This is a genomic window from Streptomyces sp. NPDC047869, from assembly GCF_040704065.1.
Classification (GTDB): Bacteria; Actinomycetota; Actinomycetes; order Streptomycetales; family Streptomycetaceae; genus Streptomyces.
Window position 1 is genome coordinate 1 of the sequence record NZ_JBEYRK010000033.1, and the last position, 56,296, is coordinate 56,296.

At 69.3% G+C, this 56,296-nt stretch carries 48 protein-coding genes and 11 pseudogenes (1 of these 59 cut by a window edge); 29 read left to right on the forward strand and 30 right to left on the reverse strand.

Annotated elements, in window-relative coordinates:
- Together AB0924_RS31275 and AB0924_RS31280 are read left to right on the forward strand one after the other, a co-directional pair.
- A pseudogene (locus AB0924_RS31275) lies at nucleotides 1-204 on the forward strand (ISAzo13 family transposase); the annotation flags it as partial.
- A gap of 86 nt (nucleotides 205-290) precedes the next feature.
- Nucleotides 291-590, forward strand: a pseudogene (locus AB0924_RS31280) (transposase); the annotation flags it as partial.
- Nucleotides 591-629: 39 nt separating this feature from the next.
- On the opposite strand, the gene AB0924_RS31285 reads toward AB0924_RS31280, so the two are convergent.
- The gene (locus AB0924_RS31285) at nucleotides 630-1,223 is read right to left on the reverse strand and encodes a TetR family transcriptional regulator (RefSeq protein WP_366913167.1); all 594 of its coding nucleotides are present in this window, start codon (nucleotides 1,221-1,223) and stop codon (nucleotides 630-632) included.
- Between the two features lie 67 nt (nucleotides 1,224-1,290).
- Here AB0924_RS31285 and AB0924_RS31290 point away from each other — a divergent pair, with 67 nt between their 5' ends.
- Both AB0924_RS31290 and AB0924_RS31295 read left to right on the forward strand, forming a co-directional pair.
- A complete protein-coding gene (locus AB0924_RS31290) occupies nucleotides 1,291-1,878 on the forward strand; it encodes a GNAT family N-acetyltransferase (RefSeq protein WP_358938471.1) in 588 nt (195 codons plus the stop codon).
- A 772-nt stretch (nucleotides 1,879-2,650) separates the two neighbouring features.
- Nucleotides 2,651-3,247 (forward strand): annotated as a pseudogene (locus AB0924_RS31295) (IS3 family transposase); the annotation flags it as partial.
- Between the two features lie 99 nt (nucleotides 3,248-3,346).
- On the opposite strand, the gene AB0924_RS31300 reads toward AB0924_RS31295, so the two are convergent.
- Nucleotides 3,347-4,609, reverse strand: coding sequence for a DUF418 domain-containing protein (locus AB0924_RS31300; RefSeq protein WP_366913168.1), 1,263 nt, complete (start codon nucleotides 4,607-4,609; stop codon nucleotides 3,347-3,349).
- A gap of 588 nt (nucleotides 4,610-5,197) precedes the next feature.
- Between AB0924_RS31300 and AB0924_RS31305 the strand changes: the two genes are divergently transcribed.
- Nucleotides 5,198-5,728, forward strand: coding sequence for a GNAT family protein (locus AB0924_RS31305; protein ID WP_358938467.1), 531 nt, complete (start codon nucleotides 5,198-5,200; stop codon nucleotides 5,726-5,728).
- A gap of 109 nt (nucleotides 5,729-5,837) precedes the next feature.
- Here the strand turns inward: AB0924_RS31305 and AB0924_RS31310 are convergent, their stop codons facing one another.
- The 6 genes and pseudogenes from AB0924_RS31310 to AB0924_RS31335 form a co-directional block, all read right to left on the reverse strand.
- Entirely contained in the window at nucleotides 5,838-7,046 is a 1,209-nt protein-coding gene (locus tag AB0924_RS31310) for a cytochrome P450 (protein ID WP_358938536.1), read from the reverse strand.
- Nucleotides 7,047-7,097: 51 nt separating this feature from the next.
- Nucleotides 7,098-8,465: pseudogene (locus AB0924_RS31315) on the reverse strand (FAD/NAD(P)-binding oxidoreductase); the annotation flags it as partial.
- Nucleotides 8,462-8,689, reverse strand: a complete 228-nt coding sequence (locus AB0924_RS31320; RefSeq protein ID WP_358938465.1) for a ferredoxin — start codon at nucleotides 8,687-8,689, stop codon at nucleotides 8,462-8,464. The gene AB0924_RS31320 and the pseudogene AB0924_RS31315, both read right to left, overlap by 4 nt.
- Before the next feature lie 24 nt (nucleotides 8,690-8,713).
- A complete protein-coding gene (locus AB0924_RS31325; RefSeq protein WP_358938462.1) occupies nucleotides 8,714-9,691 on the reverse strand; it encodes a cytochrome P450 in 978 nt (325 codons plus the stop codon).
- Nucleotides 9,692-10,249: 558 nt separating this feature from the next.
- A pseudogene (locus AB0924_RS31330) lies at nucleotides 10,250-11,018 on the reverse strand (DUF6529 family protein).
- 75 nt (nucleotides 11,019-11,093) lie between these two features.
- Nucleotides 11,094-11,582, reverse strand: a complete 489-nt coding sequence (locus tag AB0924_RS31335; protein WP_358938460.1) for a hypothetical protein — start codon at nucleotides 11,580-11,582, stop codon at nucleotides 11,094-11,096.
- A 402-nt stretch (nucleotides 11,583-11,984) separates the two neighbouring features.
- Between AB0924_RS31335 and AB0924_RS31340 the strand changes: the two genes are divergently transcribed.
- The gene (locus AB0924_RS31340; protein ID WP_358938458.1) at nucleotides 11,985-12,224 is read left to right on the forward strand and encodes a hypothetical protein; all 240 of its coding nucleotides are present in this window, start codon (nucleotides 11,985-11,987) and stop codon (nucleotides 12,222-12,224) included.
- On the opposite strand, the gene AB0924_RS31345 is transcribed toward AB0924_RS31340, so the two are convergent.
- Nucleotides 12,194-12,406, reverse strand: a complete 213-nt coding sequence (locus AB0924_RS31345) for a hypothetical protein (protein WP_366913252.1) — start codon at nucleotides 12,404-12,406, stop codon at nucleotides 12,194-12,196. The two genes, AB0924_RS31340 and AB0924_RS31345, sit on opposite strands and share 31 nt — an antisense overlap.
- Here AB0924_RS31345 and AB0924_RS31350 point away from each other — a divergent pair.
- Nucleotides 12,318-12,590 carry a transposase family protein gene (locus tag AB0924_RS31350; RefSeq protein ID WP_366913169.1) on the forward strand — a complete coding sequence of 91 codons (273 nt, stop codon included), beginning with the start codon at nucleotides 12,318-12,320 and terminating at the stop codon, nucleotides 12,588-12,590. The two genes, AB0924_RS31345 and AB0924_RS31350, sit on opposite strands and share 89 nt — an antisense overlap.
- Before the next feature lie 989 nt (nucleotides 12,591-13,579).
- Nucleotides 13,580-14,122, forward strand: a pseudogene (locus AB0924_RS31355) (FAD-dependent oxidoreductase); the annotation flags it as partial.
- 4 nt (nucleotides 14,123-14,126) lie between these two features.
- Here the strand turns inward: AB0924_RS31355 and AB0924_RS31360 are convergent.
- Nucleotides 14,127-14,669 (reverse strand): DUF5709 domain-containing protein, encoded by a 543-nt coding sequence (locus tag AB0924_RS31360; protein WP_366913170.1) that lies wholly within the window; start codon nucleotides 14,667-14,669, stop codon nucleotides 14,127-14,129.
- Between the two features lie 339 nt (nucleotides 14,670-15,008).
- On the opposite strand from AB0924_RS31360, the pseudogene AB0924_RS31365 reads away from it, so the two are divergent.
- A pseudogene (locus AB0924_RS31365) lies at nucleotides 15,009-15,319 on the forward strand (APC family permease); the annotation flags it as partial.
- A 487-nt stretch (nucleotides 15,320-15,806) separates the two neighbouring features.
- Here AB0924_RS31365 and AB0924_RS31370 read toward each other — a convergent pair.
- The 8 genes and pseudogenes from AB0924_RS31370 to AB0924_RS31405 form a co-directional block, all read right to left on the reverse strand.
- The gene (locus AB0924_RS31370) at nucleotides 15,807-16,355 is read right to left on the reverse strand and encodes a transposase (protein WP_366913249.1); all 549 of its coding nucleotides are present in this window, start codon (nucleotides 16,353-16,355) and stop codon (nucleotides 15,807-15,809) included.
- A pseudogene (locus AB0924_RS31375) lies at nucleotides 16,352-16,890 on the reverse strand (winged helix-turn-helix domain-containing protein). Before AB0924_RS31375 ends, AB0924_RS31370 begins: the two are co-directional and overlap by 4 nt.
- Before the next feature lie 61 nt (nucleotides 16,891-16,951).
- Nucleotides 16,952-17,413: a nucleotidyltransferase domain-containing protein gene (locus tag AB0924_RS31380; protein ID WP_366913171.1), complete on the reverse strand. Its 462-nt coding sequence runs from the start codon at nucleotides 17,411-17,413 to the stop codon at nucleotides 16,952-16,954.
- A 197-nt stretch (nucleotides 17,414-17,610) separates the two neighbouring features.
- The gene (locus AB0924_RS31385; protein ID WP_366913173.1) at nucleotides 17,611-17,787 is read right to left on the reverse strand and encodes a hypothetical protein; all 177 of its coding nucleotides are present in this window, start codon (nucleotides 17,785-17,787) and stop codon (nucleotides 17,611-17,613) included.
- A 38-nt stretch (nucleotides 17,788-17,825) separates the two neighbouring features.
- Nucleotides 17,826-18,572: an HAD family hydrolase gene (locus AB0924_RS31390; protein ID WP_366913174.1), complete on the reverse strand. Its 747-nt coding sequence runs from the start codon at nucleotides 18,570-18,572 to the stop codon at nucleotides 17,826-17,828.
- Between the two features lie 547 nt (nucleotides 18,573-19,119).
- Nucleotides 19,120-19,878: a class I SAM-dependent methyltransferase gene (locus tag AB0924_RS31395; RefSeq protein WP_366913175.1), complete on the reverse strand. Its 759-nt coding sequence runs from the start codon at nucleotides 19,876-19,878 to the stop codon at nucleotides 19,120-19,122.
- Nucleotides 19,879-20,116: 238 nt separating this feature from the next.
- Nucleotides 20,117-20,674, reverse strand: coding sequence for a DUF4253 domain-containing protein (locus AB0924_RS31400; RefSeq protein WP_366913176.1), 558 nt, complete (start codon nucleotides 20,672-20,674; stop codon nucleotides 20,117-20,119).
- A 444-nt stretch (nucleotides 20,675-21,118) separates the two neighbouring features.
- On the reverse strand, nucleotides 21,119-21,580 hold the full coding sequence (locus AB0924_RS31405; RefSeq protein ID WP_358938441.1) for a hypothetical protein: 462 nt from the start codon (nucleotides 21,578-21,580) through the stop codon (nucleotides 21,119-21,121).
- An 814-nt stretch (nucleotides 21,581-22,394) separates the two neighbouring features.
- Here AB0924_RS31405 and AB0924_RS31410 point away from each other — a divergent pair.
- Nucleotides 22,395-22,652, forward strand: coding sequence for a hypothetical protein (locus AB0924_RS31410; protein ID WP_358938532.1), 258 nt, complete (start codon nucleotides 22,395-22,397; stop codon nucleotides 22,650-22,652).
- Between the two features lie 8 nt (nucleotides 22,653-22,660).
- Entirely contained in the window at nucleotides 22,661-23,029 is a 369-nt protein-coding gene (locus AB0924_RS31415; protein ID WP_358938439.1) for a hypothetical protein, read from the forward strand.
- Nucleotides 23,030-23,089: 60 nt separating this feature from the next.
- Here AB0924_RS31415 and AB0924_RS31420 read toward each other — a convergent pair whose 3' ends face one another.
- Both AB0924_RS31420 and AB0924_RS31425 read right to left on the reverse strand, forming a co-directional pair.
- Nucleotides 23,090-24,595 carry an ISL3 family transposase gene (locus AB0924_RS31420; protein ID WP_366913178.1) on the reverse strand — a complete coding sequence of 502 codons (1,506 nt, stop codon included), beginning with the start codon at nucleotides 24,593-24,595 and terminating at the stop codon, nucleotides 23,090-23,092.
- 118 nt (nucleotides 24,596-24,713) lie between these two features.
- Nucleotides 24,714-26,393, reverse strand: coding sequence for a PLP-dependent aminotransferase family protein (locus tag AB0924_RS31425; protein WP_366913179.1), 1,680 nt, complete (start codon nucleotides 26,391-26,393; stop codon nucleotides 24,714-24,716).
- A 20-nt stretch (nucleotides 26,394-26,413) separates the two neighbouring features.
- Here AB0924_RS31425 and AB0924_RS31430 point away from each other — a divergent pair, with 20 nt between their 5' ends.
- On the forward strand, nucleotides 26,414-27,358 hold the full coding sequence (locus AB0924_RS31430; RefSeq protein WP_366913180.1) for a DMT family transporter: 945 nt from the start codon (nucleotides 26,414-26,416) through the stop codon (nucleotides 27,356-27,358).
- A gap of 158 nt (nucleotides 27,359-27,516) precedes the next feature.
- Here the strand turns inward: AB0924_RS31430 and AB0924_RS31435 are convergent, their stop codons facing one another.
- The 3 genes from AB0924_RS31435 to AB0924_RS31445 form a co-directional block, all read right to left on the reverse strand.
- On the reverse strand, nucleotides 27,517-27,909 hold the full coding sequence (locus AB0924_RS31435) for a hypothetical protein (RefSeq protein WP_366913182.1): 393 nt from the start codon (nucleotides 27,907-27,909) through the stop codon (nucleotides 27,517-27,519).
- Between the two features lie 256 nt (nucleotides 27,910-28,165).
- Nucleotides 28,166-28,552: a fic family toxin-antitoxin system, toxin component gene (locus AB0924_RS31440; RefSeq protein WP_366913183.1), complete on the reverse strand. Its 387-nt coding sequence runs from the start codon at nucleotides 28,550-28,552 to the stop codon at nucleotides 28,166-28,168.
- Entirely contained in the window at nucleotides 28,549-28,848 is a 300-nt protein-coding gene (locus AB0924_RS31445) for a DUF1778 domain-containing protein (protein WP_358939460.1), read from the reverse strand. Before AB0924_RS31445 ends, AB0924_RS31440 begins: the two co-directional genes overlap by 4 nt.
- 389 nt (nucleotides 28,849-29,237) lie before the next feature.
- Here AB0924_RS31445 and AB0924_RS31450 point away from each other — a divergent pair, with 389 nt between their 5' ends.
- Together AB0924_RS31450 and AB0924_RS31455 are read left to right on the forward strand one after the other, a co-directional pair.
- Nucleotides 29,238-29,372, forward strand: a complete 135-nt coding sequence (locus AB0924_RS31450; RefSeq protein WP_366913184.1) for a hypothetical protein — start codon at nucleotides 29,238-29,240, stop codon at nucleotides 29,370-29,372.
- A 622-nt stretch (nucleotides 29,373-29,994) separates the two neighbouring features.
- Nucleotides 29,995-31,827, forward strand: a complete 1,833-nt coding sequence (locus AB0924_RS31455; protein ID WP_366913186.1) for an AMP-dependent synthetase/ligase — start codon at nucleotides 29,995-29,997, stop codon at nucleotides 31,825-31,827.
- Between the two features lie 829 nt (nucleotides 31,828-32,656).
- Here the strand turns inward: AB0924_RS31455 and AB0924_RS31460 are convergent.
- Nucleotides 32,657-32,803, reverse strand: a complete 147-nt coding sequence (locus tag AB0924_RS31460; protein ID WP_366913187.1) for a hypothetical protein — start codon at nucleotides 32,801-32,803, stop codon at nucleotides 32,657-32,659.
- A 184-nt stretch (nucleotides 32,804-32,987) separates the two neighbouring features.
- The gene (locus tag AB0924_RS31465) at nucleotides 32,988-33,893 is read right to left on the reverse strand and encodes a LysR substrate-binding domain-containing protein (RefSeq protein ID WP_366913188.1); all 906 of its coding nucleotides are present in this window, start codon (nucleotides 33,891-33,893) and stop codon (nucleotides 32,988-32,990) included.
- 74 nt (nucleotides 33,894-33,967) lie between these two features.
- On the opposite strand from AB0924_RS31465, the gene AB0924_RS31470 reads away from it, so the two are divergent.
- The 5 genes and pseudogenes from AB0924_RS31470 to AB0924_RS31490 all read left to right on the forward strand — a co-directional run.
- Entirely contained in the window at nucleotides 33,968-34,633 is a 666-nt protein-coding gene (locus tag AB0924_RS31470; protein ID WP_366913189.1) for a 4-carboxy-4-hydroxy-2-oxoadipate aldolase/oxaloacetate decarboxylase, read from the forward strand.
- On the forward strand, nucleotides 34,630-34,857 hold the full coding sequence (locus AB0924_RS31475; protein WP_366913190.1) for a hypothetical protein: 228 nt from the start codon (nucleotides 34,630-34,632) through the stop codon (nucleotides 34,855-34,857). The genes AB0924_RS31470 and AB0924_RS31475 overlap by 4 nt, the downstream gene beginning before the upstream one ends.
- Nucleotides 34,858-34,894: 37 nt before the next feature.
- Entirely contained in the window at nucleotides 34,895-35,467 is a 573-nt protein-coding gene (locus tag AB0924_RS31480) for an aminotransferase class I/II-fold pyridoxal phosphate-dependent enzyme (protein ID WP_366913191.1), read from the forward strand.
- Between the two features lie 135 nt (nucleotides 35,468-35,602).
- Complete coding sequence (locus AB0924_RS31485) at nucleotides 35,603-36,415, forward strand: alpha/beta hydrolase (protein ID WP_366913192.1); 813 nt, start codon at nucleotides 35,603-35,605, stop codon at nucleotides 36,413-36,415.
- Between the two features lie 306 nt (nucleotides 36,416-36,721).
- Nucleotides 36,722-36,826: pseudogene (locus tag AB0924_RS31490) on the forward strand (SAM-dependent methyltransferase); the annotation flags it as partial.
- Between the two features lie 50 nt (nucleotides 36,827-36,876).
- Here AB0924_RS31490 and AB0924_RS31495 read toward each other — a convergent pair.
- Nucleotides 36,877-37,554: a GntR family transcriptional regulator gene (locus AB0924_RS31495; RefSeq protein ID WP_366913194.1), complete on the reverse strand. Its 678-nt coding sequence runs from the start codon at nucleotides 37,552-37,554 to the stop codon at nucleotides 36,877-36,879.
- Nucleotides 37,555-37,653: 99 nt separating this feature from the next.
- Between AB0924_RS31495 and glyA the strand changes: the two genes are divergently transcribed.
- From glyA to AB0924_RS31540, 9 genes and pseudogenes are all read left to right on the forward strand, one after another.
- Nucleotides 37,654-38,988, forward strand: a complete 1,335-nt coding sequence (gene glyA, locus AB0924_RS31500; protein WP_366913195.1) for a serine hydroxymethyltransferase — start codon at nucleotides 37,654-37,656, stop codon at nucleotides 38,986-38,988.
- Nucleotides 38,988-40,235, forward strand: coding sequence for a sarcosine oxidase subunit beta family protein (locus AB0924_RS31505; protein ID WP_366913196.1), 1,248 nt, complete (start codon nucleotides 38,988-38,990; stop codon nucleotides 40,233-40,235). The genes glyA and AB0924_RS31505 overlap by 1 nt, the downstream gene beginning before the upstream one ends.
- 26 nt (nucleotides 40,236-40,261) lie before the next feature.
- Nucleotides 40,262-40,564: a sarcosine oxidase subunit delta gene (locus AB0924_RS31510; protein WP_366913197.1), complete on the forward strand. Its 303-nt coding sequence runs from the start codon at nucleotides 40,262-40,264 to the stop codon at nucleotides 40,562-40,564.
- Nucleotides 40,564-43,425, forward strand: coding sequence for a 2Fe-2S iron-sulfur cluster-binding protein (locus AB0924_RS31515; RefSeq protein ID WP_366913198.1), 2,862 nt, complete (start codon nucleotides 40,564-40,566; stop codon nucleotides 43,423-43,425). The genes AB0924_RS31510 and AB0924_RS31515 overlap by 1 nt, the downstream gene beginning before the upstream one ends.
- Complete coding sequence (locus tag AB0924_RS31520; RefSeq protein ID WP_366913199.1) at nucleotides 43,415-44,008, forward strand: sarcosine oxidase subunit gamma family protein; 594 nt, start codon at nucleotides 43,415-43,417, stop codon at nucleotides 44,006-44,008. The genes AB0924_RS31515 and AB0924_RS31520 overlap by 11 nt, the downstream gene beginning before the upstream one ends.
- The gene (locus AB0924_RS31525) at nucleotides 44,005-45,384 is read left to right on the forward strand and encodes an L-serine ammonia-lyase (protein WP_366913200.1); all 1,380 of its coding nucleotides are present in this window, start codon (nucleotides 44,005-44,007) and stop codon (nucleotides 45,382-45,384) included. Before AB0924_RS31520 ends, AB0924_RS31525 begins: the two co-directional genes overlap by 4 nt.
- 10 nt (nucleotides 45,385-45,394) lie before the next feature.
- Nucleotides 45,395-46,249, forward strand: a complete 855-nt coding sequence (purU, locus tag AB0924_RS31530; protein ID WP_366913201.1) for a formyltetrahydrofolate deformylase — start codon at nucleotides 45,395-45,397, stop codon at nucleotides 46,247-46,249.
- 396 nt (nucleotides 46,250-46,645) lie between these two features.
- The gene (locus tag AB0924_RS31535) at nucleotides 46,646-47,983 is read left to right on the forward strand and encodes an amino acid permease (protein ID WP_366913250.1); all 1,338 of its coding nucleotides are present in this window, start codon (nucleotides 46,646-46,648) and stop codon (nucleotides 47,981-47,983) included.
- Nucleotides 47,984-48,190: 207 nt separating this feature from the next.
- Nucleotides 48,191-49,062: pseudogene (locus AB0924_RS31540) on the forward strand (IS5 family transposase).
- Between the two features lie 158 nt (nucleotides 49,063-49,220).
- Here AB0924_RS31540 and AB0924_RS31545 read toward each other — a convergent pair.
- Nucleotides 49,221-50,877 (reverse strand): annotated as a pseudogene (locus AB0924_RS31545) (Helicase associated domain protein).
- A 642-nt stretch (nucleotides 50,878-51,519) separates the two neighbouring features.
- Nucleotides 51,520-52,731, reverse strand: coding sequence for a hypothetical protein (locus AB0924_RS31550; RefSeq protein WP_366913202.1), 1,212 nt, complete (start codon nucleotides 52,729-52,731; stop codon nucleotides 51,520-51,522).
- A gap of 173 nt (nucleotides 52,732-52,904) precedes the next feature.
- On the opposite strand from AB0924_RS31550, the gene AB0924_RS31555 reads away from it, so the two are divergent.
- Nucleotides 52,905-53,672 carry a transposase gene (locus AB0924_RS31555; protein ID WP_366913203.1) on the forward strand — a complete coding sequence of 256 codons (768 nt, stop codon included), beginning with the start codon at nucleotides 52,905-52,907 and terminating at the stop codon, nucleotides 53,670-53,672.
- Between the two features lie 683 nt (nucleotides 53,673-54,355).
- Here the strand turns inward: AB0924_RS31555 and AB0924_RS31560 are convergent.
- The gene (locus AB0924_RS31560; RefSeq protein WP_366913253.1) at nucleotides 54,356-55,078 is read right to left on the reverse strand and encodes a hypothetical protein; all 723 of its coding nucleotides are present in this window, start codon (nucleotides 55,076-55,078) and stop codon (nucleotides 54,356-54,358) included.
- Nucleotides 54,994-56,296 carry the 3' portion of a P-loop NTPase fold protein gene (locus AB0924_RS31565; protein WP_366913204.1) on the reverse strand. The gene runs 173 nt beyond the window's last position, so 1,303 of the gene's 1,476 nt are visible here — the last part of the coding sequence; its start codon lies off the right edge, out of view — the gene reads right to left on this strand; the stop codon is at nucleotides 54,994-54,996. Before AB0924_RS31565 ends, AB0924_RS31560 begins: the two co-directional genes overlap by 85 nt.

A 56,296-nucleotide genomic window follows, 5' to 3' on the forward strand; every position in this document is an offset into this window, starting at 1 on the left:
CTGCGCAAACTCGGCACCCGAGACCTGCTCGCCCAGCTCTTCGGGGTCAATGGCAGCACCCTCACCAGGGCCGTTCGCCAAGTGCAGCCCCTCCTCGCCGAGCACGGCTACATGATCCCGCCCTCGACACTCAGGTTCCGGACACCCGCTGACGTCACCGCGTTCCTCGCCAGCAGCCCCACGGAGATCAAATCAGCATGTTGATTCTCTGCGAGCCCTTACTGATCGTTTCAAAATGAGATCGGCGTGGCGGCTGGTTGTTGGCGATCTTCGCAGGCAGGGTCTGGCGGGTGTCTGCCGATCTTGTCCCGGATGAACTGTGGGACCGCATAGCTCCGTTGCTGCCACCGCGACAGGAACGTCGGCACTGGTACCCCGGCCACCTTCCCGTGCCTGATCGGGTGGCATTGGCAGGCATCGTCTACGTGCTACGCAAGGGCGTGGCCTGGCGTGACGTTCCTGTCGAGGTGGTGGGCTGTTCCGGCATCACCAGCTGGCGCCGACTGCGGGACTGGACCGAGGCCGGAGTCTGGCCGGCCCTGCATCATGACCTCCTGACTGATCTGCGCGCTGCAGACGCGCTGGACATGACACCGCCCACGGCGGCCGTCTTCTTTGCTCTTGCACCGTCAGCCGCGTTCGTTGCCCTCGCGTAGCAGGGCGAATTGATACATGACGGCCTCGGTGAGCCGCTTGTCGTCGTTCGTGGCGAGAAGGTCGAGCAAGGCGCCCCGCAGTACGGCCAGGGCCAGGGTGCGGCGGGTGGCACTGTCATCGCTGTCCCGTTCGGATGGTGGCTGGAAGCCGGCCAGGACGCCGAGCCAATCCTCCACCGTCGCACGGGCGAATCCGGCCCAGGCCCCGTCGGGCTGGGTGAGGGAGCGCGTATACGCCTCGGCCCACAGACGCAGCAGTGGCCGGTGCTCCTTCGCCGCGAGCCACGTCCAGATCTGTTCGACGGCCGGCGCAAGCCCGGTGGGGCCATTGGGAGGGCCGGCCTGGTCCAGGAGCGCCAGCTCGTCGGCGCGGGCGCGCGCCAGCAGTGCCCTCAGCAGGCCGTCCTTGCTTTTGAAAAGAAAGAGCAGGACCCGTGGGCTGGAGCCGATGGCCTCGGCCAGCGGGCGCAGTGACAGGTCCGCCAGACCGTGGGCGAGTGCGTACTGGTACGCCGCTTCCAGCAGCTCAGTCCGCCGGGCGGAGGGGGTTGGCGCTTCCTGGGGCATGCAGCTAGCCTAACTGAAACAAGCGTTTCAGTGATGTGGACGGTCACGGGGGCCAGGAGAGCAGCTCATGTCGCAGCAAGATCAGAAGAAGGCCGTCATACGCCGTGCCGACCGTCCCGGCGACCTGGGATGGGTGGTGATGGCCCACGGCGAGGCATACGACCGGCAGTTCGGCTGGAACACCGAATTCGAGGTCCTGGTCGCCAAGATCGTGGCCGACTACGGGTCCGAACACGATCCGGCCCGTGAGGCGGGCTGGATCGCCGAGGTCGACGGTCGGCGCGTAGGTTGCATCTTCCTCATCGCGGGCGAGGAGCCGAAGGTGGCCAAGCTGCGGGTGCTGCTGGTCACCGAGGAGGGCAGAGGCCTTCGCCTCGGGACGCGCCTGGTCGAGGAGTGCCTCGCCTTCGCCCGCGAGGTGGGCTACCAGCAGGTGACGCTGTGGACCAACGACGTACTGACGGCAGCACGCCGGATCTATCAGCGCTTCGGCTTCGAACTCGCCGACGAGGAACGCCACCACAGCTACGGCCACGACCTCGTCGGCCAGAACTGGATTCTCGACCTGAACGCCGCCGCGGCCGACCCGACCCGCACCGGCGACGATCTCGCCCGCATCGGTAAGATCGCCCCGACGGCGGTGTCATCGGCCTGACGCTTGGTGAGGGCTGCGCCCGTGGCCGGGTCCCGCACGCGCACCCCGGACTCCTTCACGGAGTCCCACAGGCGCTTCGCGATCGGATGTCAACTCCGTTCGGGGGTTGGATACCTTGGCGACCGCGCGGTGCCTTTGGTCACAGGCTGGATGCTGCTTCCCTTACGTTCCCTGGGCCTGGCCTGGCCAGGTCCTGCTCGCGATGCGGGATTGGTCCGGGCATCCGCACCACCACCTGTTGACGAGTTGAGGCTGAGAGCAGCGATGAGCCGCGCACCGGACCCGACACAGGGACCCGACACCGTTGGCCGGGAGGCGTTCCCCGGGGCCTCCGTGGGCATGGCAGGTGGGCGACGGCAAGGTCTGCTGGCCGATCCGGGATATGGCTCACGTACCGGTGCTGTCGTCCCGCCCGATGCGGGGGTTCACGTGGCAGGCGAAACAGCGGTACCGCCCCGGGCTTGAAGTGATGGCCTCTACGGGCAGGAAGCGCCCTGACCCACTCCCGCACAACGCTGACCTGCGGAGAGTGCTTGGCGATTACGCACGCCGGCTCACCGGTGCCATCGACTCGGGGGCCGCTACCGCCGGAGAACCCTAGACAGGCAAGCCAATCATGGCTCAGCGGGCCATCGGCGGCGCCAACGGGCGAGATCAGCCTCGCCAAGTCAGGTGCTCAGTATCCGCCAGATCGGCCGCACAGTCTCGCTTCCCCGGCAGTCTGAAGCGCTCCGGGTCTGGGGGAGGCTCGATTCCCTGAGAGGATCGAGCCATGGCCCGTCCGTCCCCTTACCCTGCCGAGCTTCGTGAGCGTGCGGTGCGCATGGTCGCGGAGGTATGCCCCAACTACCCAACTGAATGGGCCCGCGATGAAGGCCGTCGCCGCGAAGCTGGGCATCGGCTCCGCCGAGACGGTGTGGACATGGGTCCGCAAGGCCGAGGTCGATGCCGGCCAGCGTCCCGGAGTGACCTCGGAGGAAGCCGCGGAGATCAAACGGCTGCGAGCCGAGAACGCCGAGTTGCGCCGGGCGAATGAGATCCTCAAGGCGGCCTCGGCTTTCTTCGCGGCCGAGCTCGACCGGCCGTCGAAGCGCTCGTAGCGTTCATCGACGCCCACCGGCAGGTGTTCGGAGTCGAGCCGATCTGCAAAGTCCTGACCAGCCACGGACTGAAGATCGCCACGAGCACCTACTACGCCGTCAAGAACCGCACCCCCAGCCCACGGTCGGTCCGCGACGCTGAACTGAAGACCCAGATCAGCCGCGTGCACACGGACAACTTCAGCGTCTACGGAGTGCGGAAGGTCTGGCGGCAGCTGCACCGCGAGGGCATACCCGTGGCCCGCTGCACAGTTGCCCGGCTGATGCGCGACCTTGCCAGACGTTCCCTGGCACATGTAGCGGGCCTGGCTCGAGACCGAGCCAGGCCCGCTTGCGCCTACGCGTGCGCACGTGGCACCGCAGCCCCGCTATGTGATGTTCCGTGCCGCCTGGGTCGCGACGTGGAGCAGGTGCTCCAGGGGCCCGCGCCGAAACAGTCGGGTCCATACGGTCGCCAGGAGCGTGGCGGCCGCGATGAAGCCGAGCAGTACCGGCAGGGCGGACAGGGTCTCGTCCTCGATCGCGGGCACGTGCCAGACAGCTCTGAAGAACCACAGCGCGACGATGTGCAGGACGTACACGGTCAGCGCTGTCATGCCGACCGCGGCGATGGGCCGGGTCAGGCATGTGAGGCGCGGCATCCGTTCCGCGACGGTCAGGCATGCGGCGACCACAGCGAGGGCGACTCCTGTGTTGCCGATGACGGAGAAGGTCGTCTGGCTGTGCGGTGCGGCCACCAGCAGCCAGGCGAGCGGGGTGTGACCCTCGGGATCGCCGACGGTGTCGGACCACCAGGCGGACGATGCCGAGCCGGCGCCCGTGGCGGAGGCGACGGTGGACAGGGCGTGGGGGACCACGTGCAGGGCGAGCCAGGAGCCGCCGTAGCCCAGCAGGGCGAGCGCCCCGCCGGAGAGCGCGAGCCGGGTCCTGTTGCCTGGCCGAGTGAGGTCGAGCCGGGCCACTGCCATGCCCGCGACCAGGAACGGCAACCAGGTGAGCACCGGGTACTCGCCTGTGAACAGAAGTTCGATGATGCCGTCCGTGCCGCTGATTTGGGCCAAGGGGTCGTGGGCGGTGACGGCGTCCGCCCAGTTCCCGTCCTCGATGGACGTTCTGACCGTGTACAGGACCTGGGGCAGGACCAGCGCGCTCGCGGCAGCGATGAGGGCGAGCGTTCCCGCGCCCAACCGGTACAGCGGTAGCACTGCCAGGAAGAGCACTCCGTAGAAGCTGAGGATCACGGCGACGTCGGTGTCCAGGGCGGTCAACCCGTAGCCGAGCACCAGCAGGATGACGGCGCGGATCACGACCTTGGCCACCGCCTGACGGCCCGCGCGCCCGGTAAGGGGATACGGGCGGCCGGTGATGATGATCAGCGAGAAGCCGGCGAGCATCGCGAAGAGGGCCGAGCAGCGGCCACGGGCCGTCTCCATCAGGAACCCCACCGGGCCGCCGACCGTCACATCGGGCCCGATGTGGGAGGCGTACATGCCGAAGACCGCGAGGCCGCGGGCCACGTCGATACCGATCAGGCGCGCGGCCGAGGTCCTGTCGGTGGGGGCGGAGGAATGGTCCTCCTCAAGTGACGGTGACACCTCTGTCGGCGCGACCGCCGGTGCTGTCTGGGTCATGTCTTATGGGTTTACCGTCGGGCCGCCCCGCCCACTCCGCTGACTTGCCGAAAACATCCCACCGACCGGCCGGGGCCACCCCTGCCTGTTGGCGGGGGCCGCAGTGCCGATCGGCGGTAATTGCGTCCCGGCCGCCCAGCGACGACCCGCGCGGGGGGACGCATCGAACGGGGACATGGGACGAGCGGAGCGCAGGTGATCCGGGTACTGATGGGCGATGACGAAGCCTTGATCCGTACGGGTTTCTTGAACTCGTCGCAGGTGTCTACCGGCAGCGTGGCGAGGTCGTCGGCCCAGTCCTCGGGGTGGTCGGCGCGCGTTGTCCGCGATGTGCGGTGACTCCGCGCTGCGGGTTCGTAATCCCACGTCTCCGCATGGTGGCCCCTATGACTAGCAACTATGGTCAAGGCCGCCTGGTTTGCCAGCCTCGGGCGCTGTCCGTGACGACCACTCTTGTCCGGTGTTGACCGCCCCAATTGGCACGCATCTGGCACAGGCTCGGCAGCGCCGCCTCGGCGTGCCTGTTGGCCTCGCGCGCAGTGCAGCGTGATCGAATAGGGCATGGCATCGTCTTGGACTGGTAGGCGCGTGTGCCTGCGCGCTATTGAGCCCGATGACTGGACGGCGTTCGCGCGCTTCGCGGACGATGACGGGCGGCGAGTGGGCCGGTTGGAGCTGCCGCGGTCTGCCGAGAGCTATCGTGCCTGGGCGCAGGAACAGGCCGTTGCCGAGTGCGATGACGACCGTTTCCGGTTGGCGGTCGAGACGACGGCCACGGGGGAGTTGGTCGGCGCGGTCGGCTCACATCGCACCGGTCGTTGGTCGGGCTGGTTCGAGTGTGATGTCATGATCGGCGCCGGCCACCGGCGCAAGGGCTACGCGGCGGAAGCCGTGGTGCTGTTGCTGCGCTTCATGTTCGCCGAGCGGCGCTATCACAAGTGCCTGGCGGCGGTTTTGGCCCACAACGAGGCGTCGTTGGCACTTTTTCGTCGGCTCGGCTTCACCGAGGAGGGGCGCTTGCGGGAACACGTTTTCTTCGCCGGCGGGCATCACGACCTCGTCATGATGGGCGTGCTCGCCGATGAGTTCGACCGGCGACACACGATGAGCGGGCCGTGAGCAGATCGTCCGGGCGTGTGTGGAACGGTATTCGAATTTGATCGACGTTCGCTATTGAGCCAGCCGGGCCGTCCGCGGCGCGACCTTGCAACTGCCCTCGGCTGCCACGTCAGCCGTCACCCTGCTCGATGTCCAGATGGATCGGACCCCGAAGAACGGGGCTGGGCCGGTACGGCGGTGGGTCGGCGACCAGCCTGGGGCGGTCGAGCCGGCGTACCAGCTCGGTCAGCGCGATCTGGGTTTCCAGCCGGGCCAGCGGGCCGCCGAAACACAGGTGGATGCCGCTGCCGAACCCCAGGTGCTGGTTGTCACGCCGATCCGGGTCGAAGCGGTCCGGATCGTGGAAGCGCTTCGGATCGCGGCTGCCTGAGGCCAGCATGAGCATGATCTGCGAGCCCTGGGGGATGACGGTGTCGGCGACGGTGATGTCGCTGTACGCCGCCCGCCAGGGAATGATGTGCACGGGGGGCTCGTAGCGCAGCAGTTCCTCGACCAGCGGCACTACGAGGTCCGGTTCGTCGCGCAGTCGCTGCAGCACCTGCGGGTGGCGCAGCAGCGTCAGCGTGCCGTTGGTGATGAGGTTGACGACGGTCTCATGGCCGGCAATGAGGAGCAGTCTGGCGGTGGCGACGATTTCGGCGTCGGCCATCCGATCGTCGGGCCCGTCGTCGTTGGCCAGCCGTGACAGCAGGCCGTCTCCCGGCCGGCCGTGGCTCTGTTCCACCAGCTCGCCGAGGCACTGGCGCAAGTCCTTGCGGGCCTGTACGCCCTTGTCCAGTTTCTCCTTCGCGTCGGTCTCGGGGTTGTAGTCGATCGAGTTCATGATGTCGTTCACCCAGAGGTGGAACCGTGGCTCGTCCTCGCGTGGCACGCCGAGCAAGTGACAGGTCACGGTTACGGGGAACGAGGAGGCGAAATCGTCGACGACGTCGACGTGCTCCTTGCCCGCCAAATGGTCGATCAGGCTGCCGACGGTGGCGGTCAGGAAGCCTTCAAGCCCGGTCACCAGCCCAGGGGTGTGCGGGGGACCGAAGTGACGCATCGCTATACGCCGCAGGCGATCGTGCTGGGGCGAGTCCATGTGGATGAACGACGACGTGACCCCTTCCTCGGCTGAGGGCATCGGCGGACGCGTCAGGTTGCGCAGGTCAGAACTCAGATGCGGGTCGTTCAGTATGTTCGTGATCTCGCGATAGGCGCTGATGACGTAGCTGCCGTCCTCCTGCCGAGCCACCGGCGTCTTACGCAACTCGGCATACAGCGGGTAGGGGTCGGCCCGGGCGGAGTAGTCGAAGATCCGTTGCAGCGTGTCGGGCATGTGGGTCGTGGTCGTGTGGCCTTCCTCCTGCCGATACTGGTGCGCGGCCGTGACGCGGCACTCACCCGGGTGGTGGCCTGTCACGACCGCCGTGGCTCCCTGCGCGAGCAGGGCGGGGCCGGGGAAGTCGGCGGGCACCGCTTTCATGTCGGCCGGCTGGTCTGGCGTGGGGCAGGGGGGCGGGAAAGGCGCGGCCGTCTCGATCAACCGTCGGTAGTGGTCCAGCCACTTACCATTGTTGAAGCTCACGGCAGCCGTAACGCGGCCCCGATAGCCGTATGCGGTGACGAAACGGTGGTCGTCCAGCGATCCCTGGGTGACAAGCATCTCGTCGGCGAAGGTCGGCACGCCAACGGACTTGATGTTGACGCCGAACTGGATCGACCAGAACACTGGGATGGACACGTGGGACCAGCGGTCCGCCTGGGCACTGACCATGTTGTGTGCCGCGACCTCTGCCTGCTCCACGGCGTTGGCCCAGTGCTCCAGTGAGATGAGCCGGTTTCCGTAGATGGGGTTCGGGCAACGTGCCACGTCTCCCGCGGCGAAGACGTCGCCGGTGACGCGGCCGTTGATGTCGAGGGCGCGGAAGTCCGGGTCGCAGGTGATTCCCCACACGCCCGCCGCCAGTCCCGACTCCCGTAGCCACTCGGTGTTGCGGATGCTCCCGAGTGCCACCACCGCCACATCGGCGTCGACCGTACTGCCGTCGTCGAAGTGAGCACGGCAAAACCGTCCCTGCGCGTCGCCCTCCAGCCGGGCGATCTTGACACCGCACCGCAGGTCGACACCATGGGCGCGCTGCATGTCGGCCGCAACCTCGCCGATCATGGCGCCGAGCGCCCCGACCAGCGGAGCCGGCGCGAGTTCGGCGACGGTCACCGGGATGTCCCGCTCGCGGCAGACGGAGGCGATCTCGGAGCCGGTGAATCCCGCACCGATGACCAACACCCGGGAGGGCCCGGCGGTGAGGGCCCGCTGCAGGCTCTCGGCATGCTCTCGCGTACGTACGACGAACACTCCGTCCAGGGCCGCCTCGGACTCGACGAACCACGGCCGGGCCCGTACCCCGGTAGAGATCAGCACCCGGTCGAAGAGAACCTCGCGTCCGTCGGCGAGACGCACGTGGTTCGTCGCGAGGTCCAGCCGGCCGGCGGGCACCCCCAGCAGCCACTCCGCGTCGATGCCACGGCGGCGGGGCAAAGTGGTGCCCCCGGCCGGTACCCACCCGGTCAGTACTTGCTTGGACAGGGGAGGCCGGTCGTAGGGCTCACCCAACTCGTCCCCGATCATGGTCAACGATCCGGTGAAACCCTCGTCTCGCAGAGCCTCCGCGGCCCGCAGCCCCGCCAGCGAAGCCCCGACAACCACGATGCGGCCATCGCACTTGAACGCGCGCAGGTGGTCGACACCGGTCATGACGGCGACGCCTTCGCTGGTGCGCGCCGCGCCTCCATCTGGTCGACCAGGACCGCCTGGACCGGGCAGGCCGCCGCGGCGCGGAGCACCAGGTCGCGCTGGGCGTCGTCGGGATTCGGGTCGTACATGAGCGCTTCCTCACCGTGCACCCGGAACGCCTCCGGAGCCAGGAACGCGCACTGCGCATACCCCTCACATCGGGAAAGATCAACCACAACTTTCACCCCGACCTCCACAGGGAGTGGGAGCTACAGGCCCCCACATTGAGGCGGTCTGTCACCGAAGGCAGGCCTACCCCGGCCGCGCACGGTGGCACGCAGGTGCAGGCCGGGGGTGGCGAGACCTTCGAAGGTGGTGACCCGGTAGCCGGGTTCCGGACCGGGTGGCTCGCTCAGGTGGTAGCGGTGGGCGGTGTGCGCGGTCAGGACCGTGAGCATGGCCATGGCCAGGGCAGCTCCCTCGCAGCTGTGGGGCCCGGTGCCGAAGGCGAGGAAGACCCCGGGTTTCGCCGGAGGGCACGGATCGTCGAGCCAGCGTTCGGGGCGGAACCGGTCCGGCTCGGGGTGTTCCCGTGCGTCACGGTGGGCGGTGTAGGGGCACACGAGAACGGTCGAACCGGCGTCGATGGTGTAGTCGGCGAGCTGGGTCCGCCGCGGGGCGCGCCGGGTCAGCAGCCAGCTCGGGGGGTGCAGCCGGAGCACTTCGCGTACCACTGCGCGAGTGTATTGCAGGCGCTCGAGGTGGGTGCTGGTCGTCGCGGCCGCGTCTGCGGGCAGGAGGGCAGCTTCGTCCGCGATGCGGTCCGCGGCCCGGGGGTGGCGGGCCAGGTGAAGCAGGATCCATCCGACTGCCCGGGAAGGCGTCTCGAAGGTGGCGACGGTGATTCCGGGCAGAGTGTCGAGGATGACCCCTTCCGACAGTAGGCCGTAACGGCAGGAGGGGCGGAGCATCTGTCCGAGCACGTCGTCACCGAGTTGGCCCGATGAACGGCGCCTGCGGACGATGGGCTGCAAGGCGTTGGTGAAGGCGACCTGTTGCCGGGTGCGGAACCGCCGAGCCGGTGTGGGGACCCAGCCCGGCCATACCCAGCGCGTGGGGCGAACGAGCACCTCCCGGGCCACGAAGAGCTGCCGCGCGAAGGGCAGCAGGGCGGGAGCGTCTTCGGAGAAGAGGTAACGCACGCCGACCTCCGCCAGGACCGACCGGACCAGGGGCAGAATGTCCACGTCCCGGCCCGTGGGCCACTGGTCGGCAAACCGAACGGTCCCGGACGCGATCTCACCGATCCGGGCCGCAACCGCCTGCGGACGCAGCCCGCGCATACGTGCGGCGCGCGCGTGCGCACGCTCCTCGGACGTCGGGGCGCCGCCGGCCCGCTTCAACGGCGGGAAGAGGGGCGAGGGCGGCTTGGGGAAGTCCTGCGCACGGTGTAGGACTTCTTCACACGGCCCGGCCGTGGCGGCTACGTAGACACCCGGCTCCAGCTTCCAGACGTCCCCGCACTCGTCAGCGCCACGGCGCGCCAGTGCCAGCCGGTCACGGCTCCAGGCCGCAAAGTTGGCCTCGGGCAACCGCGGCGGCTCATTCACTCGGCCCATGAGATCGCCCCTGACGCTCGTACCCTGTCCGGGCCGATATCGTCGGCAGCACGGCCGGGAGCCGACGGGCGCCCGCCCGGGGCTCCCGGCAGCGCGGTCACGCCTTGTCGGCGGACGTACCCCAGTCGTGGGCCCCGTACGCACCGTAGTTGCGAGTGAACGACAACTTGGCGAGCAGCTTGGCGATCATGATTCACTCCTCTCGCCTGCCTTCAGTGTTATATATGCCATTTTTACACCTCGGCGTGGATATAAGGCGCGTGCTTGCGTGCCGGGCCCGCAGTCGGCAAACCTCACCCCGGTGCCGGCGGCCGGTGCCGCCTCGGCCGCAAAATATGCCGGCGCCGGACACCTCAAGAACCGGGGGAACCAGCACTCCGAATGAACGGAACGGCTTTCGCGCAAGGCGGCGGTTGGTGACCATTGCCGATAGTGGCCGACGACGGCACCGAACCGGCGTCGTCCGCCTACAGACCCGGCGCCCAGTACCCGTCCAGGTACCAGAACGCCGCCCAGCACCAGGCCAGGGCGAACATCGTGACGAGCGCGCCCCCGGCGAGCGGGAACGGGCCCAGCCCGGCCAGCGGCGGTGGCGCACCACGACGACCTTGGCGACAAAGCCCCCGTAGAGAAAAACAGCCGGCGAGCGAGTGCAGCGCCACTGGATCCGGTCAGGCTGACGCCGTAGGCGATGATGCATTCCTGGGCGACCGGGACGAAGAGCAGGAAGGCGACCAGACCGATCAGGCGGTGCACGGTGGGCACCGGGTGCGGTGCGCAGGCCGGGCAGCTGGCCGTACATCCACAGCGCGAGGAGCAGCTGGATCAGCGCCAGGCCCAGCACGGCGCTGCTCAGCTGGGCCTTGAGCAGGAAGACGCCGTGGCCGTGCACATCAACGAGGCTGCGCTGGCAGTCGCGGGGTGTGCACCCGTACCAGATGAGGACGGCGGTCACCGCCAGAGGCAGCAGCAGCCACAGCAGCCCCAGGAGCTGCCGGGGTTCGGTGCGCGAGGCGAGGCGTATATGTGATCAGCCGCCCCCGCCGTCGGCCTTGCCGCCCCGAGGGGCGCCGGCCCGAGTGGACGCAGGGCGCGGCGGGCCGGTGATCAGAAAGCCCACGAGCGAGGTCACAGCGCCGACGGCCTCGGCGATCGCGCTGCCGGTCCTCTTCGGCCCCCAGTACGACTCGTACATGTTCGGCAGCGGACCGAGAGCGCCCACGTTCACGTACCCATAGAGCAGCACGGCGCCCAGCGCGGAGACGGACACCAGGAACGTGAACACCCACACCGGCCGCCGGCGACCGAGCAGCAGGACCAACAGCGCGGCCAGCGACGCCACGGCAGCTTCGAGGCGAAACAGCGTTCCCTGGCTGATCTGCCGCCCGACCAGATCGTAGGCGGCGGCGAGGTCGGCGTGCACGTAGGCGTCCACGGCCAGTGCGGCCGCAGTCACCACTTGGAGCAGCACCCGGATGACCGTGTGGCGGCGCGGGCGGTCGCCGGGTCCGTCAGCCATCGCTACCGCCCGACCGCGGTTGCTGCGGCCTTGCCGGGCGCCGGGGACGCCGGGTCGTTCCCGCCGACATGGAGGTGGGTGTCCATGGCGAGTTCCTTGTGCTTGTCGATGGGAGACCCCGGTCAGGATCGGGCCGAACTGCTGGAGCGCGCAGTGGCAGCGGTCAGCACGGCAAGTGGCAGGAACCGCAGTCCGGCGCGGGCGCCACGCGGGAATTCAACAACGTGCACGACCATGTTTCGGGGCCTCCCTTCCGGGACGAGACTGGCCCAAGTCCCCGATCACGCCAACGCCGACACTCGCCCCGCTCGGGCCATCACCTGATCGGGCGAGGATGTGCCCGGTGCACGCCCCAGATTCTTCGACAGCAGTTGGCGAAGGTGGCCAGGAAACAGCGGATGCGTGGTGCTTCTTGAGGGCACGCTGTTCCGCACCCGGCGGCGGACCGGGCAGGCGCACCCGAAGAACTATTCGGGGAAGCAACCGCATGGCCTGCTGTTTCTCGCCCTGACCGATGCGAAGGGGCGGCTGCTGTGGATCTCCTCGGCCCGCCGCGGCGCCTGCAGCGAATCACGGCCGCCCGCTACGGCAAGCTGTGCGCGCGGCTGCGGTCACTTGAGTTGGGTGCGGTGGCCGACCTGAGATTCGTCGGTCTGGACGACGGCAACGCAGTCAGCGGTCGTCACCGAGTTCAAGGCGAGCGGCGGCAAGCGGCTCGCCTCGCCGAAGAAGGTCGTGAACCGGCTGATCAGCAGCCTGCGGACCACCGTCGAGCGCGGCTTCGCGAGCCTGAAGACCTTCCGGATCCTGACCAAGGTGCGCATCCATCCCCGTCACGCGACCGCGCTGGTGCGGGCCCTGCTTGTACTGACGCACCACCAGGTAGCGCGGGGCGGCCTTGGAGCAGCTTGCCCAGGGCGCGGACACGATCGATCGGGTCGCGACCGGCGCCTATCCAGGTATGAACGGCCGCTAAAGGACTCCGCAACGTACGGCCCCCTGGCCTGACGGCCCACGGGGCGGGGCCGTACCGCATGCACATCACCGCTCTGCCCTTGGCACCGACGGATTCCGCGTCGGCACGGCCCGTCCCGCGGTGGCCGGGGCCGGGGCGAGCCCGACGGCGTGGTGGGACCGGCTCGCCGAGAGGTCGATCCTCTCTGCTGCCTGCGCGGTCACCGGTGGCTGGCCTTCTGCCCGGTTCGCTGCTCACGGCAGACTGGCTCCGCCCACCACGGGCGCGTTTCCGAGGCCTCACCGGTCACGTGCGGCGTCCCAGGACCGCAGCACCTCGGTCACCTCAAACCGTGCGCCGCAGCGCCTCAGCAGGACTTGCGGGGCTTTCCGGGTCGTCACCCACGGCGCGACGCACCCGGACACCAACGATCCGGCGCCTCTCCACAAAGAGACGGAAATTCCATGCTGCAGTTCCTTGCTGCTCCATCCCCCGTGGCTGTACCTCGCCCTGCCCCTACAGGCGCTGCCCGGAGCCGCATTCATCGCTGACGCCATTTTCGAGCCGCACCCCGACCGCTCCTGCCGTACAGCCCTGCGCGGCTGGCACCCCGCAAGCACGCGGCGGCCCGTCAGGCGCTCCGGCGCCCCGCCCTCACCGCCGTCCCTGTGACCTGGCCGCATCCACCGCGACGGGTGGTCACCGTCCTGCGGAGGCCATGCCATGCCGTGCCGCTGCCTGAGCCGGGGGAGTGGGGGTTGTGCCGCTTACCCCGCCATCCGTGACGGTCAGGACAGCCGGGAACGCGCCCCACGACTTCCTCTCGTGTCCCGTGAGCGACCGGTCACGGCCGCACTACGCCGTGCACCGTCACCCTCGCCGCGGCGCGCGGCCCGGCCCAACCCCAAGCCTTCCAGCCGAGCAAAGGAACCCGCCCATGCCCCCCGCTTCCCACCCTCAGACGTTCCACTACGGGACCTGGGTGTTCGACACCGACAGGGCCCAGAAGCTTTTGGACAAACAGCCCCGCCCCCCCGATGGACGCGGGCGGATCACGGTCGACGAGCACTACCGCACCCAGGTGTCGCACATCTACGCGGTCGGCGACGTCATCGGCTACCCGGCGCTGGCGGCGACCTCCATGGAGCAGGGGCGGGCGGCGGCATACCACGCGTGCGGCGAACCCCTGGGACCGATGCACCGGTTGCAGCCGATCGGGATCTACACGATTCCGGAGATCAGCTTCGTGGGGTCCACGGAGGACCAGCTCACCGAGGACCGCGTGCCGTTCGAGGTGGGCGTCTCCCGCTACCGGGAACTGGCCCGCGGGCAGATCATCGGCGACTCGCACGGCATGCTCAATCTGTTGGTGTCGCCGGAGGACCGTACGCTGCTCGGCGTGCACTGCTTCGGCACGGGGGCCACCGAGCTCATCCACATCGGACAGACGGTGATGGGCTGCGGCGGCACCGTCGACTACCTCGTCGACGCCGTGTTCAACTACCCGACTCTCGCGGAGTCGTACAAGGTCGCCGCCCTGGAGGCGACGAACAAGCTGCGGCAGATCGACCGTCTGCGGGACTGACTCCTCAGCCCTGCCGGTGCCGATGCCGGGGGTGCGGGTACAGCAGGGGATCGTCCGGAGGGATGGGGTCGTCGTCGGGCAGCGAGAAGTCGTCGTCGGTGACGTGGGCCGCGGCCTCCTCGGCACTGGCCGCTCCACCGTCGATTCCCACGTCGTAGGCGACCTCGTCCTTCTCCGTGTCGGGATGTGCGCCCTCGTCCGGGGCCATCAGGCGGCCGGCGCGCGCCTCACCCGCCTCCGGGTCGATGAGCTCGCCGTCACCGCCGGGCAGGTCGCCCACCCCGTCACCCTCCGGCTCCCGTACATCCGGCTCCTCCTGGACCAACCGCTGGTCGAGGCTCTCGCCCGCCCGCTGCTCGGCCGCGGTCGTGCCGTACTTGGTGACGCCGAGCGGCTTCTCGGGCGGGGAGTACCCCTCGTCGAGGAGTTCGTCATAGCTCGGTTCCTCGACCGCGTCCTCCAGGTCGTCCAGCCGTGCGGCGTCCTCTTCGCGTACGTCGTTCTCGGTCGGCTGATAGACGTCGTCGGCCATCGGATCGGTGTTCACGGGTGGCCTCCGTCCATCAGTGGCGCTCAGGAGCGTCGGCATCCGCGTTTCCCGGTATTGCCGTCCCAATCAAACTGCTCGGCCGCAGCACTGGTTGAACTCCGGACAGCGAGCGGAGAATTACCCTCCGGTCAATCTTGAACAGTCAATCAGCGGGGCTATCATCACACCCACACACGCTGTGACCGCCCGTCGACGCAGCGGCTGCACCGTGCACCAACCGCGTTTTCCGGCCCGCCGCCCGAGGCCATCCCCTCTGGCGGATCCGTGCCGGCTCCCACCCCCCCATCGCCGGCAGGAACGCTCCGCCCTGCGGTGTCGACGGAAAGCAGCGCATCCATGAGCAACAGCAGCGGCAGAGGGCTGCAAGCAGGCGTTCTCGGAACGTTCGACACCGTGGTGATGGCCGTGGCTGGCAGCGCACCGGCCTACTCGCTGACGGCGACCACCGCGGTCCTGGTCGGCGCGGTGGGACTGGCCAGCCCAGCGGCCCTGCTGCACTGCGCGATACCGATGCTGGGCATCGCGCTGGCCTTCAGCTACCTCAGCCGCATCGACGTCAACGCGGGCGCCAGCTAATCGTGGTGGGACGGACGCTGCACCCCTTCCTCGGCTTCATCAGCGGCTGGACGCTGGTGATCTCGGCGACCACGGCCGTCCGGCCATCCTGCTGATCGACGGCATCCACCGTATGTACCGGGCGATGACCGAAGGCCGGGCGACGCTGCCCGCGCACATCCTCACCGCTGCCGAGACCGCGACGATCCGCGAGCGCTGACCCACCACCGCCCGCGTCCGCCGTCACCGACGAGCGCCCCCCGAGCAGCCAGCGGCCCCGCACCCCGCCGGGCCGCTGGCTTCCCCGCGCCGCCCGCCGCCGCTGAGCCCCGCGCCACACACCCGGCATCCCGGCCCCGTCCTGCGCCCGCAGGCGGCGCCGCTCGCATGCCCGCCCCCGCACCACCTCACCCCGCAGCCCCTGGCCGTCGCGATCGCATCGGGGCCCGGGTCCAACCACTCACCGCCCTGCCCCGCCTGCCCGGCGTCGCCGACAGCCCCCGTCCGCGGTCCCGCCGTCCCCCGGCCCCGCTGACTCCAGCCTCCCCCCGAGCACCCGAAACCCCGGATGTTGCTGCACTACTGACGTTGTAGTCGTGGTGTCGTCGGTGTGAGCCCTGTTCCGGTGAGGCATCCGTCGATGATGTCGCTGCGGTATTGGATCTGGCGGAGGCCGTGTCGGAGCCGGCGTATGAGGTGGCTCGGGTCGGTGAAGGCCGTGTTGGCCTGGGTGGTTCGGCGCAGGACCGACCCGATCCCTTCCACGGGGTTGAGGTCGGGTGCGTAAGACGGCAGGTGGTAGGCGGTGAGCCAGTCCTGCGCGTCGATGAAGGCCCGCATTCGGCGGTCTTTGTGGACGTTCAAGTTGTCCCAGATGGGGACGATGGGTGCGTCGAGTTGCTGGTGGGCGGCGATGAGGAGGTCGCGGTATTCGGTCCACGCGAAGCTCTTGCGGCCTCCGCTCTTGTGATCTGTATGTTGTCTGGGCCGGTAGACGAGGCGGGAGCGCTCGCCGGGTTTGTAGCAGCACAGGGCGGCGATGGAGAAGCGACGCTGGGAACGGCCGCGGACCCGGATGACCGGTGTGGTGCCGCGTTGGCTCCAGGTGCGTGAGGTAGGCGGCGTCATCGAGAATCCCGCGTCGTCCTCGAAGACGATCCAGGCCCCGAGCGCCGCCGCGGTGTTTCCACGTGCGGCCACACCTCCTTCACCCAGCCGGCCACCGCGGCTTCGTCGCGCTCGACCGCACGACGGGCCGGAACCTGATGACTCCAGCCATGGCGCCGCAGCATCTGCGAGATCCCGACAACGTCATCGACTTGTGAAACCGCCGGCCGATCAGCGTCTTGATCCTGGCCAGTGTCCATCTCTGGTCCGGCCAGCCATGCGCGACCGGCCCCTTGGACAGCTCCTCCTCGAGCACGGCGAACAGTGCGTCGCTCAGCTTCGGCTTGGACGCTGGGCCGCGAGACCGAACCCCGTCCCGGCCAGCCGCCTTCCAGGCCTGCCGCCACCGCTGGACCGACCGGACGCTGACCCGTAACTCCTTCGCGATGTCCGTGCTGCCCCGCCCCTCGGCGAACATCACCGCTGCTTCCATCCGGACCCGCTCGCGGAACGCTTGCCTCTCCGCGGTCGGACCCCCACCCTGCGGATACCTCATACACCCGGCATACCGCGACGATCAGGCGATCGTCAGCCCCTACGACAACCCGCCTTCAAGGTCAGTAACAGGTGGCGAGAAGATCGCCGAGGATGCCTGCCGGGTCGTGCAGCACCCGGGCGCCGTCGGTGACGACCCGATGCGTCCCCGGATCAACGGGATCTGTCTTCGCCCAGGCCGGGGAGCCGATGCCCAGCTCGACTTTCAGACCGGAGGCCGTGGGACAGCGTCGTTCTGTGATCGGTCCCCACGACTGGGTACGGATCACTTCGCCCAGCCCCAGTTCCATGGCCCAGGCATCCTCAAGCAGATATCGGGACTCGTCCGTGGTGAGCAGGACGATGTCGATGTCGGAGTCCGGTCGCGCGGCATTGCGGGCGCAAGATCCCACCAAGAGCAGACCGACGATGTCATCACGGCCCCTCGACCAGCATGTGATCCGGTCGATGACCTCGTTGATCTCGGCGAACCGCTCTGGTGACGGCTCGGTCGGAAGATTCGCTGACTGATCGTCGCGATGCACCTCGAATGTCCCGTCCCTCGCCGAAGAGTGCCAACATCGGACAGCTTCTCAGGCCAGCCCCACGGCAGCCAATCAGCGGCTGCAGCGGCACGATTGCCCAGCCACAAGCCAGCGGACTCGCTCCACATCATGCGACGCAACGACCCACGGCCTGGGGAATTACGTGACCACAGCGGTGGGGAATTGCGTGACTGTTGTCAGACGCCTATGTCGTCCGCGAACAGTTGCAACGACTCCGTCACGGTGAACAGGTCGTCCGTGCCGTTCGGCATCGACCCGCCCACCGACCTCATCGGCTCAATCTCTAACGCCATGTCACCCAAAGCGAACTGCGCCCTCGCGACCTGCGCGATCACCGCGGCACGAGCTGCCAACGGCGCAACCGTCCTCGCAGGTGGTCGAAGAACGTGCCTTATCTCGACGCACTGATGACGCAGTCGCTCGCGGTGGCGACGTCCTCGGCGACATGGGTGGGTTGGTAGGAGTCCTGCGCCCACGGCTGCCCGTTCGACACCCACACGCTTCGTAGCCCGAGCGTGTTCGCGCCCTCGATGTCGGCATGCGGGGAATCGCCAATGCCCCGTGCGCCGGTGAGGGGCACTCCGACGGCATCTGCGGCAGCGTGGAAGATCTCCGATTCGGGCTTCTTGCGTCCGACCGTCTCGGAGATCGCCCAGCCCTGGACGAGTTGGGCGAGTACGGTATGGCGGATCTTGGCTTCCTGCTGGGCGGTGCGGCCGTTGGTGACGATCACGCAGGTCCAGCCGCCGGCCCTGGCCTTGTACAGGGCCTCGCGGGAGGAGGCCGTCAGCACGACGCGATCGGCGGCGCCATGGTCAAGCAGGGCATGGATGGCCGTGGCGGGCACCATGCCCCGGTATCGGTCGGTCATGGCCGCGGCGACATCGTGGCGGGCGGTATAGCCGCTGGCGTCGACCGTCATCACCCACGTGAGGTCGGTGCCGGGCAGGCGGTGTTCGGCGAGGAATGCGGTCACGGCGTCGCGGAAGGCGGCTTCGCGGTCGACCAGGGTGTTGTCGAGGTCCAGCATCAACAACGGCATGATCGGCAGTAGATTACGGGCGGTGATCTCGAGGCAGGTTTCCCGTCCAGGATCGACATGGTCCGCAAGGTAGATCAGGGTGGCCTGCCGGCCCATGCCGAAGGCGGCAACAACGAGCTTGGGGCCGGACTTCGTCCGGCCTTGGTTCCTTTGGTGACCGCCACCTGCGGGTTGGCTGTGGGCCCCATGCCGCACGGTGGGCCAGGCACCGCTCAAGCATCGCCCAGAAGGCGGGATCGAGCGGGATGGGGTGGGGTCGCTTGCCGAGCCGGATCGTATGAGCCGCCGGGTGGAGGTCGGTGACCTGCAGCATCCAAGCCTCCGTGCTGGAGGCGCCGTGCAGCAGGGCGAGTATGCCGAGCAGGGCCTCGTGCGGGTGGACGTCGTCGCTGGTGATCCAGCGGCGGGAGAGTTCGCGCTGCTGGTCGAGGGTGTGGGTGAGGCCGCGGAAGCCGTTCGGCTACTTCACCAGCAGGGTGCGGGTCGGGTCGACCAGGACGATGTGCTGGGAGCGAGCAAAGCGGAAGAACCGCCTGGTTTCGTATGCGAGAGTGGGCAACGGTTGTCGACGGTTTCGGGCAGCACTCAGCGATCGAGCACGCTGGGGCCCGAGCGTTCCGCAACTGTGTGTATTCGGTTCTGCTCAGGCGTGAGTGGTCGCTGATCGCACGACGGTCAGGCCGCACCGGTAGGGCTCGTCGAGATTGCCGTCGGGGAAGAGCCGCGCCAGCGCGGTGTGGTTGCTGTCGAGGAGTTCGGCCCGCTCGATTGGGTTCATGACGGCGAAGTGCGAGTGGGTGCCGAGATTGTGGATGTGCTCCTCGACGGTGATCCGGCGCGACCACAGGATCTCGCGGGTAGACACGTGAACCGGCAACGGGGCGAACAGCTCGGCCACGGTTGTCGGGTAGTCGCGGGTGAAGGGCGCAAGTCGGGCATCCTCCGCAGCGACCCATGGGACGCGGACATCGGCCTGGTTCCACCACAGGGCCAGCACGCCGTGCGGGCGTAACACGCGCAGCGCTTCGGGGACGGACTGGGCCGGGTCGGTCCAGTGCCAGGCTTGGGCGTAGGTGATCACATCGAAGGTGTCGGCGGTGAAGGGGAGGCGGTTCCCTTCGCCCCGCACCAGCGGGGTCTCCGGCTCGGCTGCGCACAGCTCGGCGGCCATACCGGCGCCCGGCTCCAGGGCGACGACGTGGGCGCCGCGTTCGCGGAGCAGCCGGGTGGCGATGCCAGTGCCGGCCCCGCAGTCCAGCACGTCGGCGCCGGCCAGCGATCGGCCAGCTAGTTCCTCAACGGCGTCGAAGAGGGCCGGTGGATAGTCCGGGCGGGCGGCAGCGTACTGCGTGGCAACGGTGTCGAAGGACAGGGCGCGGGCTTGGTTCCCGTGAGATGCCATGCCTGCGATCTTTCCGGGTGCAGGGAGGAGTTGTCAGCAGTGCACGGCGGGACCGCGTCCAGCGCAAGTGATTGACCAGGCCCTGATGAGAGGCCGTTGCACCTCCGATCCGTATCAGTGGATGCGCCGATCGTCATGACGACGATGCGCACGATGTGCCGACATCCATGAAGCCTTCCTGAAACTCGCCTGCTGCCTGATCACACACCGACAGCTCAGCTTGCTGCGTCGGCCGTTGTCAGTCCCACCAAAAGGACCAGAGGGGAGAGTTGATGAGTGAGGCAGCGTAGTCGGGATACGGAACGGTGCCGTCGTTGATGTTGTCGGCGCCGGTCAGCACATGTTCGAGAGCGAGATGGGTGGCGTGATCGGCGTCCCGGGGTGGCCGTGCGACGGAGACGTGAATCATTGCTCCGTCAAAGGCGACAACCCGCGCACCGAAGCGGTCCTCCCAACTGCGGAGCAGGGCGCACAGCAGGGGCAACGGGGCTTCCGCCTGCCAGCCCATGACCGCGGGAATGTCGGCGGAGCGGGCGGCCGTAACCAGGGCCAGATGAGGCTTGGGCAGTGGGTATGGGTCAGCCATGAGCCGGGCGATGGCGGTGCGGGCGGCGGCATCAGGGTCGTCGTTGGCCAGGGAAGGGATGTCGGCCGCCAGGCCGGGCCAGCGGTCGAACGGCGCCCCGGGATCCTCGTTCCAGGGTTCGACGCCCTTTGGCAGGTCCTCCGGTTCTTGCGGCGCCGCAAGCTGCCTCAGTTGGAAGGCTCGATAGGAGTGCCAGTCCCGTTCCAGCACGTCGTGAAGGTCCAGTGCGTCGACGGACGCGAGGGCGGTGGGCCGCCCAGGTCCGTAAGAGGCGGAGACGAGCAGTGACCACAGTCCGGTTTCCTCGCGTCGACCCTGGCAGTGCGTCCACGACCCCACGGGATCCGAAACTGGTTCCTCGGATAGCCACATGCGCGGTGGTGGGGCGTCGCCTCGGACGACTTCGGGGAGGCAACGGCCTGGCGGAAGCCCATCGGGCAGTGACGAGTACATGCGCGCACGTTAGCCGCGGTCACCGACACCGCCCATCACTGATCGGGGCAGACGCAGCTTCCGAGACATGCCCGCACGGCAACGTCCGCGGCGTGCCGTGGGCTTCAGCGCTGTCTGAGCTGCCCCTCCGCATGGGCGTCAGCCTTGATCCACCCCATTGTGTTAGCCGCTATTAGCCCAGCAGGCAGCGCCTGGTGGCGCTCATGCGCGCGTGCTGTCAACGTCGGAGCCGATCTCCGTGCTCAGGGCTTGCAAAGCGTCATCGTATTGGTGACGGTCGAACTGGAACGGGCCGAATGCCACATAGTCTCGGGCCTTGCGGTGCGGTTGCTCAAAGGCGTCCCAGGTCACGAAGTCGGCCGTCGCAGTGATGCGGGCCATGAGGGGCCAGCATCCCCACTCGCCGCATTCACAACCGAGAACGGGTGTCTTCGGCCCCATCGTGTTGGTGGACCGTCCGAGGAAGTGATCCGGCATCGGGCCGAACCGGAAGAACTCCGGGATCAGACCGCCGTAGGCGTCGCCTGCGGGCTGCATCCCGGCGGCGATCTCGAACCCGTCGATCAGCTTGGTGAGTGGTGCTCCGTCGATGCGGGGGACGATCACGAGCGGGCCGCCGTCGCCACGGTGCTGGCAGTCGAACCGGATGTCATTGCTGGTCATCCAGTGATTGTGTCAGCGAAGCCGTTCCCTCCGCCGGGGCGGGTTGAGCTGCGGCTATGCGCGGCATACCGAGCGGCGGGGCCGTCCTCGTCGCTGATCTGGAACTGGTGCTACTGCACGGGCACGAGCCCGCGCCCGTCCTCGGTCTGATCGCGTATGGCGTGTGCTCCCGGGGTCGGCGGCTGGTTATGTGCTGAGAGAGGTCGAACGGGCGTGTCAGGGCGCGGTCAGCGGATCCTGCGACAGTTGGTCTCGTGAACGGCAGCGGGGCAGCATCGGCAGCCGGGATGAGGGAAAGGTGCCGGGAGTGGTTGATCGGGGACCAGCGAGCTCGCTTCACGGTCGGGTTCTTTCGGGGTCCACGCAGCGGGGTCCGTCACGAAACGACTCAGCCGGTAGGTGGTCGGCAGCGCAAGGCGCCCGCACAGCGTGTCGATCCGGATCATCTCCCCATCGACTCCTGCCTCCCGGAGACGGCGCAACCGCGTACGCATCTCCGCCTGGTCCTGAGTCTCAACGACCACTTCCCACTGTCCCGCATCTGGCGCAGTGCGAGCAGCAAGCCGCTGCCGCGTGTCCTCTTGCCGCCGCCTTCTCTTCCCCTGTCCTGGCACCTGCCCAGAATCACTGGCTGCCGTCAGGACGGCAAGGCAGTTGGACCGAGCCGCACCCGCTCGGTGATCATTTGTCAGACAGGCCCTCCTAGCGCTGACATAACCCGGGAGCAGTGCTTCGGATGTCCGGGAGCAGCGTCTGGACCTTTACGGGTATGGGTACGTACCCGTACCCTGTGAGGGTGGAAGGGAGCACGATGATGTCCGACGCCAATGTCCGCATCCCCGAGGAAGCCCGAGACCGGCTGGCGGCCATAGCGGCAGCCGAGGGCATGTCACTGCGCGCCTACCTGGCACGGCTCGCTGAAACCCTCCTCACTCCCGCAGAGCGGGCCGAGCGAGCTGAGCAGGCCCGCGCTGCACTGAAAGAATGGACCGGCTACGCGCCCACCCCGACACAGGAGCGGGACCTCGACAACGAACTCGACCGCCGGCTGGCGCAAGCGGGCGCGCAGTGAGCGACGCGATGCACATCGTCCTCGACGACACCGCCATGGCCGCAGCCGGCCTCGGCAACATCCTTGCCTCCCGATTGATCCACCGCGCCCACGTGGAAACCGGCTGGTACCTCTACGCCCCGACCTGCGCACTGGTCGAAGCCGACCGCGCCCGGCCCGGCACGGCAGAGCATCTCGCCGCGCTACCCGGCGTCACCGTTTTGGACCTGGACCTGCCTGCCGCCCTCGCCGTGGCCGCGCAGAACACCTGGGCCACCGCGCACGCCCAGCACGCCGCTCAGCCCACCCCAGACCGCCCCGACGGGGCGATCATCGCCACCACTGCCCCTGAGCGGTGGCACGGCCAACCGGTCCGCGTTCTCGACCTCACCCCCTGACCAGGGACTGTAAATCGTTCGGGTCTGCTCCGTAGTCGGTGGTGACGGAGGGTGTGGATGTCAGCCCAGGAGGATGCGGTGGCGGAGGAGGGGAAAGCTCGCGCGGCCGTACATCTGGCGCTTGATCAGCTTGGTTTTGTTGTTTACGCCTTCGGTGCCGCCGTTGTGGTGCGGCAGGGTGAGGGCGGCATCGACTGCGGCGCGGTCCTTCTCGAGGCCCCGGGTGAAGGCATGCAGGTGGGGCAGGTCCTCGGCCTGGGCCGAGGTGATCCAGGTGCTCAGCAGGGCGGCATTGTCGTCGGCGGGATCCAGCAGCACGGCGAAGCGGTGGATGAGGTCGGCCAGAGCGGTCATCTCGTGGCAGGCGGTGCGGGCGGCCTCGATTCGTTCCCGCTGATGGTCCTTGAGGCGGTCGGGGCGGGTGAGCAGGTAGCGGGCCAGGCGCCGGGGCGAGAGTGCGGGCCGGTCGGCCTCGACACGGCCCTGGTTGATGTAGCGGACCAGCAGGTTCGAACTGCCGGTGTAGCCCAGCTCCCTGATCTCCTGGAGGAGATGGGTGACGGGGACGGCCGGGTTCTCCAGTCGGCGCTTGCGCAGGTGATCGCGGTAGGGATCCACGAGGGTGGGCCGGTACTTGGGGGCGCGGATGAGGCGCTCGGGCTCGGCGACACGGTCATAGCGCTTGACGGTGTTCAAGGCGAGGTTCAGCCGTCGTGCGCACTCCAGAAGTCCGACTCCGCGCTCGCGCAGGGCGTGGACCTGCTGCCAGCGCTCGCGGGTGGTGGCGGCCTGTCTCCCCTCAGCCGGGGGCGGGCCCACTTTCGCCCAGCAGGCGCTGTGCGCGGCGACTTCTTTGCGGACGGCCTCGGCGAGGTTGTGCCACAGATGCCACCGGTCGCTGATCTGGACCGCGTCGGGCAGGGCTCGGCGCACCGCCTCGGCGTAGGTGGCCGACCCGTCCCGGCACACGGCCTCGATGCCCGGATGCCCGCGCAGCCAGGCTGCCAGAGCGGCGGCTTCGCGGCCGGGCAGTACCTCGATCCGCTCACCGGTCTCGGCGTTGATGATGATCGTGGCGTAGCTCTGCCGGCGCCGCAGGGCGAAGTCGTCGACCCCGATCACCCGCGGGACCTGTACCGTCGGCACGGGCACCCGCCGCAGCAGCCGCAAGGCGGAGGCGTACGACACGGGCACGGCCAGCGATCGGGCGAGTCGGGCGGACGCCCGGCCGCATAACTCCTTGACCAGCTCGGAGAGCTGCCCGGTCAGACGTGTCGTGCGGCGCTGATGACGCTCCAGGAGCCCGGGGACCTGCTCTCGGAAGGTCTGCCGCCTGCAGCCCAGGACCGGACAGACCAGCCGTCGTATCCTCACCCGGACCACGACGTGCCGACCGTCTACCGGCACATCCCGCACCGTCCGGTCGTGATACCCGTGGACCCTCCCCGTCACCACCCCGCACACCGGACAGGGAACGGGAACATCTCGGGTCCGAGCCGTAACCCGGACCATCTCGCCACCGTCCGCCACGTCCTCGATGACCAACGCCGACAACCCCGAAAGCACCGTTCCGACAAGCCCGTTCGCATCATGCACGCTCAATGATCACAGGCGAGCACTCACCGTCACCACCGACTACGGAACAGACCCATCACAACCGTGGGTGACCCGGGCAGCGGCGGGGTCAGGCGGCAGCGGGCAGGGCCCGCAGCGCCTCCCCGATGAGGGCGATGCCCTCCTCGATCTCGTGGGCGGCGCCCGCCGCGTAGCCGAGGACCAGGCCGGGCGGGCCGGGGGTGAGGCGGTGCCAGGACAGGGGGTGGGCCTTCACACCCCGGGCGAACGCGGCCGCGGCGAGGTCGGTGTCGCGGACGCGGCTGCCGGGCCCGTCGGCGAAGGTGACCATGAGGTGCAGTCCGGCGGCCGCCCCGTGGACGCGGGCGCCGGGCAGGTGTGCCTCGACGGCCCGCACCATCACGTCCCGGCGCCTGCGGTGGCGGCGCCGGACGTGGCGCAAGTGCCGTTCGAGCTCGCCCGAGTCCATGAGCCGGGCCAGGACCAGTTGGGTGAGGATGCCGTTGCCGAGATCGGCGTACCGCTTGGCGGTGACCAGGGCGTCGCGCAGGCGCGGCGGAACCAGGAGCCAGCCGACCCGCAGTGCGGGGGCGAGCAGCTTGGAGACGCTGCCCGCGTAGCAGACCCCGTCGGGCAGGAGCGAGCGCAGTGCCGGTACGGGGGGCCGGTCGTAGCGGTGCTCGGCGTCGTAGTCGTCCTCGATCACGACGCCGCCCTCGGCCGCCCAGCGCAGCAGCTCGCGCCGGCGTTCCCCGTCCAGGACCACGCCGGTGGGGAACTGGTGCGCCGGGGTCATCAGCACCGCCCGGGCCCCGCAGACCCGCAGCGCGTCGACGTCCAGGCCGCCGGCGTCCACGGGAACGGGGACGGTCGTGTGGCCGCCGTACTCCAGCTGCTGGCGCGCGCCGAGCGAGCCGGGGTCCTCGACGGCGACGCGGTCGACGCCCTCGGCACGCAGCAGCTGCCCGAGCAGCCCCAGGGCCTGCGCCACACCGGCGACCACCACGACCTCGTCCGGGTCGGCGCGGATGCCGCGATTGCGGGCCAGCCAGCCGACAACGGCCCGCCGCAGCGCGGGCGCGCCCTGAGGGCTGCCGTAGCCGAAGTCGGCCGGGGTGACGGCGGCGAGGACGGCGCGTTCGGCGCGCAGCCAGGCGGTCCGGGGAAAGGCGGCGAGGTCGGGCACGCCCGGGGAGAGGTCGATCCGGCAGGGCAGGCCGCGCAGGGCGTCGACGAGGCCGTCGCGGTGGGGGGAGGCGAAGAAGGCGTCGGGGACGGGAGTGGGGGTGCGAGGGTGGGAGGCCCGATGCCCGGCGGCGGGGGGTGACGAGAATGAGGGGCGGCCGGATGCAGAGGAGGCTGCGGGCGGTGCTGAGGGAGACACCGGGGGCGCCGGGGCGGCGACGACCACCGTGCCGCCTCCGCCCCGGCCGGCGATCTGGCCTGACTCTGACAGCCGACGGTAGGCCTCGGTGACCACGCCCCGGGTGACCCGGAGCTCCTCGGCGAGCACGCGGCTGGCGGGGAGCCGCGTCCCGACCGGCAGCCGGCCGTCGGCGATGGCCGACCGCAGCCGGTCGGCGAGCCAGGCGGTCCGCCCGCCCGGGGGCGCGTCGGCGACGTCGAGCTGGAGGAAGTCGGAACCGAGGGAGGCGCCGGGCCGAGACGGACGGCCGTCGGCCGCGCCGCCGGCCCCGCAAGCCGTACCGGCCGATCTCACCATCGCGTCCGCTGCGGCGGTCTTGGACCCCTCGACCGACGGCTCTTTGGACCTACCCATGGCGTCCATTGTGCGGCCAGGGTGGACCCATGGACACCCCTTCCGCATCCTTCGCGCCCCTGGTCCCCGGCATGGTCGGGATGGTGCTGGTCGGCAGCAGCGTCAGCGTGTCGCACGCGCTCGTCGACGCGCCGCTGTTCACCGCCCAGGCCGTGCGCTACGCGGCCGCGACCGCGATCCTGCTGCTCCTCGCCCGGCTCGCCGGTACCCGCCCGGTCCGCCCGCGCGGCCGGGAGTGGCTGTGGCTGGCGGGGCTCGCGGTGACGGGGCTGGTGCTGTTCAACGTGGCCGTGGTGCGGGGGGTCGCGCACGCGGAGCCCGCGGTGATCGCGGTCGCGGTGGCGTCGGTGCCGGTGGTCCTCGGGGTCCTGGGCCCGCTGCTGGAACGGCGCGCTCCGAGCCGGCAGGTGCTGCTGGCGGCGCCCGTGGTGGTGGCGGGCGCGGTCCTGGTGGAAGGCACGGGCCGTACGGATGCGGCCGGGGTGGCCTGGGCGGCCCTGGCCCTGGGCTGCGAGGCGGCGTTCACGCTGCTGGCGGTACCCGTGCTCGGCCGGCACACGCCGTGGGGGGTGTCGGTGCACGCGTCGTGGCTGGGCGCGGTGCTGTTCACCGTCCTCGGCGTGACACGCGAAGGTCCCACGGCGGCGGGAGAGTTGACGGGAGCGCAGTGGGCGGCCGTGGGCTACCTCGCACTGCTGGTCACGGCGGTCGCCTTCGTGCTCTGGTACTCGACCGTACGCACCGTCGGCGCCGGCCGCGCGGGCCTCCTCACGGGCATCGCCCCGCTCGCGGCGGCAGCGGCCGGCACGGCGACGGGCACGGGGGTGCCGGGATCCTCGGTGTGGCTGGGGATCGCGGTGGTGATCGGGGGGCTGGCCGGGGGGCTGCGGGCGTCTCGGGCTCACGGCGCAGCCGCCGCCGTGGACGCCGCGCCCCGGACAGGACCCTCGCCCACGTCGGCGCGCTCCAGGTAGGCACAGGTGCGACGGCCGACCGGAACTCTCGTGCCGCGGTGGCGCGCCGGGAGCTTGTCGAGATTTCCGGATGGCGGCTAACCGGATTCGGGGCAGGGAAGACCGGCGGCGTGTCAGAGTGACGAACGGCCGTCGAGCGTGTGCTGGTGCACTGTCTGTCAGGTGATGCTGTCCACATGCAGCGCCCAGGAGTGCAGCCAGGAGGTGTACTTCTGACTGCCGCGGCGGGAACGGTCAGCAGGCTCTGGGCAGCGGCACTTCGACGGCGTCGTAGGTGAGGGGGCGAAATGGCATGCCCACACGACGGTGCGGGTGGAGTCGCTGACGGCGGCGGCGAAGGTGCCGCCGGTCGTGGCCTGTCCCTGCCGGACCGCGTACAGGCCGCGGCTGACGGCCTTCTCCCGGCTGCGGTACAGCGAGATGCCCCGCTCCATGCGGGTGCGCTCGGGTCCGGTGAGCGTGTAGAGGTTCCACTGGGTGCCGGCGGCGTCGCGCCACCGCTTGCGGGCGGCTTGGCGGGAGATGCCGGCCGCGGTGGTGACGTCGTCCATGCCCGCTCAGCATGCGCGTCCGCCTGCGCGACACGCTCCAAGGCGACCGCGCCGCTGTGGCTGCAGGCGGTCCGTACGACTGCGGCCGCCGCCGGGACAGCATGACAACCCCCGGACCTTACGAAATGCCGTGGCAGCGCCAGTACCGAGATGCAGCTACTGAGCCAGTGTCAGTCCTCGAGTATGGGCGCCCTGGCCGCAGAGAGCCCGCCGCTGCAGGCTGAAGCCCGCAACGGCGGTACTGGTTGAAGCCGCGTCAGGAGACACTCCAAGCTCGTAGTTGGCGGCCGATCAGGCCGACTCCCAGGGCGCCGGAAGCAGCGTCGCGGACCAGAGTGACCGCCTCTTTCGGCGGGTAGTCGAGCCGGTGTCGGTTCAGGGCCAGGTACGCCTCGGTCGAGTGCCAGGCGAAGGCCTCGTTCGAGTGCTCCAGGCAGGGCAGTTTCGCCAGTGTCTGGAGCAGGGCTGCCGCTTTGAGATACACGGAGCCGTAGATGTCCCGCTCCATCGCCCTGGCGTTGACCCGTGCGACCGCCGCGTAGAGCGGGCCGTAGTCGTCCACCTGAGGGTCATCGGGCAGCAGCTCGGCCGCGTGCAGCAGGAAGGTCACATCGATCGGGTGCAGCGGATCGTTCTGGGTCACGCGGCGTGACCCCGATCCTGCTGCTCCTCAAGATCACGCCGCGCCTGAAGCTCTGCCGCACGCTGCTCCGCACCGGGATCGGCCACACCGCCGTCCTCCGCGAACGCGTCACCGCTGTGAGCCACCGACGCCCGGAACGCCTCCAGGAAGCGCTCTTCGACGGCGGTGGCACGGGCGTAGGCCGCGGAGAGGATGTACTCCTGCAGGCTGACGCCCTCCTGCCGTGCGGCGGTCTCGATCGCGGCGCGCTGGGCCGGGTCGGGAAAACGCAGGTTCATGGCTTTCGGATGAGTCATGGTACCAACGGTACCGCCGATACCGCCGGCTCAACAGTCCAGGCCCCCAGCACAGGGTCCGACACCCCCCACACACCACGACGAGCATTCGTGCGCACTCCGTACGCTAAACGTACGTTTCACGGCCCAGTAGTTGTGCCTGGGCGGTCGAGCTGGGTGGCGGTCAGGTCCAGCGCATGCCGATGTCGGACAGTTGCTCGATCCGTTCCGGCGACAGGGTGGCGGCTGTACGCCAGCCGAGAGGCGCACGCCGGGCTCGGTCCGTGCGAGGACTGCCCGCAGTGCGTGGACCACTCGGTGGCGGCTGTGTCGGTGAAGTGCTGGAGCTGGGCGAGGCGGGCGGGCCAGTCGGGGACGGCCGTAGTGCGGGGCACAGGCCGGAGTCGACGATGTTCCGTGCGCGGGTCGCCAGGCCGGCGATCCGGGTGCGTGGCGGTACGGCGGCCATCATCAGCGCCCTCAGCGCCATCATCGTGGCGCTGATCAACTCGCGGCGCGGCGGCTCGGGGGATGAATCGCAGTGAGGTGACGTGACGTGAAACCCTTCCTTGGGTCGCGTCACGTCACCCCACCCCGGGGTCAGGGCTGACCACTGCGGGCTGATCCCGACAATGCAAGCCAGGAGCAGCACCCCACATCCCGGCCACGAACGCCCCCCGCAGACCCAGGGCAGCCAGGACGTGTAGCTCGGTGCCAGACTCGACAACACCCGCAACCAGTGCTCGGCCATCAACGGCAAGTCGCCGAAGGTCGACGACGTCGCACAGGCCCGGTTCAGCACCAGCACGCACACCGTGAGCCCGGCCGAGGCCAAGCAGATCAACACCGCTATCGACGCGTACTGCAAGACCGCATAGCGTCCACCGTCAACGATCCGCCGCGCTCCCAGGCGGCGGATCCGCCTGCCGACCCCTCGCCGCCTTGCCGGGCACGCCCCACGAAACCCCCTTGCGAGGGGGCGCCTCTCCACCTTGCGACGCTCCCCCCGCGGCCTGAACGGCGTGGGAGAACCCCCGGCACCGGACACCGCGCACCGATGCAACGAGAATTGGCGGACAGCCCCTAGGCTCCCGGGATGACGGCCGGTATGTTGCGCCCCTGCCCGCCGCGAGGCGGGCACGGTGAACGGCTCATCATGGGGGTAGCGTGCGCGACTTCAGCCTTCCGGCACTGGTGGAGACCCTGCCGGCGGGAGGCCTTGCGGACTCGGTGTACGAGGTGGCGGAACGCGACCCGAAACTGGAGCAGTTGGCGCGGCGCGACCCCCTGGACGAGCAGAGGTGGTGTGCGGTCACCGCGGCCGAGTTCCGCGACGAGGTCCTGGCGCTGGCCAAGGGGCTGCTGGCCGGCGGGATCCAGTTCGGTCACCGCGTCGCCGTGATGTCCCGCACCCGTTACGAGTGGACGCTCTTCAGCTACGCGTTGTGGTCCCTCGGCGCCCAGGTGGTCCCCGTCTACCCCACCTCCTCGGCGGACCAGGTCCGCTGGATCCTGTCGGACGCGCAGGTGGTGGCCGTCGTGGTGGAACACGAGGACCATGCCATGACCGTGGGGGCGGTCTGCGACCAGCTGCCGCTGCTGAGGGCGATATGGCAACTGGACGCCAACTGCGTCCAGTGGCTGGCGGACGCGGGCTGGGGCATCCCCGACGACGTGGTGCACCAGCACCGCAGGGCAGTGCAGCCGGGCTCGGTCGCCACCATCGCCTACACCTCCGGCACCACCGGCCCCCACCCCAAGGGCTGCCTGATCACCCACGCCGGTCTCGCGGCCGAATGCGACACCCTGAACGCGGGCTGGCGGGAGGTCCTCGCCGAGCCCGGTGAGCAGCCGGCCGTTCTGGCCTTCCTGCCCCTCTCCCACATCTACGGTCTGATGGTGCAGGTCGTCTGCATGCGCGGCGGCGTCCGGCTGGGGCATCAGCCGGACCTGTCCCCCGCCGCGCTGCTGCCCGCCCTGGCGTCGTTCCGGCCGACGTACGTCTTCGCCGTGCCGTACATCTTCGAGAAGATCTTCCATTCGGCCAGGCGTTCGGCCGAAGCAGCCGGCCGGGAGGCGCTCTTCGACCGGGCCGTGGACGTCGCGGTGCGCTACGCCGAGGAAGTGGAGCGCCGGGACAGGGGCGAGGGCTCGGGGCCCGGACCGCTGCTGAAGGCCTCGCACGCCGTCTTCGACCGTCTGGTGTACGGGCGGCTGCGGGCCGTCCTCGGCGGCCGGGTCCGGTACGCCACCTCCGGCGGGTCGAGTCTCGACCGGGAACTCGGCCTGTTCTTCGCCGGAGCCGGGGTCACCATCCACGACGGATACGGGCTCACCGAGACGACCGCCGCCGTCACCAGCCAGCCACCGGGCCGGCCCCGCTTCGGGACCGTCGGCAGACCCCTGCCCGGCTGCTCCGTCCACGTGGCACGGGACGGGGAGATCTGGGTCCGCGGGGACGTCGTCTTCTCCGGCTACCTCGGCGATCCGGCGGCCACCGGGTCGGTGCTGCGCGACGGGTGGTTCGCGACGGGCGACGTGGGCCGGCTGGACGACGACGGCTTCCTGGTCATCACCGGACGCAAGAAGGACATCCTCATCACCAGTGGCGGCAAGAGCGTCAATCCCCGGGTGCTCGAGGAGCGGCTGCTGAGACATCCCCTGATCTCCCAGTGCCTCGTCGTGGGCGAGAACCGTCCCTTCATCGCGGCGCTGATCACCCTGGATCCCGAGGCGTCCCAGCACTGGTGCCGGCTTCGCGCACAGCAGCACGCCCGGCCCGGGGAGGCGCCGATCAACGAGGAACTGCGTGGCGAGATCCAGCGGGCCGTGACGATGGCGAACGCGGCGGTCTCCCAGGCGGAGGCGATCCGCGCGTTCCGGATCATCCCGAACGAGTTCAGCACGGCCAACGGCCTCATGACGCCGTCGCTGAAGCTGCGTCGCGCCGCGATCGTGCAGGCGTACGCGGCCGACATCGAAGCGCTGTACAGCTCCTGAGGACCCCTTACCGGCGGTCGGACGGCCCCGTTGCTGATCTTGGGATCATCCACGGTGAAAGCGGGCAGGGCCCGGGCCAGTACCGTCGGCTCAACCCCGCACAGCCCGGCGAGCACACCCCGCCCGGCTTCGTTGAGCACGATCTCCGCGTCGGCCCGCACGCCGCCGCCGTCCAGCCGGCTGGAGAGTTGCGGCACGTCCACTGCCGCAGCACACCAGCGGCCGGCAGACCGTAGCGGGCCGCAGTCCGATTGATCAGCGACGCGGTGAGCTCTCCCGCCAGCGGCACCGTCCGTAACGCCCCAGCTCCCACGGCTCTCCTCACCTGCGTGCTTCGCCCCGTTCCAGCCGGACTTGGCCGCTTCGTCGAGGGCCTGGCCGTGCCGCAGGGCGGTGATGAGCCGGTCGGCCAGGCGGGCGGACAGCGGGGCGGGGGCGGTCATGCGCGCACCCTACGGGCGGCGCGCCCGGCTGCGCTCCGGCCGGGGGAGTCGCGCGACGCCGGGGCCTTCACGACAGGCGCGTCCGGCCGCTGCCCGGGGGGCGGGCCGGCCCGCGCTGCTCCCGGCAAGGCGCGGGAGACATACGGCAGGCAGATCACGGGGGCGGTGGTGCCGAACGGCGGGGCAGGGCCTGGCAGATGGCCGGGTCCGCTTTCCAGCCGGGGCCGGTGAGGTGGGCGGGGGTGAGGAAGCGGGGATCCGCTGGTTGTCGTGGATCGTCAACGACCGCGAGATCGAAGGGGGTCATGCGCTGCCCGTACAGCCGCTCCCCGCCTCCCAAGGCCGTGATCAAGCGCAACCTCTCTACGGCTGACCTGACGAACGCATCACTTGGATGCGGAGCGGTTCCGGCGGAGCTTGTAGGCGACACGGAGCGTCACGCCGCCGAAGACCAGCAGTGTGCCGAAGAGCAGGATGTACCAGCGTGGGACGTCGACAAGGGCGCCCCACACGGCCCAGGCCAGGGCGGCCATACCGATGACGATGGTGGCGACGTATTTCCAGGATCCGGCTACCGATGGCCACTGGTCCGTTCCTTCGGCCGGTGCGGTGCTGTCCTTCTTGGCAACGATGCCTGGGAACCACCGGCCAGAAAACAGAGCAGAACTAACCCTCAGGATTTCCGGCGCATCACACTAGTGGGTTCGCCCTTCGCAGTCAGTCGTGTGGCGGTGGTGCCTGTTCCTTGGTCAGGTGCGTCGCGATGGCGGTGAGGCGTTCGGCCAGTGCGCCGGGGGTGGACCTCGTCATGGCGGTGAGGTCGATGGTCGCTGTCGTGTGACGGAGCGGTCTGAACCGGATGGCGGGGCGTGACGTGGATGCTGCGGCGGGTACGACGGTGACGCCGAGCCCACACTCGACCATGGCGATCTGTGAGGTCACCGACCGCGCCCAGTGGGCCGGGACCGGGCTGAATCCGGCCGCTCGGCACATGCTGGCCATGGCGTCGTGGTAGTCGGGTGAGATCTGCCGGTGTAGCCACACCCACGGGGCGCCCGCGAGGTCCGCCAGGTCCAGCGGTCCGGTGGCATCGGCGGCGGGGTGGTGGAGGGGCAGGGCCGCGACGAACCGGTCGGCGAACAGTGGGGTCGCCGTGGTGCCGCGTACCGGGGCGGTCTGGCGCACAATCGCCCAGTCGAGCGAGCGGTCCAGGAGCCCCGCCGCGGCTTCGTGGGTGTCGATCTCCTGGGTGCGGATTTCGACGTCCGGCACGGTCTCGTGGAACCGCTCCAGCACCAGGGGCAGGGGCCAGGAGAAGGCCGAGGCGACGGCGCCCAGGTTCAGTCGTCCGCCGTGCCCGGTGGCGGCCTGCCGGGCGGCGGCCTCGGCTTCCTCGGCGTGCCGGATCAGGGCGCGGCAGTGGTCGAGGAACACGGCTCCGGCGGGACTGAGGGCGACCGAGCGTTGGGTGCGGTGCAGTAGTTCGCAGCCGAGCTGCCGTTCGAGCTGCTTGATCGCTTGGGACAGCGGTGGCTGGGACATCTGCAGCCGCCCGGCCGCGCGGCCGAAGTGGAGTTCTTCGGCGACCGCGACGAAGTACCGGGCCTGCCGGATCTCCACCATGAGTTGCTCAGCCTCTTACTGGTAGAGGAAATCAGACCTTCCGAATATAGCGGGCGGCTGGTGGGGTGGAGGCCATGAGCAATACATCTCTCCTGGACCGTTTCGCAGCGCTCGACTCCGCTGCGGTCAGCGACGCGCTCGACCGGCTCGGGATGCCCTGCGGAATCGGTGACATCCGTCCGGTGTGGGGGCCCGCGACCGTCGTGGGATTCGCCGTCACCGTGGGACTGGAACCGCGTACCGAAGGCCCCGCCGGGGCCCACATCGCCACCACGGCCGTCGAGAACGCGGACGACCGGAGCGTGATCGTCGTCGACAACCAGGGCCACACCGACGTGTCGTGCTGGGGCGGCATCCTGAGCCTGGGTGCGTCTCTGCGCGGTGTGCGCGGGGTCGTCGCCGACGGCGTGTGCCGCGATGTGGCGGAGGCCCGGGAGCTGGGATTCCCGGTGTTCTCGCGAGGTTCGATCCCGGCCACGGCGCGGGGCAGGCTGCAACAGCGCTCCACCGGCGAGCCGGTCCGTGTCGCCGGGCTCACGGTCGAGCAGGGCGACGTCATCGTCGCTGACGAGACGGGGATCGCCGTCGTCCCGCGGGGCCGGGCCGAGGAAGTGGCCCAGATCGCCACCGCGATCGTTGCCCGGGAACGCGCCATCGCCGACGAGGTACGCGCGGGCGCGCCCCTTTCCCAGGCCATGCACGACGCCCGCCTCGCCGGAGAGAAGGAGCAGGTCCGATGAGCGCCCCTGCCACCAGGCCTGAGCCGACCAGCGGCCTGTCCACTGCGTCCGTGTCCGACGCCCTCGATTCGCTGGGGCTCCCGGGATCCCTCCACGGCATCGGCGCCCTGCGCCAGGGCCAGCGGACCGTCGGCCCGGTTTTCACCGTCACCTACGAACCGGTCGACGAGGCCGGCGGCACGGTGGGCGACTTCCTCGACGACGTAGTTTCGGCTGTCCGTTAAGGCACTCGACGGCTGCCGCACCCCGCGCACCCGAGCGGTGATCCTCTCCTCCCCGGGCAACCCCACCGGCGCCGTCCATCCGGAATACCGGCTGCGGCAGATCGCCGACTGGGCCGAGCGCAACGACGTCTGGATCATCAGCGACGACATCTACCGCGCCTTCGACTACACCGACACCTACCGGTCCGTCCTCGCGGCGGCGCCGCAGTTGCGCGCCCGTACCGTCGTCGTGGGCGGAGTGTCCAAGGAACACGCCATGACCGGCTGGCGCGTCGGCTGGCTCGCCGCGCCGCCTAAGATCATCGCCTCGGCGCGCCGGCACGTCTCCCGCACGATCACCCACGTCCCGACGGTCAACCAGCGGGCCGCCCTCGCCGCCCTCGGGGACAGCGCCACCCCCGTCGAGGCCGCCCGCGACTACCGGCGCCGGCGCGCCCTGCTGGTCGAGGCGCTCAACGGCATCGACGGGATCGAGTGCCAGCTGCCCGACGGCGGCATGTTCGCCTTCCCCGACGTCAGCGGCCTGCTCCGCGACCGCGGCTGGAACAGCAGCGCCGACCTGGCCGCCTGGCTCCTGGACACCGCTCACCTCGCGGTCGTACCCGGTTAGGCGTTCAATGCGCCCGGCCGCATCCGTGTGTGCTTCGCTGTCGACGACGACACCTTGATCACCGCGATCGAGCGACTGCACACCGCCCTCGGGTCCGCGCGGTACCAGCCGACCCTGCACCCTGGAGGCAGCCCGATGAGCCCTGTCAGGAAGCTCGAACGCTTCACCCTTCCCCTCACCGTCGGCACGACCCGCGTCGAGGTGTCCGGCCTCCACCGTGACGGCACCGGCACGCCCCTGGTGTTCCTGCACGGCTTCGGCTCGACGAAGGAGGACTACGCGGACGTCATCCAGCAGCCGCGGCTCGCCGGCCGTCCTGTCCTGGCCTACGACGCGCCCGGCTGCGGCGCCAGCACCTGCGCAGACCTCGGTGCCGTCTCCATTCCGTTCCTCGTCTCCGTCGCCGAGCAGGTGCTCAAGGCGCGGCAGATCGACCGGTTCCACATCGTCGGACACTCGATGGGCGGCCTGACCGCGCTCCTGCTCGCCGACCGCGATCCCGGCAGGGCCGCGAGCTTCACCAACATCGAGGGCAACGTCGCTCCCGAGGACTGCTTCCTCAGCCGGCAGATCCTCACCCACGCCCACGACGATCCCGAGGAGTTCCTGGCCCGATTCGGTGAACGCGTCGGCGGCTCACGCTTCTACGGCGGCGCCCTGTACGCATCCAGCCTTCTCCACAAGGTCCGGGCCGGAGCAGTCAGGGCCATCTTCGAGTCTATGGTCGACCTCTCCGACCACGGCAAGCTGCTCGACCGGTTCCTCGCGCTCCCCGTGCCGAGGATGTTCATGTACGGAGAGCAGAACAACACGCTCTCCTACCTCCCCACCCTGGCCGAAGGCGGCGTCGAACTCGCTGAGATCGAGCACTGCGCCCACTTCCCGATGTACTCGAACCCGCCGCAGATGTGGGCCCGCATCGCCGACCTCGTCGCACGCGCGGAATGAGAGCCGGCTCTGCTCCCGCCGGTGTGGTGGCGGGTCAAGCCCTGACCAGAGCGACGGACACAGGGGGGCACGCCATGATCGACCAAGCCGGACGCGGGCTTGTGCCCGTGCAGTACCACCAGTTCCGGATCAGCGACGAGGACGGTTCCGCCGGTCCGGACCTGCCCCGCGAGCACAACGGGCTCATCGAGGTGCAGGACGGCATCGCCACCGTCCACACCGGCATCCACGAGGTGCGCCAAGTCATGGACGCAGCGCAGCAGCAGGGAATGCAGAGGGACCTGCGTACCCTCGCCGCCGACATCCGCGCCCACCCTGCGCGAGTGCGCCGCCGCCTACGGTCGCCCGATCAGCACCCCGCCGCAGCGCGAGGAGCGGCCCGGCGGACTGATCTCGGCGGTCCGCCGGTAGCGAGCCTCCCCGACGCTCCGCCTGTGCCGGTGCGCCGGTAGGAGACGGGATCAGATGACGCCGCGGATCGCCGTCTCGAACCCTTCCACGTGCCCCGCGGCAAGCGCTTCTGCCTTGTCCGCGTCACGGTCGATGATGGCGCGCAGCAGTGGCCCGTGCTCGTGCACATGGCCCGCCAGGCTGGGGAGGCGGTCGATGAACAGACACCAGATCCGGGTGGCCAGGTTGTCGTACCTGATCATGGTGTCCTCGAGGTACGGGTTGCGGGTCGCCGCGTAGATGGCGCGATGCACCGACATGTCGAGCCGGATCAGGTCCGTGCCGCCGTCGGTCACGTCCGCGAGGCCGCGGTCGGTCGCCTTCGCGAGCTGTGCCAGCAGTCGGCTGAGTTCACCGCGCTCACCCTCGCCGGCCCGCTGAGCCGCCAGTGCCGCGGCGAGAGGCTCCAGCCGTTGGCGTACTTCCGAGATGTGCCCGAGATCGGCGATCTGCACCTCGGTGGCGAAGGTCCCGCGCCGGGGGTAGGCGATGATGAGGCGCTCGTGCTCCAGCCGCTTGAGGGCCTCCCGGACAGGGGTGCGGCCGAAGCCGAGCTCGGCGGCTATCCGCTCGTCGTTGACGGGCTCCCCGGGGCGGATCTGGAGCGTCACGAGACGGTCCGAGATGGCGCGGTATGCCTGGTCGGCCAGGGTTCCCTGGCTCTGACCGGCGACCGCCGGCGAAGTCACTCGAAAACCCTCCCTTGACGCGCCTCGATGCGCGCTCCTAGTGTACGCAACAGGAAATTGATATATCAGTCGTCTTTCAGTCGCTCTCAAGGGACTCCCATGACTGCCCACACCCCCGATCAGCGAGCGGCCCGATCCGCCGTTCTCGGAGCCCAGCTCGACGACTTCGACCCGGAGATCGCCGCAGCCATCACGGCGGAACTCGCCCGGCAGCGCGGCACACTCGAGATGATCGCGAGCGAGAACTTCGCACCGCTCGCCGTCATGCAGGCCCAGGGCTCGGTGCTGACCAACAAGTACGCCGAGGGCTATCCCGGCCGCCGCTACTACGGCGGCTGCGAGCACGTCGACGTCGTCGAGCGACTGGCGATCGACCGCGTCAAGCAGTTGTTCGACGCCGAGGCCGCCAACGTGCAGCCCCATTCCGGCGCGCAGGCCAACGCCGCCGTCATGGCGGCCCTGCTGCAGCCGGGCGACACGATCCTGGGGCTGGACCTGGCGCACGGCGGCCACCTCACCCACGGCATGCGGATCAACTTCTCCGGGCGCCTGTACAAGGTGGCGGCCTACCAGGTCAGCGAAGTCGACCACCGCATCGACATGGAGCAGGTCCGCAAGCTCGCCCACGAGCACCGGCCGAAGCTCATCGTGGCCGGCTGGTCGGCGTACCCCCGGCAAGTGGACTTCGCCGCCTTCCGCGGCATCGCGGACGAGGTCGGCGCCTACCTGATGGTGGACATGGCCCACTTCGCCGGCCTGGTCGCCGCCGGTCTGCACCCCTCGCCCGTCCCGCACGCGCATGTGGTGACCACCACCACCCACAAGACGCTCGGCGGCCCCCGCGGCGGCGTGATCCTGTCCACCGCCGAACTCGCCAAGAAGATCAACTCCTCTGTGTTCCCCGGCCAGCAGGGCGGCCCCCTGGAACACGTGATCGCGGCGAAGGCCGTGGCGTTCAGGATGGCCGCCCAGCCGGAGTTCGCCGACCGTCAGCGCCGCACCCTGGAAGGGGCCGCGATCCTGGCCCAGCGGCTACTGGCCGAGGACACCAGGGCCGCCGGAGTCAGCGTGCTGACCGGAGGCACGGACGTGCACCTGGTCCTGGTGGACCTCCGCGCATCCGAACTCGACGGCCAGCAGGCCGAGGACCGGCTGCACCGGATCGGCATCACCGTCAACCGCAACGCCGTGCCCTTCGACCCGCGCCCGCCGATGGTCAGCTCCGGCGTCCGTATCGGCACCCCCGCGCTGGCCGCCCGCGGCTTCGGCGCCGAGGAGTTCACCGAGGTCGCCGACATCATCGCCACGGCTTTCCTCCCCGGCTTCGACGCCGACGTGGCCCACGCCCTACGCACACGCGTCGAAGTCCTCACCGAGCGCTTCCCGCTGTACCCCGACGACCCGCGAAGCCCGGCCCAGGAGGCTCGTCAGTGATGCGCGCACACGACAACACTCCCACCCTGCCCGGTGACGTCCTGCCCGACCACCCCGACTTCCTGTGGCGCAACCCCGACCCCAAGCCGTCCTACGACGTCGTCATCGTCGGCGGCGGCGGGCACGGTCTGGCCACCGCGTACTACCTGGCGAAGAACCACGGCATCACCAACATCGCGGTGCTGGAGAAGGGCTGGCTCGCGGGCGGCAACATGGCCCGCAACACCACCATCATCCGGTCCAACTACCTGTGGGACGAGAGCTCCGGCATCTACGAGCACTCGCTGAAGCTGTGGGAGACCCTCGAGGAAGACCTCGACTACCCCATCCTCTTCAGCCAACGCGGCGTCCTCAACCTCGCCCACAGCCTGCAGGACATCCGCGACAGCAAGCGCCGCGTCCACGCCAACCAGCTCAACGGCATCGACGCCGAGTGGCTGGAGCCGGACGAGGTCGCCAAGGTGTGTCCCATCGTCAACGTCTCACCCGACGTGCGCTACCCGGTGCTGGGCGCCACCTACCAGCCACGGGCGGGCATCGCCAAGCACGACTACGTCGCCTGGGGCTTCGCACGAAGGGCCGACGACTACGGCATCGACCTGATACAGGACTGCGAAGTCACCGGCATCGACGTCCAGGGCGGCCGCGTGACCGGGGTGCGGACCACGCGGGGCCGCATCGCCGCCGGCAAGGTCGCCCTCGCGGGCGCGGGACACTCCTCGGTGCTGGCGTCCATGGCGGGCCTGCGGCTTCCCCTGCAGAGCCACCCGCTGCAGGCGCTGGTCTCGGAACTGCTGGAGCCCGTGCACCCGACCGTGGTGATGTCGAACGCCGTGCACGTGTACGTCTCGCAGGCCCACAAGGGCGAGCTCGTCATGGGCGCCGGCATCGACAGCTACAACGGCTACGGGCAGCGCGGCGCGTTCCACATCCTGGAGCGCCAGATGGCCGCCGCACTGGAGCTCTTCCCGGTCTTCGCCCGCGCACACATGCTGCGCACCTGGGCCGGCATCGTCGACGTCACCCCGGACGCCTCTCCCATCGTCGGCCTGACCCCCGTCCAGAACCTCTACCTCAACTGCGGCTGGGGCACCGGCGGTTTCAAGGCCACACCGGGCGTCGGGTGGTGCTACGCACACACCATCGCGACCGGCGAACCGCACCCCTACAACGCGCCCTTCACCCTCTCCCGCTTCACCACCGGCGCCCTGGTCGACGAGCACGGCGCAGCAGCCGTCGCCCACTGACCGCCGTCCCAGCCAAGGAGATCGACATGCAGCTCATAGCCTGCCCCTGGTGCGGTGAGCGCGAGGAAGCGGAGTTCCACTACGGCGGACAGGCGCACGTCGCCTATCCGGAAGACCCGTACGCGCTCGACGACGAGCAGTGGGCCCAGTACGTCTTCTTCCGCGACAACCCCAAAGGCCCGTTCGCCGAACGGTGGGTGCACTCGGCCGGCTGCCGGCGCTGGTTCAACGCCCTGCGCGACACCGCCACCCACGAGTTCCTCGCGGTCTACGACATCAGGGCCGAGAACCCCCTCACCGCGCAGCGCCAGGGCCAGGAGGCCAGCTGATGAACAACCCGTTCCGGGCCCGTCGTCACGGGCACATCGACCGCGACACCACCCTGTCCTTCACCTTCGACGGCACCGACTACACCGGGCACCCCGGCGACACCCTCGCCTCCGCCCTGCTGGCCAACGGGGTGCACCGGGTGGCCACCAGCATCAAGCACGGGCGGCCGCGGGGTGTCCTGGCCGCCGGTGTCGAAGAGCCCAACGCGCTGGTGCAGATCGAGTCTCCCTTCCCCGAGCCCATGCTCACGTCCACCACCGTGGAGCTCTACGACGGCCTCGTCGCGCGGGGGCTGGCCGGCCAGGGCAGGCTGAGCAGCCAGCCCGACACGGCCCGCTACGACACGATGCACGCCCACTGCGACGTCCTGGTCGTCGGCGCCGGTCCGGCCGGACTGTCCGCCACGCTGGCGGCCGCCCGGTCCGGAGCGCGCGTGATCCTCGTGGACGAGCTTCCCCAGCCGGGCGGTTCGCTGCTCGGCAGCCAGGAACTCCTCGACGGCAAGCCCGCCACCGAGTGGGTCCGTGAGGTCCTCGCCGAACTCGACGGCTGCCCCGACGCACAGGTGCTGCGGCGCACCACGGCCTTCGGCCACTACGACGACGGCCTTGTCCTCGCCCTGGAAAAGCGCACCGACCACCTCGGTGCCGCGGCGCCCGCGCATCTCTCGCGGCAGCGCGTCTGGCGCATCCGCGCCCGGCAGGTCGTGTACGCCACCGGCGCCTACGAGCGTCCGGTCGCCTTCGACGACAACGACCGCCCCGGCATCATGCTGGCCGGCTCGGCGCGCACCTACCTCAACCGCTTCGGTGTCCTGCCCGGAGCGCGGGCCGTCGTGTTCACCACGAACGACAGCGCCTACCCGGCCGCGCTCGAACTGGCCGACGCGGGCGTGCGGATCGCCGCCGTCGTCGACGCCCGCGAGGAGGTGCCCGCGCACTGGCGCACCGCGTGCGGCGAGCACGGCATCGACGTGTTCGCCGGCCACGTCGTCACGGGCACCAGCGGCATCGAGCGCGTCTCCCGTGTCCACGTCGCCGAGTTCGGCCAGGGACGTCTCGGTGATCGGCGGGGGATCGACTGCGATCTGCTGCTCGTCTCCGGCGGCTGGAACCCGGCCGTGGCCCTCTTCAGCCAGGCCCGCGGCTCCCTGCGCTACGACGCCGGTATCGGCGCCTTCGTGCCCGCGCAGGCCCTGGACGCCGTCCGTACGGCGGGAGCGGCGAGCGGCACCTTCACGCTGGGCGGCTGCCTGGCCGACGGCGTGGACGCCGCCTGGCAGGCCCTGTCGGCCCTGGGCAGGACCGGCGAGATGATCCAGCTGCCGTCCGCAGGCCCGCTTCCGGAGGCGGCGCCCGGCCGGGTGCTGTGGCGGGCGCCGAGCCCGCGGGAGGGTGAGGACGGCGCGCACCAGTTCGTCGACTTCCAGCGCGACGCCCTCGTCTCCGACGTGCTGCGGGCGGTCGGGGCCGGCCTGCGGTCGGTGGAACACGTCAAGCGCTACACCACGATCGGCACCGCCCACGACCAGGGCCGCACGTCCGGGGTGATGACCTCGGGCATCGTCGCCGAGGCGCTCGGGGTCGATGTCGCCGACCTCGGCACCATGCGCCTGCGTCCGCCCGCCGTACCGGTGGCGTTCGCCGCCCTCGCGGGCCGCAACCGCGGCGAACTGTTCGACCCGGCACGGGTGACCGCACTGCACCCCTGGCATGTCGAGCAAGGCGCCCTGTTCGAGGACGTCGGCCAGTGGACGCGGCCGTGGTACTACCCGCAGCCGGGGGAGACCATGGACGAGGCGGTGCTGCGCGAGTGCCGGGCGGCCCGCACGGGCGTCGCGATGATGGACGGCTCCACGCTCGGCAAGATCAACGTGCAGGGTCCGGACGCCGGAGTGCTGCTGGACCGGCTCTACACGAACATGATGAGCACGCTCAAGGTGGGCCGCGTCCGCTACGGCGTCATGTGCGGCGTCGACGGAATGGCCATCGACGACGGCACCGTGATCCACGTGGCCGAGCAGGAGTTCCTGCTGACCACCACCACGGGGAACGCGGCCAAGATCCTGGAATGGATGGAGGAGTGGCTGCAGACGGAGTGGCCCAACCTGCGGGTGCACCTCACCTCCGTCACCGAGCACTGGGTGACCATCCCCCTGGTCGGCCCGCGCTCGCGTGAGGTGCTGGCCCTGGTGGCCCCCGGCCTGGACGTCGACAACGAAGCCTTCCCGTTCATGTCCTGGCGGGACGCCACGGTCGCCGGCATCCCGGCGCGGGTGTGCCGCATCAGCTTCTCCGGTGAACTCGCCTACGAGATCAACGTGCCCGCCTGGGACGGCATCACCGTATGGAAGGCCCTGTACGAGGCCGGCAGCGCGTTCGGCATCACGCCGTACGGCACCGAGACGATGCACGTGCTGCGCGCCGAGAAGGCGTACCCGATCATCGGGCAGGACACCGACGGCACGATCACCCCGCAGGACCTCGGCATGTCGTGGGTCGTATCCAAGAAGAAGCCCGACTTCCTGGGCAAGCGCTCCTTCACCCGCGCGGAGAACCGGCGCGGCGACCGCAAGCAGCTGGTGGGCCTGCTGCCGGTCGACGAGCGGGTGCTGCTGCCCGAAGGCGCCCAGATCATCGCCACCGGCGACATCCCGGCGCCCCCGGTCCCCATGCTGGGCCACGTCACCTCCAGCTACCGCAGCGACGCGCTGCAGCGGACGTTCGCCCTGGCGCTGGTGCGCTCCGGCACCGAGCGCATCGGCGAGACCCTCTACGTCCCCTTGGACGGCCGGACCGTTCCGGTGACCGTGACCGACCCCGTGCTCTTCGACAAGGAGGGAACTCGCCGTGACGGTTGAGACATCCACCCGCTTCAGCCCGCTCGCCGAGTGGCAGCACACCCTCGCGCAGCTGCCCACCGGACTGCGGGTACGGGAACTGCCCTTTCTGACCCAGCTCACCCTGCGGGTGGAGCCCGGCAGCCCGGCGGCGAAGGCGGTCGAGGCTGCCCTGGCCCTCACGCTGCCTGGCCCCCTGCGCGCGGAGATGTCCGGAGACGTCAAGGCGCTGTGGATGGGCCCCGACGAATGGCTGCTCGTCGCCCCCGAAGGACGGCGGCACGACCTCCTGGCGCAGCTGCGGGCGGCCGTCGCGGACGAGTTCGCGACCGTCACCGACGTCTCCGCGCAGCGCACGACGCTTGCGCTGTCCGGGCACCTCGTCCGCACGGTGCTGGCCCAGGGCTGCGCCATCGACCTGGACCCGCGGGTGACTCCGGTCGGCTCGTGCCTGACCACCGTGCTGGCGCAGGCCCCGATCACCCTGGTCGTCCGGGACGAAGCGGCGTCCGGCGTATGGCTGCTGGTCCGCTCGTCCTTCGCCTCCTACCTGGCCACCTGGCTCGTCGACGCCTGCACGGAGTACCGGGGAGACACCGGATGAGCATCAGTGTCTTCGACATGTTCAAGGTCGGCATCGGGCCCTCCAGCTCCCACACGGTGGGCCCGATGCGCGCCGCGCACTCCTTCGCGTACGCCCTGGAGCAGGACGGCCTGCTGGGGGAGACGAGCCGCGTCCACGTCGAGCTGTTCGGCTCGCTGGGCGCTACCGGCCACGGCCACGGAAGCGTGAAAGCCGTGGTCCTGGGGCTGGAGGGCGAGGCCCCCGAGGTCGTCGACCCCGCCGTCGCCGCGCCGGCGATGGAACGCGTCCGGGCGACGCGGACCCTGCGGCTGTTGGGCAAGCACCCCATCGGCTTCCAGATCGACGACGACGTCGTCCTGCACCGCGCCAAGCGCCTGGACTTCCACTCCAACGCCATGACCTTCGAGGCCACGGCCGAGAACGGGCGGTGCCTGGCGCGGCGCACGTACTACTCCGTCGGCGGCGGTTTCGTACTGGACGACAGCGAGGCCGGCAGCCCGCGGATCGTCCCGGACAGCACACCGGTGCGCCATCCGTTCACCACCGGCGACGAACTGCTCGCGCACACCCGGGCCACCGGACTGCCGATCAGCTCGATCATGATGGAGAACGAACTGGCCTGGCGCAGCGAGGACGACGTCCGCGCCGGACTGCTGCACATCTGGTCGGTGATGCAGGAGTGCGTGCGCAACGGCTGCGCGCACGACGGGGTGCTGCCCGGCGGGCTGAAGGTACGCCGCCGGGCGGCCGACCTGCACCGCAAGCTGCTGGCGGCGGACACCGAGGCGGAGACCGACTCTCTGCGCGCGATGGAGTGGGTCACCCTGTACGCGCTTGCCGTCAACGAGGAGAACGCGGCGGGCGGCAGGGTGGTGACCGCACCGACCAACGGCGCGGCCGGCATCGTCCCGGCGGTCCTGCACTACTACGAGCGGTTCGTGCGCGGCGCCGGCCCGGACGGCATCGTCCGCTTCCTGCTGACCGCGGCCGCCATCGGGGTGCTGTTCAAGGAGAACGCGTCGATCTCCGGTGCCGAGGTCGGATGCCAGGGCGAGGTCGGCTCCGCCTGCTCGATGGCGGCCGCCGGCCTGGCCGAAGTCCTGGGCGGAACACCGGAACAGGTCGAGAACGCCGCGGAGATAGGCATCGAGCACAACCTCGGCCTCACGTGCGACCCGGTCGGCGGCCTGGTCCAGATCCCCTGCATCGAACGCAACGCCGTGGCCTCCCTGAAGGCGATCACGGCGGCACGGATGGCCCTGCACGGCGACGGTACCCACCACGTCTCCCTCGACAAGGCCATCAAGACCATGCGGGAGACCGGCGCCGACATGAAGGACAAGTACAAGGAGACCGCTCGCGGCGGTCTCGCCCTCAACGTGGTCGAATGCTGAGGAGCCGTTCATGAGAAGCGAGTTCGTCCTCACCCTCAGCTGCCCCGAGCGCCCCGGCGTGCTCCACGCAGTGACGTCGTTCCTCCTCGGGCACGGGTGCGACATCACCGAGCACCAGCAGTTCGACGACGCCGACCAGGGCAGCGTGTTCCTGCGCACCAGCTTCACCGTGCCCGCTGCCGGAGCCACCCTGGACCGCCTCCGGGACGCCTTCGACCCCGTGGCGGCCGACCACTCGATGGACTGGCAGCTCAGGGACGCCTCTGTGAAGCCCCGCGTGCTGGTGATGGTGTCGAAGTTCGACCACTGCCTGGCCGACCTGCTCTACCAGTGGCGCAGCGGCACGCTGGACGCCGAGATCGTCCTGGTGGTGTCCAACCATCCCGACCTCCAGCCACTGGCCGGGGCCGAGGGCCTGCCCTTCGAGCACATCCCCGTCACGGCGGACACCAAGCCGCAGGCCGAAGCCCGGCTGCTGGCCCTGGTCGAGGAACACCGCGTCGACCTCGTCGTCCTCGCCCGTTACATGCAGGTGCTCTCCGACGATCTGTGCAAGCGGCTGGAAGGCCGGGCCATCAACATCCACCATTCCTTCCTGCCGAGCTTCGCCGGAGCCAAGCCGTACCACCAGGCGTACCGCCGGGGCGTGAAACTCGTGGGTGCCACCGCCCACTACGTCACCGCCGACCTGGACGAAGGGCCGATCATCGAGCAGGAGATCATCCGCGTCGATCATCGAGCCGGCCCCGGCCGGCTCGTCACCGTCGGCCGCGACGCCGAACGCCTGGCGCTGGCCCGCGCCGTCAACTGGCACTGCCAGGGCCGCATCCTGCTCCACGGCAACCGCACCGTCGTCTTCAGCTGACGACGACCGCGCCGCGTCCACGTGGTGCCACCGCCCGCCGCCTGCTGAGGAGGAGGCCCACGTCCTGAGGGGCGTCGGCCTCCTCCTCCGCCACAAGAGCCACAGGAGAAAGCCTGCCGACCCCTTGACCCGCTGACGCAACGGAACATAGCTTGCCACCGCATTGATATACCAGTCGGCGACTAGTTGTTCAAAGCCTCCGACTGCGCTGAAGCCGGGCATGTTCCGGCGCTGCGCATCTGACCCAGCTCGATCGGTCTCAGAGCCTTCCCGCATTCCTTCGACTGTTAGGGATCCATGACCGTGCAACAGAACACCACCACGACGGTGGAGCAACCGTCCGGCCCCGTCGTTCCCGACGGCCTCCGAGCCGGCCTGAAGAACCGTCACTTGTCGATGATCGCGATCGGCGGCGTGATCGGCGCCGGCCTGTTCGTCGGCTCCAGCTCCGGAATCGCGGCTGCGGGGCCCGGCATCCTCGTCTCGTACGCTCTCGTCGGCGTCATGGTCGTCCTCGTGATGCGGATGCTCGGCGAGATGGCCGCCGCACATCCCACCTCCGGGTCCTTCTCGGCCTACGCGGACCGGGCGTTGGGCCGCTGGGCCGGGTTCTCGATCGGCTGGCTCTACTGGTTCTTCTGGGTGGTGGTCATGGCGGTCGAGGCCACGGCCGGGGCCGTGATCCTCGAAGGATGGGTCCCGGCCGTCCCGCGGTGGGGATGGGCCCTGATCGTGATGGTCGTGCTCACCGCCACCAATCTCGTCTCGGTCGGCAGCTACGGCGAGTTCGAGTTCTGGTTCGCCGGCATCAAGGTTGTCGCGATCGCCGCCTTCATCGTGCTGGGTGGGCTCGCCGTCCTCGGCCTGCTGCCCGGCTCGCACCAGAAGCCGGTCGGACTCGCCAACCTCACGGCCCACGGCGGCTTCCTCCCGCACGGGCCCGGCGCCATCCTCACGGGTGTGCTCCTGGTGGTCTTCTCCTTCATGGGCAGCGAGATCGTCACCCTTGCGGCGGGGGAGTCCAAGCACCCGCAACGCGCGGTCACCAAGGCCACCAACAGCGTCATCTGGCGCATCGCGGTCTTCTACCTCGGTTCGATCTTCATCGTGGTCACGATGCTCCCGTGGAACGACAAGGCCATCCTGGAGCGGGGCTCCTACGTCGCCACCCTCGACGTCATCGGCATTTTGCACGCCGGCCAGATCATGAACGTCATCGTGCTCACCGCCGTGCTCTCCTGTCTCAACTCCGGCCTCTACACCGCCTCTCGCATGGCCTTCTCCCTGGGCCGCCGCGGCGATGCCCCCAAGTCGTTCGCCCACACGTCCACACACGGCGTCCCCCGAGCGGCGATCCTGTCCTCGGTGGCCTTCGGCTTCCTCGCCGTCTTCTTCAACTACAAGTGGCCGGACACGGTGTTCGCGTTCCTGCTCAACGCCTCCGGAGCGGTGGCCCTCTTCGTCTGGCTCGTGATCTCCTTCACCCAACTGCGGATGCGGCGGATCATTCTGCGGGAGAACCCGGACAAGCTGGTCGTCCGTATGTGGCTGTTCCCGTACCTGACATGGGCAACGATCCTCATGATCGTGTTCGTGCTCGCCTACATGCTCACCGACCCCTCCGGGCGCGAACAGCTGACCTTCTCCGGCCTGGTCGCGGCGCTGGTGGTCGCCGTCGCCCTGGTGCGCGACAGGCTAGGTAGCGGCCGGAGCGACACAGCCGGCCGCCCATAGGTCACAAGCCCCCGAGGGCGGCCGTCGGCTCTTCCGCGGTGCGGTGCAGTCGCCGCAATCGCGCGGGAAGCCCCGGCGAAGTCCCAGATGCGCCCCCACCCCTCTCGCCTGGGCGCCCCCACCCCCTCTCGCCTGGCATTTGTGCAGGTCAGAGGGGGTGCGGCGGGACGCGTCTCCCACGCGGGGAGGACAGCGGTTGACGATCGAATGGATCGCTCGGTCGTTGGTCCGGGTGTGCCGTTAACAGATGCGCAGTGGGCGCGGATCGAGCCGTTGCTTCCGGACCGGACGCCGAAGCGGGGTGGCCGGTGGCGGGATCACCGCCAGGTGATTGACGCGATCGCCTCCAAGTTCCAGACGGGACCGGAGAAGTACGGCAACTGGCGGGGCGTCTACAACCGGCTGCGGATGTGGGCCGTCGACGGCACGTGGGAGCGGGTGTTCACCGCGCTGATGGCCCAGGCTGACGCCGACGAGGAGCTGGCCTTGGCCTGGGCCGTGTAGGTGGATTCCACGATCGTGCGCGCTCACCAGCGCGCCGCCGGGGCCCGCAAAAAGGGGCCCCGGCGGCGAACCTGCCGACCACGCCATCGGCCGGTCCCGCGGCGGACTGACCACGAAAAGCCCCCTCGCAACCGATGCTCGCTGCCGGCCCCTCGCGTTCGTTCTCACCGCCGGACAGGCCGGCGACGCACCCGCCTTTACGGACGTCACCGCCTGCGCGTTCCCCGACGGCGTGGTCGTCCGCGCACCAGGCCGGACGTGGTCCTGGCGGACAAGGCCTACTCGTCCCGCTCGATCCGCGACCACCTGCGCAGGCGCGGAGTCCGGGCGTAGTGCCCGCCGATCAGCGGAGCCACCGGCTGCGACGCGGCAGCCGGGACGGCAGAACCACCGGCCTTCGACCGCGAGTCCTACAGCGCAACGCCGTTGAGCGGTGCATCCACCGCCTGAAGCAGTGGCGCGGTATCGCCACCCGCTACGAATCCGAGCGCGGCGGCTCGCGAGTGCTGTCGGCCGAGTGGTCGCCCCTGGACCACCCCTGGGCCGTTGCGATGCCGATCGGTGACGACCGATGACGCCACTAACGACAGTCGTAGCGACTGATCGCACCATGCCCAAGCGCCGCTGTAGTCGAATGGCATCCGTACGCACTGCGTACGCTAAATGCCCCGGCTTTGCGCGCGGTCTGTACGCGATACGTACGCTTGACAGGGGTGAACACGTACGCCGTCTGTTACGCCCAGCGCATGCCGATGGCGGCCAGTTGCTCGACCCGCTCCGAGGTCAACGCCGCGGCTCTGGAGCGCTGGTTCCCGACCCATGCCCCTAGCTTCACCTCTCGGATCTCTTGGTCTTCGTGGCTATCGCCATCTCCGGTGCCACCGACAGTGATCCGTTCGGTGTGGCTTCTGGGGACGCGTAGGTGTCCTTCGCGTTGGTAGTACTGCTTGGCGGCCTCGTAGTTCATGGCCCATTTGTCGGCTTGGCTGCGCCGCGGCGTGGGCTTCTCGTCGTCGGCTGCGGGTTGAATCCCGAGTATGTGTTCGCACAGCCATTGCTGGGCGTCGGTGAGTTTGTCGAAGCCGAGCTGCTGTGCGCGTACCCAGCGCCCCAGGTCTGCCCGGCGTCGTGGGCAGCGTTCCGCCGCCGTCCAGATGTTGTCGGGTGAGGTGGAAGCAGCGTTGCCAGTCGACGGGCCAGGTGGGGCACCAGGCGGGGTCGATGTCCTCGAGCTGCTCGCGCCGCTCTTGTGACAGGGCTCCGGCGGCCGACTGTGCCGGTAGCCCTTGGGCGCGCCGCTGCTCGTTCTCCGCTGCTCGTCGGGCTGCGGCGCGCTGGTTTTTCAGCCAGATCCCTACGCGATAACCCTGGAAGGTGGCGTCGGTCGGTGCTGCGAGGTGCCCGTGTTCCTGTGCCCATCCGCGGGCGGCGGTGAGTCCTTCTTCCCATGCGATGTCGTAGTGGGACCAGACCATGCCGAGCTTCTTCAAATGCTCGACGCGCTCGGGATCCATGTCGCCGCGAGCCTGGAACCTTCTGGCGTCGGCGATCCACTGTCCCAGTGGGAAGGCCGCCAGAGCGCTCGGCCACTCCTCGTCTTCCGTCTTCTGGTCGCTCGCAGAGGGGACGCGGTACGTGAAGGGGACGCGTAGGTCGCCGTGGAGCCGGTGGTAGAGGGTGGCGGCCTCGAAACCGCGCCGCCCGTGGGCGTGTTCGGGATTAAGGACACGGAGGTTGATGAAAGCGGCGAGCGCGGCCGGGTCGCGGGGGGTGGAGAACTTCAGCAGTTCCCGGGCAGGCGCCGACAACAGGTCCTGCTCACCGGCGTCCGCGCTCTCCCGGTCCTCGTCGTTCTCGCCTGCGGAGCGGGTCTGTACGCCTCTGACGCGGCTGCGTGCTTGTGGTTCGGCGAGTGCCTCGACGACGCGGGTGTCGTGTGCCCGGAGTGCCTCGAGGAGTTTGGCGAGTCCGCCGTAGGCGCGGCTGGTGAGCATGCTGTCCACCGTCTCCCCGGGTCCGAGCAGCACCGGCACGACCAGTGAGGCCGTCTTGCCTTCGCCGGGGTGGATGCGTAGGGCGCGGCCGACGGCTTGGACGAGGTCGGGCATGGAGCCGCGTACGTCGGCGAAGTAGGCGGAGTCGCATGCGTGGGTGTCGACGCCTTCGCCGAGCACTCTCACGGAGCTGAGGTAGCTCTTCTCGACGACGGTGCCGTCGGTGGCGATGCCGTCGGTGAACTCGCTGAGGATGCGCCGTCGGTGGTCGGCCCGGTGGTCACCGCACAGCCAGTTCGCCCACACATCGCGCGGATACAGCTCCGGATCGGCGGCATGCAGCCGTTCTGCGACGCCGGGCAGGCCGGCCGCGAACGCCTCGGCCTCCTTGACCATGTGGTGGAAGACGAGGGTGCGGCGGAAGCCTTCCTCGGCGGAGGCCTTGACCAGCGCGGTCTGCAGGGCGGCGAGGCGGGCCCCGCGCACTGCCTCGGAACGCCCGTCCGCTCCGAGGAGCAGGGCGGCCTGGAGCTGGGTGTCGGTGACGTCGACGCACACCACCTGATACGGCGCGCAGATGCCGCGGTCGATCGCCTCGGACAGCGTGAGCGTGTAGCAGCGGCTGCCGAAGGGGGAGTCGGGGGAGTCTTCCATGCTCGCGACCAGTGACAAATACGCTGTTGATCACTGAGTGGGCAGTGTTCTGGCCTGCGGATGTAGTGATCGTTTCGGGATACTGTGCCGCGACGTGGCGTCGCCTTGAGCAGGGGAATTGTGCGGCAGAGGCGCTAGGCGATCCGCTGACCTGCGACTGTAGTGATCGTTTCGGATTGTGGTGATCGTTGCAGGATTTGCCTATAGCTGCGCGGTTGTTCATGGATCGGTAGGTTTGCCCTGAGTAGAGCTAGTCGGATGCCTTGTCGAGCAGGAGCGCCGACCGACGCGTGCGAGCACGGATGATGGCATATCCCGCAGGTCACCATGCAGACTCTCCTTCCTTCCTTCTTTCTCTACGTGGGGGAGCGGGGTCCGATTCGGTCAGCTATGGCCCGGGTCTACTGCCGGCTCACTCAACACCTTGACCAGAACGTCATTGGCGACCTGCGCCAGTCGACCAAGCTGCACCGCCTCGAACTGGAAGTACGGGTTGACCTGGAACGGCCCCGCGTGGCCGCCGTAGCCGAGGACCTGCTCCGATCCGAACAACGCCCCTCGGTGCCCCGTACGCGAGCGCTGGTCGTACAGCGGGCCCGCGAGCTCCTTCACCTGCTTCTGCGTCAGCACGGTCTTGAGTGCTTTTCGGAACCGCTTCTCGGCAACTCCCTTGTGGTGCTTGCACGCGGGATGGCAGTCGCACATGGAGTCTGGGACGGACCTCATACCGACGCCCTCGATCGCGGCTACGAAGGTGAGCAGCGAGAGCGACGGATGACGTCTCCCCAGGCGTACGGCCTCGTAGTACGCGCTGAGCGCGGTCTCCAGTTCGGGGTCGCCGTCCAGCCTCTCCCATGCCCCAAGCACCCACAGCGGCAGCCTCCAGTTTCCTGTCCCGGGAGGGACCTCCCCGGTCCACTCCTCCCCGTGCGGGCTGGGGAATTCGGGACCGACCGAAGTCGGGATCTTCAGAACCGACCCCTTGGGGCCCTGAAGCCAGGGGAGCGTCCGGGGCTCCCACAGCTGCCTCCGGTGCAGCGTCAGGAGAGCGCAGAGACGGCGCAACTGCGCCTGAGCGACCGGGACAACGGGGTCCCAGTGGTAGGTCTCGACCTGGCCGGTGACGACGACGGGGAAGCTGTGGGAGATCGTGATGAACTGCGAGTCGACTCGGTCCTGCCCTCGGAACTCGCGCATGTGGACACCACCAGGGGCGAGGGTCAGCGGCCCTACGTCTGTCGCCCTGATCTGCCCCAAGGGGTGGAATCCCTGCCCGGCGGACGGGCTGACCCCAACAAGCGCATCCCATACGTGAGTCCGCTGGTGGTGTCCGATCTCGTCCACGGCCTTCCGCGCGCCAGTCCGCCAGGGGTCTACCTGGTCCGCTGACGGGGTGCCGACGTCGCCGACGACCGTGCAGCTGATGCCGTCGGGGTGAGGGTGGACGCGCAGGATGCTCGTCATGGAGTCGTCGAGGGGCGGCCCCATTTCCACCGGGCCGCCGTGGCTGTCAGTGCCGCTGATGCGGCGAAACCCTCCGCCCATAGCGTTCCCAAGGTGGTGGGCCCACTCGTTGCCGTGCTCGGTGAAGTCCACGGGGAAGGTCCCGATGCTGTGTTCCCACACGATGGCCTCCAGCCGCTTCGACGACGTCGAGGGTCGCTGACCACAGCTGCCAGGACCTCGACGTCCCACGATCAAGGTCATCGTCCCGTTTGGGTCTAGAGGTTGTCCCGTAACCGGTGTGGTGGTTGGTGCGTTGACTGTGCATGGGTGGGGTGATTTCAGCTGATGATCCGAAGTGGATCGAGCCGTTCTCCGGGCTGACCGAGGTGCAGTTCGCCAAGCTGGTCGCGCTGGTGCGACGCCGCGGTGGTGACGTCCAGCGGGGCCGGCCGTGGCGGCTGCCGCTGGCTGACCGGGTGTTGCTGGTGGCGACGTACTGGCGTACCAACCTCACGTTGCGGCAGGTGGCGCCGCTGTTTGGGGTGTCGAAGTCGGCAGCTGACCGGATCCTCGATCATCTGGCGCCGTTGCTGGCGATCTCGCCGGCTCGTCGGCCGCGTAAGGACACTGTCTATATCGTCGACGGCACTCTGGTGCCCACGCGCGATCGCAGCATCGCCGCCTCCAGCAAGAACTACCGTTACTCGACCAACCTCCAGGTCGTCATCGACGCCAACAGCCGTCTGGTGGTGGCGATCGGCCTCCCGCTTCCCGGTAGTCGAAACGACTGCCGGGCGTTCACGGAATCCGGCGTCGACCGGGCCTGCCGTGGTGCACCGACCATCGCCGATGGCGGTTACCAGGGCACCGGCCTGCTCATCCCGCACCGCAGACGACGTGGGCAGAAGACCTTGAGTCCGCAGCAGGAGGCGGAAAACGCCGTCCACCGTCGGGCTCGAGCCCGGGTGGAGCACGCCCTGTCCCGGCTGAAGAACTGGAAGGTCCTGCGGGACTGCCGCCTCAAGGGCAACGGGGTTCACCAAGCCATCCTCGGCATCGCTCGGCTACACAACCTCGCCCTCACCGGATAACTCACACCCATACGGGACAACCTCTAGAGGGACGCCACTCAATACAGCCGGAGAACGGGACAGCCGAAGTGCCCCGCCACGTCCTCACCGCAGGCCCGGCACCTGGCCGCCGACTTCCTCACCCGCGTGCAGGCCGACCACGGGCTGCCGGTCTCTCAACGGGCCGCGGTTCTCGGCTGGACGCTGCGCAACAACCGTGGCCGGTACGTCGATGAGGTCTCCTGGAGTTACCACCGCGGAACCGCCACTGATCCCCCCTTTGCCAGTGGCGGTAGGTGACGCCGGCCGGTGAGCCGGCGCCCCAGGATGGGCCTCCCCGACCTGCGGGGAGGCCCATCTGCCGTTCCCAGGCCACGTGCCGTGCTGCCGCGGCATCCCTCACCCGTCACGGGTGGAAGAGTCCTCAATGGGCGGGCGACGGGTGGATGTCAGCGGGCTGTGGTGACGGTGACCGGTACGTCGAGGCAGTGGATCAGCTCCTGGTCGAGCGCGGCTTGTCCGGCAGTGTCGATGCTGAGGGTCCAGCGGGTCTTGTCGGCGCCGGTGGCAGCCAGGTGGTGGGGTCTTGGTCGGCCTCGGACCGGTTGGAGGCTGCCGAGACGACGATGAGCGCGCGGTCGTCGCCGAGGCCGTTGGCGTAAATATGCCGGTCACTTCTGTACGACGGTCATGACCGAGTGAGGTCAGAATTCCTCAGGCCGCCATCCTGCCGAGTACTTCTCGTACAGGGCCAAAGCGTCTGCCAGCTCCTCGCTGGGCTCGATCGTCCCGTCGTCGAGGGACCGGCGCACGGACGCGACGGCTTCCGCCAGAAGCGTCGTGCCCCCGAACACGTTCACCAGCGAATCCCAGGCGAACCGCTTCTCCGTCCGCACCGCCACGCTGCCCATCGTCTGGCTGTGCACAGGCGCCGTCGCGCTTTCCAGCAGGCGCGCGACGACCCGGGGATCGGACCGCGACTCAAGGGGGGAAGGATCATCTGTACCTGCCGTCGCCATGAGGAGTGTTTGCAGCAGCATCCTTTCGCCGGCAAGGTCCTCGGGACGCGCCGTGTGAAGCTGGGAGAAGAGATCCCCCCTGAGAGACTGGGCGGCGTCCTCCGTGATCACCCCTCGGTCGTCCGAGCCGCCCGAGACGACACTGAGCAGAAGAGCCCTTCCATAGAGGCTCGTGATGCTGTGGAAAAGGCTGCGAACGATGGGCTCGACCGCGTCTTCGCCGAGCGTACGGAGCAGAGCTCTCACTGGGCTCAAGACAGCCCATTCACCGCCCGGAGACAGCATCCCAGTAGATCCCAGGCGGATGCGCGGCAGTTGACGCATCAGCGCTTTGGCCGTGGGCAGCACCTGCTCCTCGGACACATCACGGAGGTAGGGGACAAGACGCTTGAGGACATCGTCCAACATGGGTCCGGCACCTGTCCCAGCGCCTCGGTGAGGGCGGACTCGTCGCCGATCGCACCTGCGACGCTCTCGATGCACCGAATGGGTGCCCGTCCGGCGGGAAGCTGCCGGTGGAGGTAGAAGTCCAGCACACTTCTGCAGGCCACGCGCCGGTCCTGTTCCCAGGCCGGTACCCAGTCAGAGCCGTAGTTGCTGCCGCCGAAGAGCCTTTCGGCGGCGGGGAACAGCAGACGGATGACCGACTGGGCGTGCCCGTCCAGGAGAAGGGTGAAGTCCTCCACGAACGCCTTCTCGCGCGGAGTCTGCCCGTTGTCGCGTTGATAGATCGTGCTGGTTCCCGTGAGCAGATCCACCGAAGCCAGCAGCAGGTCGTGTGCTGCGGGATACCGGACACGGAGCGCCTCGAGAGCCAGAACGTCGACGAGACTCACTTCTGCGCGCAGGCTGCGAACGGTCAGAGGCACTGACGCCAAGTACCGCTTCACATCCCGGATGGTGGAGAACAGGGGAAGAACGACCTGCACAAACATGTCCGGCCACCGCGCCTCGTCGAACGGTCCGACGTCGATCCCGTCAAGCGCCTCGGCCAGTCCTTGGCCGATGACTGGCGAGAGCGCCTGCGTGGGGAGCGGAGGCACGTCCATCGCGATCTTCACGATCTTCTCGAGGTACGCGGATCCCTCGACAGCCCCGTCCGTCAGCGCCCTCTCCACTACGGAACGGTCGAAGCAGAGCACGTAGACGATGTTCGGGAACGACCCCGTCAAACGCACGAGCCGGAAAAGATCGCGGATCTCCTGCTGTGACAGGCGGTCGATGTCGTCGACGAAAACCACGATCCGCCCTGGCAGAGCGGCGAGGAGTGCAGTGAGCTCCGCGCGCTGTTGGTGGATGGTCTCCTGTTCCTCGCCCAGGAGCTTGGACGCTCCGGTGGCGACGGCGCTTGCACCTTCCAGAACGGCCCCGGCGCCAGGGATGAACTTCAGCGGAGACAGAGCGGATGAGTACCTGCCCAGGCGCTCGGCGACTGTGCGGCTCGCGCTTTTGAGTCTGTCCTTCAGCCCGCGTTCGTCGCGCAGCTGTCCGGCGATCTCGTCAAAGAAGAACCGCATGAGCTGGTCGGTTCCGGAGAAGAACCACGGGTTGAACTTGACGACCTGGACGTCGTCGAGCGATTCCAGGGCACTCGCGGTGAGGTTCAGCAGAGAAGTCTTGCCCGAG

Bases quoted from the DNA above. Each gene is read 5' to 3' on its own strand.
- AB0924_RS31285 (WP_366913167.1), bottom strand. From the start codon at position 1,223: ATGCCCCAGGAAGCGCCAACCCCCTCCGCCCGGCGGACTGAGCTGCTG.
- AB0924_RS31290 (WP_358938471.1), top strand. From the start codon at position 1,291: ATGTCGCAGCAAGATCAGAAGAAGGCCGTCATACGCCGTGCCGACCGT.
- AB0924_RS31300 (WP_366913168.1), bottom strand. From the start codon at position 4,609: ATGACCCAGACAGCACCGGCGGTCGCGCCGACAGAGGTGTCACCGTCA.
- AB0924_RS31310 (WP_358938536.1), bottom strand. From the start codon at position 7,046: ATGCCCGACACGCTGCAACGGATCTTCGACTACTCCGCCCGGGCCGAC.
- AB0924_RS31335 (WP_358938460.1), bottom strand. From the start codon at position 11,582: ATGGCTGACGGACCCGGCGACCGCCCGCGCCGCCACACGGTCATCCGG.
- AB0924_RS31345 (WP_366913252.1), bottom strand. From the start codon at position 12,406: ATGCGCACCTTGGTCAGGATCCGGAAGGTCTTCAGGCTCGCGAAGCCG.
- AB0924_RS31370 (WP_366913249.1), bottom strand. From the start codon at position 16,355: ATGACGCCGCCTACCTCACGCACCTGGAGCCAACGCGGCACCACACCG.
- AB0924_RS31390 (WP_366913174.1), bottom strand. From the start codon at position 18,572: ATGGGCCGGCAGGCCACCCTGATCTACCTTGCGGACCATGTCGATCCT.
- AB0924_RS31395 (WP_366913175.1), bottom strand. From the start codon at position 19,878: ATGGCATCTCACGGGAACCAAGCCCGCGCCCTGTCCTTCGACACCGTT.
- AB0924_RS31405 (WP_358938441.1), bottom strand. From the start codon at position 21,580: ATGACCAGCAATGACATCCGGTTCGACTGCCAGCACCGTGGCGACGGC.
- AB0924_RS31410 (WP_358938532.1), top strand. From the start codon at position 22,395: ATGTCCGACGCCAATGTCCGCATCCCCGAGGAAGCCCGAGACCGGCTG.
- AB0924_RS31415 (WP_358938439.1), top strand. From the start codon at position 22,661: ATGCACATCGTCCTCGACGACACCGCCATGGCCGCAGCCGGCCTCGGC.
- AB0924_RS31425 (WP_366913179.1), bottom strand. From the start codon at position 26,393: ATGGACGCCATGGGTAGGTCCAAAGAGCCGTCGGTCGAGGGGTCCAAG.
- AB0924_RS31430 (WP_366913180.1), top strand. From the start codon at position 26,414: ATGGACACCCCTTCCGCATCCTTCGCGCCCCTGGTCCCCGGCATGGTC.
- AB0924_RS31435 (WP_366913182.1), bottom strand. From the start codon at position 27,909: ATGGACGACGTCACCACCGCGGCCGGCATCTCCCGCCAAGCCGCCCGC.
- AB0924_RS31445 (WP_358939460.1), bottom strand. From the start codon at position 28,848: ATGACTCATCCGAAAGCCATGAACCTGCGTTTTCCCGACCCGGCCCAG.
- AB0924_RS31450 (WP_366913184.1), top strand. From the start codon at position 29,238: ATGTTCCGTGCGCGGGTCGCCAGGCCGGCGATCCGGGTGCGTGGCGGT.
- AB0924_RS31460 (WP_366913187.1), bottom strand. From the start codon at position 32,803: ATGGCCGCCCTGGCCTGGGCCGTGTGGGGCGCCCTTGTCGACGTCCCA.
- AB0924_RS31465 (WP_366913188.1), bottom strand. From the start codon at position 33,893: ATGGTGGAGATCCGGCAGGCCCGGTACTTCGTCGCGGTCGCCGAAGAA.
- AB0924_RS31470 (WP_366913189.1), top strand. From the start codon at position 33,968: ATGAGCAATACATCTCTCCTGGACCGTTTCGCAGCGCTCGACTCCGCT.
- AB0924_RS31475 (WP_366913190.1), top strand. From the start codon at position 34,630: ATGAGCGCCCCTGCCACCAGGCCTGAGCCGACCAGCGGCCTGTCCACT.
- AB0924_RS31485 (WP_366913192.1), top strand. From the start codon at position 35,603: ATGAGCCCTGTCAGGAAGCTCGAACGCTTCACCCTTCCCCTCACCGTC.
- glyA (WP_366913195.1), top strand. From the start codon at position 37,654: ATGACTGCCCACACCCCCGATCAGCGAGCGGCCCGATCCGCCGTTCTC.
- AB0924_RS31505 (WP_366913196.1), top strand. From the start codon at position 38,988: ATGCGCGCACACGACAACACTCCCACCCTGCCCGGTGACGTCCTGCCC.
- AB0924_RS31510 (WP_366913197.1), top strand. From the start codon at position 40,262: ATGCAGCTCATAGCCTGCCCCTGGTGCGGTGAGCGCGAGGAAGCGGAG.
- AB0924_RS31515 (WP_366913198.1), top strand. From the start codon at position 40,564: ATGAACAACCCGTTCCGGGCCCGTCGTCACGGGCACATCGACCGCGAC.
- AB0924_RS31525 (WP_366913200.1), top strand. From the start codon at position 44,005: ATGAGCATCAGTGTCTTCGACATGTTCAAGGTCGGCATCGGGCCCTCC.
- purU (WP_366913201.1), top strand. From the start codon at position 45,395: ATGAGAAGCGAGTTCGTCCTCACCCTCAGCTGCCCCGAGCGCCCCGGC.
- AB0924_RS31535 (WP_366913250.1), top strand. From the start codon at position 46,646: ATGATCGCGATCGGCGGCGTGATCGGCGCCGGCCTGTTCGTCGGCTCC.
- AB0924_RS31555 (WP_366913203.1), top strand. From the start codon at position 52,905: ATGGGTGGGGTGATTTCAGCTGATGATCCGAAGTGGATCGAGCCGTTC.
- AB0924_RS31560 (WP_366913253.1), bottom strand. From the start codon at position 55,078: ATGTTGGACGATGTCCTCAAGCGTCTTGTCCCCTACCTCCGTGATGTG.